Origin of the sequence: Caballeronia sp. LZ033, from assembly GCF_031451265.1 — a bacterium.
GTDB lineage: Bacteria > Pseudomonadota > Gammaproteobacteria > Burkholderiales > Burkholderiaceae > Caballeronia.
Genome location: NZ_JARUXQ010000002.1, coordinates 214311 through 271981, shown reverse-complemented (window position 1 = coordinate 271981; position 57671 = coordinate 214311). Strand labels below are relative to the sequence as shown.

The 57671-nt window shown below is 61.9% G+C and carries 51 protein-coding genes and 2 pseudogenes (1 of these 53 only partly in view); 20 read left to right on the top strand and 33 right to left on the bottom strand.

The window, feature by feature from the left end:
- A protein-coding gene (gene pepE, locus QCE62_RS16835; protein ID WP_309920608.1) for a dipeptidase PepE crosses the window boundary here: on the top strand, positions 1-572 show its 3' portion. It extends 145 nt beyond the left edge of the window; the window shows 572 of its 717 coding nt (coding positions 146-717); the start codon falls outside the window, past its left edge; the stop codon is at positions 570-572.
- Between the two features lie 755 nt (positions 573-1327).
- On the opposite strand, the gene QCE62_RS16830 is transcribed toward pepE, so the two are convergent.
- On the bottom strand, positions 1328-2254 hold the full coding sequence (locus tag QCE62_RS16830; protein WP_309920604.1) for a LysR substrate-binding domain-containing protein: 927 nt from the start codon (positions 2252-2254) through the stop codon (positions 1328-1330).
- A 109-nt stretch (positions 2255-2363) separates the two neighbouring features.
- Here QCE62_RS16830 and QCE62_RS16825 point away from each other — a divergent pair, with 109 nt between their 5' ends.
- From QCE62_RS16825 to QCE62_RS16795, 7 genes and pseudogenes are all read left to right on the top strand, one after another.
- Positions 2364-3458 carry a tartrate dehydrogenase gene (locus QCE62_RS16825; RefSeq protein WP_250491108.1) on the top strand — a complete coding sequence of 365 codons (1095 nt, stop codon included), beginning with the start codon at positions 2364-2366 and terminating at the stop codon, positions 3456-3458.
- A 312-nt stretch (positions 3459-3770) separates the two neighbouring features.
- Positions 3771-5030 (top strand): glycerate kinase, encoded by a 1260-nt coding sequence (locus QCE62_RS16820; RefSeq protein WP_309922849.1) that lies wholly within the window; start codon positions 3771-3773, stop codon positions 5028-5030.
- Position 5031: 1 nt separating this feature from the next.
- Positions 5032-6450 carry a pyruvate kinase gene (gene pyk / locus QCE62_RS16815; protein ID WP_309920601.1) on the top strand — a complete coding sequence of 473 codons (1419 nt, stop codon included), beginning with the start codon at positions 5032-5034 and terminating at the stop codon, positions 6448-6450.
- A gap of 7 nt (positions 6451-6457) precedes the next feature.
- Complete coding sequence (gene eno / locus QCE62_RS16810; RefSeq protein ID WP_309920599.1) at positions 6458-7765, top strand: phosphopyruvate hydratase; 1308 nt, start codon at positions 6458-6460, stop codon at positions 7763-7765.
- Positions 7766-7851: 86 nt separating this feature from the next.
- The gene (locus QCE62_RS16805) at positions 7852-9156 is read left to right on the top strand and encodes an MFS transporter (RefSeq protein WP_250491092.1); all 1305 of its coding nucleotides are present in this window, start codon (positions 7852-7854) and stop codon (positions 9154-9156) included.
- 281 nt (positions 9157-9437) lie between these two features.
- Positions 9438-9670, top strand: a pseudogene (locus QCE62_RS16800) (MFS transporter); the annotation flags it as partial.
- Positions 9671-10086: 416 nt separating this feature from the next.
- Positions 10087-10575 carry a cache domain-containing protein gene (locus QCE62_RS16795; RefSeq protein ID WP_309920596.1) on the top strand — a complete coding sequence of 163 codons (489 nt, stop codon included), beginning with the start codon at positions 10087-10089 and terminating at the stop codon, positions 10573-10575.
- A gap of 392 nt (positions 10576-10967) precedes the next feature.
- On the opposite strand, the gene QCE62_RS16790 is transcribed toward QCE62_RS16795, so the two are convergent.
- Genes QCE62_RS16790 through QCE62_RS16775 form a run of 4 tightly spaced genes read right to left on the bottom strand, consistent with a single transcriptional unit; the run spans position 10968 to position 16067 of the window.
- Positions 10968-11459 (bottom strand): 2Fe-2S iron-sulfur cluster-binding protein, encoded by a 492-nt coding sequence (locus QCE62_RS16790; protein ID WP_309920593.1) that lies wholly within the window; start codon positions 11457-11459, stop codon positions 10968-10970.
- Entirely contained in the window at positions 11447-12376 is a 930-nt protein-coding gene (locus QCE62_RS16785; protein ID WP_309920590.1) for an FAD binding domain-containing protein, read from the bottom strand. Before QCE62_RS16785 ends, QCE62_RS16790 begins: the two co-directional genes overlap by 13 nt.
- Positions 12310-14733: a xanthine dehydrogenase family protein molybdopterin-binding subunit gene (locus tag QCE62_RS16780; protein ID WP_309920587.1), complete on the bottom strand. Its 2424-nt coding sequence runs from the start codon at positions 14731-14733 to the stop codon at positions 12310-12312. Before QCE62_RS16780 ends, QCE62_RS16785 begins: the two co-directional genes overlap by 67 nt.
- A complete protein-coding gene (locus tag QCE62_RS16775) occupies positions 14730-16067 on the bottom strand; it encodes an MFS transporter (protein WP_404987399.1) in 1338 nt (445 codons plus the stop codon). Before QCE62_RS16775 ends, QCE62_RS16780 begins: the two co-directional genes overlap by 4 nt.
- A 351-nt stretch (positions 16068-16418) precedes the next feature.
- Between QCE62_RS16775 and QCE62_RS16770 the strand changes: the two genes are divergently transcribed.
- The 6 genes from QCE62_RS16770 (at position 16419) to QCE62_RS16745 (ending at position 21778) form a co-directional block, all read left to right on the top strand.
- Positions 16419-17183 carry an enoyl-CoA hydratase/isomerase family protein gene (locus tag QCE62_RS16770; RefSeq protein WP_309920581.1) on the top strand — a complete coding sequence of 255 codons (765 nt, stop codon included), beginning with the start codon at positions 16419-16421 and terminating at the stop codon, positions 17181-17183.
- 52 nt (positions 17184-17235) lie between these two features.
- The gene (locus QCE62_RS16765; RefSeq protein WP_309920578.1) at positions 17236-18147 is read left to right on the top strand and encodes an SMP-30/gluconolactonase/LRE family protein; all 912 of its coding nucleotides are present in this window, start codon (positions 17236-17238) and stop codon (positions 18145-18147) included.
- Between the two features lie 94 nt (positions 18148-18241).
- Positions 18242-19039 carry a TetR/AcrR family transcriptional regulator gene (locus QCE62_RS16760; RefSeq protein WP_309920575.1) on the top strand — a complete coding sequence of 266 codons (798 nt, stop codon included), beginning with the start codon at positions 18242-18244 and terminating at the stop codon, positions 19037-19039.
- Positions 19040-19082: 43 nt separating this feature from the next.
- Positions 19083-19526, top strand: coding sequence for a VOC family protein (locus QCE62_RS16755; protein WP_309920572.1), 444 nt, complete (start codon positions 19083-19085; stop codon positions 19524-19526).
- Positions 19527-19680: 154 nt separating this feature from the next.
- Positions 19681-21024: an LLM class flavin-dependent oxidoreductase gene (locus QCE62_RS16750; protein ID WP_309920569.1), complete on the top strand. Its 1344-nt coding sequence runs from the start codon at positions 19681-19683 to the stop codon at positions 21022-21024.
- A 70-nt stretch (positions 21025-21094) separates the two neighbouring features.
- On the top strand, positions 21095-21778 hold the full coding sequence (locus QCE62_RS16745) for a TetR family transcriptional regulator C-terminal domain-containing protein (protein WP_309920566.1): 684 nt from the start codon (positions 21095-21097) through the stop codon (positions 21776-21778).
- Between the two features lie 34 nt (positions 21779-21812).
- On the opposite strand, the gene QCE62_RS16740 is transcribed toward QCE62_RS16745, so the two are convergent.
- The gene (locus QCE62_RS16740) at positions 21813-22430 is read right to left on the bottom strand and encodes a TetR family transcriptional regulator C-terminal domain-containing protein (RefSeq protein WP_309920564.1); all 618 of its coding nucleotides are present in this window, start codon (positions 22428-22430) and stop codon (positions 21813-21815) included.
- Between the two features lie 77 nt (positions 22431-22507).
- Positions 22508-23854 carry an LLM class flavin-dependent oxidoreductase gene (locus tag QCE62_RS16735; protein WP_309920561.1) on the bottom strand — a complete coding sequence of 449 codons (1347 nt, stop codon included), beginning with the start codon at positions 23852-23854 and terminating at the stop codon, positions 22508-22510.
- Positions 23855-24019: 165 nt separating this feature from the next.
- On the opposite strand from QCE62_RS16735, the gene QCE62_RS16730 reads away from it, so the two are divergent.
- From QCE62_RS16730 to QCE62_RS16720, 3 genes are read left to right on the top strand one after another with little or no spacing between them, the layout of a single operon-like run.
- The gene (locus QCE62_RS16730; RefSeq protein ID WP_309920557.1) at positions 24020-25132 is read left to right on the top strand and encodes an extracellular solute-binding protein; all 1113 of its coding nucleotides are present in this window, start codon (positions 24020-24022) and stop codon (positions 25130-25132) included.
- A 53-nt stretch (positions 25133-25185) separates the two neighbouring features.
- Positions 25186-25683 carry a 6,7-dimethyl-8-ribityllumazine synthase gene (locus QCE62_RS16725; protein WP_309920555.1) on the top strand — a complete coding sequence of 166 codons (498 nt, stop codon included), beginning with the start codon at positions 25186-25188 and terminating at the stop codon, positions 25681-25683.
- Positions 25680-26822 (top strand): ABC transporter substrate-binding protein, encoded by a 1143-nt coding sequence (locus QCE62_RS16720; protein WP_309920552.1) that lies wholly within the window; start codon positions 25680-25682, stop codon positions 26820-26822. Before QCE62_RS16725 ends, QCE62_RS16720 begins: the two co-directional genes overlap by 4 nt.
- Positions 26823-26837: 15 nt before the next feature.
- Here the strand turns inward: QCE62_RS16720 and QCE62_RS16715 are convergent, their stop codons facing one another.
- The 13 genes from QCE62_RS16715 to QCE62_RS16655 form a co-directional block, all read right to left on the bottom strand.
- Positions 26838-28166, bottom strand: coding sequence for an NtaA/DmoA family FMN-dependent monooxygenase (locus QCE62_RS16715; RefSeq protein ID WP_309920549.1), 1329 nt, complete (start codon positions 28164-28166; stop codon positions 26838-26840).
- A gap of 23 nt (positions 28167-28189) precedes the next feature.
- Positions 28190-29377 (bottom strand): ABC transporter ATP-binding protein, encoded by a 1188-nt coding sequence (locus QCE62_RS16710; RefSeq protein ID WP_309920546.1) that lies wholly within the window; start codon positions 29375-29377, stop codon positions 28190-28192.
- A gap of 36 nt (positions 29378-29413) precedes the next feature.
- Complete coding sequence (locus QCE62_RS16705; protein WP_309920543.1) at positions 29414-30253, bottom strand: ABC transporter permease; 840 nt, start codon at positions 30251-30253, stop codon at positions 29414-29416.
- Positions 30240-31064: an ABC transporter permease gene (locus tag QCE62_RS16700; protein WP_309920540.1), complete on the bottom strand. Its 825-nt coding sequence runs from the start codon at positions 31062-31064 to the stop codon at positions 30240-30242. The genes QCE62_RS16705 and QCE62_RS16700 overlap by 14 nt, the downstream gene beginning before the upstream one ends.
- A gap of 33 nt (positions 31065-31097) precedes the next feature.
- Positions 31098-32234, bottom strand: coding sequence for an extracellular solute-binding protein (locus QCE62_RS16695; RefSeq protein WP_309920538.1), 1137 nt, complete (start codon positions 32232-32234; stop codon positions 31098-31100).
- A gap of 194 nt (positions 32235-32428) precedes the next feature.
- Positions 32429-33964, bottom strand: coding sequence for an AMP-binding protein (locus tag QCE62_RS16690; protein ID WP_309920535.1), 1536 nt, complete (start codon positions 33962-33964; stop codon positions 32429-32431).
- Between the two features lie 105 nt (positions 33965-34069).
- Positions 34070-35200, bottom strand: coding sequence for an LLM class flavin-dependent oxidoreductase (locus QCE62_RS16685; RefSeq protein WP_309920533.1), 1131 nt, complete (start codon positions 35198-35200; stop codon positions 34070-34072).
- A 28-nt stretch (positions 35201-35228) separates the two neighbouring features.
- Positions 35229-36377, bottom strand: coding sequence for an acetyl-CoA acetyltransferase (locus tag QCE62_RS16680; protein ID WP_309920531.1), 1149 nt, complete (start codon positions 36375-36377; stop codon positions 35229-35231).
- On the bottom strand, positions 36374-36796 hold the full coding sequence (locus QCE62_RS16675; RefSeq protein ID WP_309920528.1) for an OB-fold domain-containing protein: 423 nt from the start codon (positions 36794-36796) through the stop codon (positions 36374-36376). Before QCE62_RS16675 ends, QCE62_RS16680 begins: the two co-directional genes overlap by 4 nt.
- A gap of 41 nt (positions 36797-36837) precedes the next feature.
- Positions 36838-37392, bottom strand: coding sequence for a flavin reductase family protein (locus QCE62_RS16670; protein WP_309920525.1), 555 nt, complete (start codon positions 37390-37392; stop codon positions 36838-36840).
- Positions 37393-37437: 45 nt separating this feature from the next.
- Entirely contained in the window at positions 37438-38832 is a 1395-nt protein-coding gene (locus tag QCE62_RS16665) for an amidase (RefSeq protein WP_309920523.1), read from the bottom strand.
- A 13-nt stretch (positions 38833-38845) separates the two neighbouring features.
- Positions 38846-39232: a nuclear transport factor 2 family protein gene (locus QCE62_RS16660; protein WP_309920521.1), complete on the bottom strand. Its 387-nt coding sequence runs from the start codon at positions 39230-39232 to the stop codon at positions 38846-38848.
- Positions 39233-39535: 303 nt separating this feature from the next.
- Positions 39536-39817 (bottom strand): LysR substrate-binding domain-containing protein, encoded by a 282-nt coding sequence (locus QCE62_RS16655; protein WP_409017864.1) that lies wholly within the window; start codon positions 39815-39817, stop codon positions 39536-39538.
- Here QCE62_RS16655 and QCE62_RS16650 point away from each other — a divergent pair.
- Positions 39807-39900: pseudogene (locus QCE62_RS16650) on the top strand (hydrolase); the annotation flags it as partial. The gene QCE62_RS16655 and the pseudogene QCE62_RS16650 overlap by 11 nt on opposite strands.
- Before the next feature lie 685 nt (positions 39901-40585).
- Entirely contained in the window at positions 40586-40852 is a 267-nt protein-coding gene (locus QCE62_RS35290) for a DUF3331 domain-containing protein (RefSeq protein ID WP_404987416.1), read from the top strand.
- 95 nt (positions 40853-40947) lie between these two features.
- Here QCE62_RS35290 and QCE62_RS16645 read toward each other — a convergent pair whose 3' ends face one another.
- The 10 genes from QCE62_RS16645 to QCE62_RS16600 form a co-directional block, all read right to left on the bottom strand.
- Positions 40948-42129 carry a porin gene (locus tag QCE62_RS16645; protein ID WP_309920518.1) on the bottom strand — a complete coding sequence of 394 codons (1182 nt, stop codon included), beginning with the start codon at positions 42127-42129 and terminating at the stop codon, positions 40948-40950.
- 52 nt (positions 42130-42181) lie between these two features.
- Positions 42182-43525, bottom strand: a complete 1344-nt coding sequence (locus QCE62_RS16640; protein ID WP_309920514.1) for an MFS transporter — start codon at positions 43523-43525, stop codon at positions 42182-42184.
- 18 nt (positions 43526-43543) lie between these two features.
- Complete coding sequence (locus tag QCE62_RS16635) at positions 43544-44452, bottom strand: dihydrodipicolinate synthase family protein (protein ID WP_309920511.1); 909 nt, start codon at positions 44450-44452, stop codon at positions 43544-43546.
- Positions 44453-44481: 29 nt separating this feature from the next.
- Positions 44482-45531, bottom strand: a complete 1050-nt coding sequence (locus tag QCE62_RS16630) for an Ldh family oxidoreductase (RefSeq protein WP_309920507.1) — start codon at positions 45529-45531, stop codon at positions 44482-44484.
- A gap of 5 nt (positions 45532-45536) precedes the next feature.
- Positions 45537-46499, bottom strand: coding sequence for a D-glycerate dehydrogenase (locus QCE62_RS16625; RefSeq protein WP_309920505.1), 963 nt, complete (start codon positions 46497-46499; stop codon positions 45537-45539).
- Positions 46496-47839, bottom strand: coding sequence for an MFS transporter (locus QCE62_RS16620; protein ID WP_309920502.1), 1344 nt, complete (start codon positions 47837-47839; stop codon positions 46496-46498). Before QCE62_RS16620 ends, QCE62_RS16625 begins: the two co-directional genes overlap by 4 nt.
- A 113-nt stretch (positions 47840-47952) precedes the next feature.
- Positions 47953-49137, bottom strand: coding sequence for an enolase C-terminal domain-like protein (locus QCE62_RS16615; protein ID WP_309920499.1), 1185 nt, complete (start codon positions 49135-49137; stop codon positions 47953-47955).
- 107 nt (positions 49138-49244) lie between these two features.
- Positions 49245-50285 carry a LacI family DNA-binding transcriptional regulator gene (locus QCE62_RS16610; RefSeq protein ID WP_309920497.1) on the bottom strand — a complete coding sequence of 347 codons (1041 nt, stop codon included), beginning with the start codon at positions 50283-50285 and terminating at the stop codon, positions 49245-49247.
- Positions 50286-50431: 146 nt separating this feature from the next.
- A complete protein-coding gene (locus tag QCE62_RS16605) occupies positions 50432-50872 on the bottom strand; it encodes a DUF4174 domain-containing protein (RefSeq protein WP_309920495.1) in 441 nt (146 codons plus the stop codon).
- A 389-nt stretch (positions 50873-51261) separates the two neighbouring features.
- The gene (locus QCE62_RS16600) at positions 51262-51501 is read right to left on the bottom strand and encodes a hypothetical protein (protein WP_309920492.1); all 240 of its coding nucleotides are present in this window, start codon (positions 51499-51501) and stop codon (positions 51262-51264) included.
- Between the two features lie 1320 nt (positions 51502-52821).
- Here QCE62_RS16600 and QCE62_RS16595 point away from each other — a divergent pair.
- Positions 52822-53700 (top strand): serine protease, encoded by an 879-nt coding sequence (locus QCE62_RS16595; protein WP_409017863.1) that lies wholly within the window; start codon positions 52822-52824, stop codon positions 53698-53700.
- Between the two features lie 482 nt (positions 53701-54182).
- Here the strand turns inward: QCE62_RS16595 and QCE62_RS16590 are convergent, their stop codons facing one another.
- From QCE62_RS16590 to QCE62_RS16580, 3 genes are all read right to left on the bottom strand, one after another.
- On the bottom strand, positions 54183-54491 hold the full coding sequence (locus QCE62_RS16590) for a hypothetical protein (RefSeq protein WP_309920488.1): 309 nt from the start codon (positions 54489-54491) through the stop codon (positions 54183-54185).
- A gap of 82 nt (positions 54492-54573) precedes the next feature.
- On the bottom strand, positions 54574-54927 hold the full coding sequence (locus tag QCE62_RS16585; protein WP_309920486.1) for a hypothetical protein: 354 nt from the start codon (positions 54925-54927) through the stop codon (positions 54574-54576).
- A gap of 537 nt (positions 54928-55464) precedes the next feature.
- Complete coding sequence (locus QCE62_RS16580; protein WP_040048723.1) at positions 55465-55668, bottom strand: cold-shock protein; 204 nt, start codon at positions 55666-55668, stop codon at positions 55465-55467.
- Positions 55669-57671: the final 2003 nt, after the last annotated feature.

Below are 57671 nucleotides of genomic sequence, written 5' to 3'. Positions count from 1 at the left end.
GTTGGGACGAATACACGGACACCGTCGCCGCCGCGCTGGCGCCGGCCAACATCGCGCTGCGTTCCGTGCATGGTTTTGCGAATGATGCTGACGCGCAGGCCGCTGTTGCTCAGGCGGAATTGATTGTGGTGGGCGGTGGGAACACTTTTCAATTGCTCGCGCAGTGTCGAGCGCGGGGTTTGCTTCAGGCGATCCGTGAGGCGGTGCAAGGCGGCACGCGCTATCTCGGCTGGAGCGCCGGCGCGAACCTCGCATGTCCCACTATCTGCACGACCAATGACATGCCTATTGTCGATCCTCGTGGCCTCGATGCGCTCGGGCTGATTGGTTTTCAGATCAACCCGCATTACACCAACGCGTTGCCGCAAGGACATCAGGGAGAGACGCGCGATCAACGTATAGAAGAGTTTCTTGTGGCTAATCGGGAAGCGAAAGTGCTTGGGTTGCCGGAAGGGGATTGGCTCGAGGTGACGTCTGCTGCTATTACCTTGCGCGGTCCGCATGATGCAAGGTTTTTCTCGCATGGGGCAGCGCCGATTGTGATGGCGCCTGGGGCGATTTTGGCTGGCTGAAGGCGGTGGCTCGCGCGGGTTGTTTTGCCCTGGATGTGCGGCATTAATTACCCAAAGCTGGACGTAATCTCCAGTTGCTAGCATGGCGCCTCTTCCACTCAATAAACCCTTAACCCATGAAGAAAGCAGTCATCGCCGTACTCGCCTCCGGCTTCGCATTCCTGTCCGTCGCCCCCGCCTTCGCAGCCCCGCCCCATCATCATGTCGTGTGCCATAAGGTACGCGTGCATCATCATTGGGAGCGGCGCTGTCATTGAGCCCTGGTTGATTTGTGGGGAAGCGCCTGGGGGTTCGGGCGCTGGTTGGTTGCGGTTGGGGCGGAGCCCAGGATTATGTGATGGTCGTGCTTTGGGTTTCGAGTTTTGCCCCGGCGGTCAGCTCTGAATCGCCGGATCAACTCTCACTGAATCATCTCGACTTTTTGCACGATTCACAGCGCTTCGCCTGGATTTGCTAGGTGGAGGTCGCGAGAGGGTTGGCTTTTGAGTCCTCTCGGCCGTTCGACGGTCGGTGCGTTGGTGCCTTTTGACCGCGTGCGACGGTTATTAGCTCGCAGCCCGTCGGGGCGTTATTCGGCCATTGCGGACGCTCGACGAGGCGGCTCTGAACGTCCGCAACATTGCGGCTTGCCGACGGCGGCGGCGCCGCAGCGGCATGGTCACGTGCAGGATCCGCGAGCCTACACTTTCGACCCGTTGCAGACGGTCATAGGCTCGCCGAGAAGGTCCGCTTTCAATACCGTGCTGCCGATGCCGTTACCCGGGTTCGTGCGCTTCGTCACGAAGATCCTGCGCAATAAAATCGACAAACGCGCGGATTCGATTTGACATCTGATGTCGTTGCGAATACACGGCGAATATATCGGCGTTCGGCGTATCGTGATCGGGTAGCACGACGACCAAAGAACCGTCAGCCAGATAATGTTTGATGTCCCACTCGGCCCGCATCAGGATGCCGTGTCCTTCAAGAGCCCACTTTACGGCGATCTCTCCATCGTTCGTTGTCAGCGTGCCATTGATACGCACAGCCTCGGTTTTGCGCGACGACCCCCTTCCCGAAATCAGACGCCACACGCCATAGGCTTCGTCGCCCTGACGGATGCCAATGCAGTTGTGTCGCGTCAGGTCGTGCGCGGTCACCGGCATCCCCCGTGATGCGATGTACGAAGGTGCGGCACACAGCAAGCGCCGGTTCGCCGCAAGACGGCGCGCGACCACGCGCATATCGGGCGGCTCGCCGAAGCGGATGCAGACGTCAAATGCATCGTCTGTCAGCGGCGGAGGCGTGACGGACAGTTGAAGTTGCACCGACACCTGCGGATATGTCGCGACGAAGCGCGAAATCGCGGGCGCTACATGACTGCGCCCAAAACCGAGCGTCGCGTTCACCCGCAGAAGTCCCTTTGGACTTTTCTTCGCGGTACCCAGCAGTTCGGCCAGTTCGTCAATCTCGTCGAGGATTCGACGTGCGTGCTCAAGGTACAACTCGCCCTCTGGCGTGAGCATCATCCGGCGCGTCGTGCGGTTGATGAGGGCAACGCCCGCACGACTCTCCATCTGGGTTAAATGCTTGCTGACGGCCGCTGGCGTCAGGCCAAGTTCCCGTGCCGCCGCGCTCAGACTGCCTGACGCGGCGAGGGTCGAGAAGAAACTCAGATCGGATGGCTGGACGGTGTCGAGCATGGCCTACACTTATGAATCCAAGTTAAAGATACTTTGAGTTTAGCACCGGTTTTTGTGTCTGGAGATGGGTAAAGTTCATTCACACCCACAACACCTGAAGGACGGAGACATGAAGACCTATCGCATCGCAACCATCCCCGGCGACGGCATCGGCAAGGAAGTCGTGCCCGCAGGCGCACAGGTGCTCCAGGCACTCGCAAAGACGACGAAGTCGTTCGCATTTGAGTTCGAAAACTTCGACTGGGGCGGCGACTACTACCGCCAGCATGGCGTCATGATGCCCGACGACGGCCTCGACTCGATCCGCGACAAGGACGCGATCCTGTTCGGCTCGGCCGGTGACCCGGACATTCCGGACCACATTACGTTGTGGGGTCTGCGTCTCAAGATCTGCCAGGGCCTCGATCAATATGCCAACGTCCGTCCGACCCGCATCCTGCCGGGCATCGACGGGCCGCTCAAGCGCTGCAAACCGGAAGACCTGAACTGGGTCATCGTCCGCGAAAATTCGGAAGGCGAATATTCCGGCGTAGGCGGCCGCGTCCATCAGGGACATCCAATTGAAGCGGCAACCGATGTGTCGATCCTGACCCGCGCTGGCGTCGAGCGCATCATGCGTTTCGCATTCCGTCTCGCGCAATCGCGACCACGAAAACTGTTGACCGTCATCACGAAGAGCAACGCGCAACGGCACGCAATGGTGATGTGGGACGAGATCGCACTCGAAATCTCGAAGGAATTTCCGGACGTCACATGGGACAAGGAACTGGTGGACGCATCGACGGCCCGCATGATCAACCGCCCCGCGACACTCGACACGATCGTCGCTACCAACCTGCATGCCGACATTCTCAGTGACCTCGCCGCTGCACTCGCCGGCAGCCTCGGCATCGCGCCGACTGGCAATATCGATCCGGAGCGACGCTATCCGTCCATGTTTGAGCCGATCCATGGCTCGGCGTTTGACATCATGGGTAAGGGGCTGGCAAATCCGGTCGGCACCTTCTGGTCCGTCGTCATGTTGCTCGAGCACCTTGGCGAAGGCGACGCTGCCAAGCGCGTGATGCAGGCAGTCGAGGCGGTCACCGCCGACACGTCCTTGCATACGCGTGATCTCGGCGGCACAGCCACGACGGCGCAAGTGACGGCCGCTGTTTGTTCGCTGATCGAGAAAGCTGCCGTCCCTGGCGCCAACGCCGCGTAAGCACGAACACATCCGCGTACTGGCAAACCCCGCGCCGCGAGCCCACCCGCCGGTGGGCTCGGTCGAAAAGCAGGGACTAAACACCTGACATAAAGACATCGCCGCAGCGCTGCGCGGTCGGCTGAACTCGTCCTTACGCGACAAATACAACGCAGGAGACAAGATGTTCACCCCCCTCAATCTCGCACCATTCATCTCTGTTCTGGCTTGTGCGTCGAGACGAGAACAGACATGAAAACGGCCGCCCACTTAAAGTCGTCGGCGGACATCGACACGCGCAACGAACTGGATATCGATCGTCTGCTGCAAGACATGTTCGGGGCCGCTATCTCCACTGCACAACCGGCACTACGCGTGCCCGACTTCCTTCCGACACCGCCTCGCGGGCGAACCATTGTCATTGGCGCAGGCAAAGCGTCCGCAGCCATGGCAAAAGCTGTCGAAGATCACTGGACAGGTCAAATCGAGGGCCTTGTCGTCACACGTTACGGATATGCCGTTGCGTGCGAGCGAATCGAAATTGTCGAAGCGGCTCATCCGGTTCCCGATGAGAATGGGCTGAAAGCTGCGGGGCGAATGTTGCAGCTTGTCTCGGGACTGACAGCCGACGACCTCGTTCTCTGTCTCATCTCAGGAGGTGGATCTTCGCTGTTGCCGCTACCGGCTGAAGGCCTGACGCTGCAGGATAAGCAGGAAATCAATCAGGCCTTGCTATCCAGCGGCGCGACCATCTCCGAAATGAACTGCGTCCGCAGACACCTCTCGGCAATCAAGGGTGGTCGGCTTGCTGCGGCCTGCTACCCGGCCCGCGTCGTCAACCTGATCATCTCCGACGTGCCCGCCGACACCGCAAGCGATATCGCATCGGGGCCCACCGTGCCGGATACGACGACTTGCGCGGATGCGTTAGCAGTGCTGCGACGCTACGAAATTTGTGCGTCGCCCGCCGTCATCGATCTACTGGAAAGCAATCGCACAGAAACACTGAAGCCGGATGACCCGCGCTTGCTCACCGTCGAAACTCATTTGATTGCTACGCCTCAACTCGCTCTCGAAGCGGCAGCAACGCGGTCACGCGCGGCAGGAATTCAAGCGTACATCCTCGGTGACGCAATCGAGGGCGAAGCCCGTGACGTAGGAGCTGTGATGGCCGGCATCGCGAAGCAGGTTAGCCGACGCGGCCAGCCCTTCGTAACGCCCTGCATCCTGCTGTCCGGCGGTGAAACCACGGTCACCATCCGCGGCACCGGCCGCGGCGGTCGCAACGTTGAATTCCTGCTCTCGCTTGCGGTCGCGCTGAATGGTGAACCTGGTGTTTTTGCTATTGCGGGTGATACGGACGGCGTTGACGGCCAGGAGGAAATCGCTGGTGCATTGCTCAGGCCCGACACCCTGGCGCGCGCCCGGGATCGCGGCATCCGGCCAACCGAGCGGCTCGAAGACAACGACGCTCACGGCTTTTTTCAGGCGCTTGGCGACTCGGTCATCACCGGGCCGACGCTGACCAACGTCAACGATTTTCGTGCCATTTTCATTGCCGCTCAGCACGGTGATCTTTCAGGGAGTAGATAAGATGCGCCGCAATCGAAATGCAAAAATTGTTGCCACACTGGGTCCGGCCAGCACTAGCCGCGAAACCATTGAAGCGTTGTTCAAAGCGGGAGCGGATGTCTTCCGGCTGAACTTCAGCCACGGAACTCACGAGGATCATCAACGTCGTCTCGAAGTCATCCGGTCTGTCGAGCAAGACGCAGGTCGGCCCATCGGCGCGCTTCTTGACCTTCAAGGTCCGAAGCTGCGGATCGGCACGTTCGTCGACGGCCCCATCAAGCTTGAGAAAGGCGCAACGTTTCGACTTGATCTCGACGCAAAGACTCCCGGTGACATCAATCGCGTCGCCTTACCGCATCCGGAAATCTTCGCGGCGCTCAAGGCGCAAACGAATCTTTTGCTTGACGACGGACGCGTGCAACTCCGGGTCGAGCGTTGCGGTCCGGACTTCGCCGAAACCTCCGTTGTCGTCGGGGGCGCGCTCTCCGAGCGCAAAGGTGTCAATGTTCCTGACGTGGTGCTTCCGCTCTCCGCGATGACGGACAAGGACCGTCGCGATCTGGAGTTCGGCCTCACGCTGGGCATCGACTGGTTGGCGCTTTCCTTTGTTCAACGCGTCGAAGACATCATCGAGGTCCGAAAAATTGTCGGCGACCGCATAGGCATCGTCGCGAAGCTGGAAAAGCCTGCGGCGATCGGAAGCCTTGATGCGATCGTCGCGGAAACAGACGCCGTGATGGTCGCCCGCGGCGACCTGGGTGTAGAAATGCCGGCCGAGCAGGTGCCGGCAATCCAGAAGCGCATCGTGCGTGCCTGTCGCAAAGCCGGCAAGCCAGTCATCGTGGCGACGCAGATGCTCGAGTCGATGGTTACAGCCCCTGTTCCTACGCGAGCGGAGGCCTCTGACGTCGCGACGGCCATCTACGACGGCGCCGACGCAGTGATGCTATCTGCCGAATCGGCCAGCGGCAAATATCCCGTCGAAGCCGTACGGATGATGGATCTCATCATCGCCCAGACAGAAGCCGATCCGTACTACCGCGAGGTGATCGCGGCCTCGCATGCGGCACCTCATGCAAATACCGCGGATGCAATCGGGTATGCGATGCGCCATGTCACAGGTCTGCTTAACGCGGTCGCGACGGTCGCCTACACGAGTTCCGGATATTCGGCGCTGAGGATGGCGCGTGAACGACCGTGTGGGCCGATTATCGGCATGACCCCACGACAAGCTACGGCCCGTCGCCTGGCTCTTGGGTGGGGTGTCCACCCCGTCCTTTGTGACGAAGTCATCGACGTACTCGAAGTCAGCGACCTAGCGTGCGACACCGTCCGCGAAGAAGGGTTTGGAGAAACAGGACAGACCGTCGTGATTTCTGCGGGAGTGCCTTTTGGGACACCCGGCACAACCAATCTTCTGCGTATCGCGCAAATCCAGTGAGGACGATATGACACGCATTCAAGACGTCAAGGGCTTCGAGCTGCTCGATTCCCGAGGCAATCCGACCGTCGCGGCGCGGGTGACACTCGACGATGGATCGAAAGGGTTTGCGGTGGCGCCGTCCGGCGCATCGACCGGCGCGCGCGAAGCGCTGGAACTACGCGATGGCGACAAGTCGCGATACGGCGGCAAGGGTGTGCGGCGTGCGGTAAGCCACGTCGATGGCGAGCTGCGCCAAGCGTTGCTCGGGCTGGATGCCGCCGATCAGCCGGGCATCGACCGCCGCATGATCGATCTCGACGGAACGCCGACAAAGGCTCGTCTCGGCGCCAACGCGATCCTCGCGGTCTCGCTGGCATCGGCGAAGGCGGCTGCGGCATCGGCGGGCCTGCCGCTGTACCGCCACGTCGCGACGATGCCGAGCGCCCGCCTGCCCTTGCCGATGATGAACATCATCAACGGCGGCGCGCACGCAGACAACAACGTCGACCTGCAGGAATTCATGATCCTGCCGCTCGGCGCGCCGAGCTTCTCGGAAGCGTTGCGCTGGGGCGTCGAGGTGTTTCATGCATTGAAGGGCGTGCTGAAAGGCCGGGGGCTCTCCACATCGGTCGGCGACGAAGGCGGGTTCGCGCCCGATCTGTCGTCGAATGAGGCCGCGCTCGACACGATCATGCTCGCGATCGAGACCGCCGGGTTCGCTCCCGGCAAGGACATTGGCCTCGGACTGGATACCGCGAGTTCAGAGTTCTTCCATGACGGCAAGTACGTGCTGACGTCGGAGAACCGCAGCTTCGATTCGCAAGCCTTCGTGGACTACCTCGCGAAGATCGCCGATGGCTACCCGATCGTGTCGATCGAGGACGGCATGTCGGAAGGCGACTGGGAAGGCTGGAAGCTCCTGACCGATCGTCTCGGCGGCCGCGTGCAACTCGTCGGCGACGATTTGTTCGTGACCAACACGGAGATCCTGAAAGAGGGGATCGAAAGGAAGGTGGCGAACTCGATCCTGATCAAGCCCAATCAGATCGGCACGCTGACCGAGACGCTCGCTGCCATCGCGATGGCGGATCGCGCGGGTTACTCGTCGGTGATCTCACACCGCTCGGGTGAGACCGAGGACACGACGATCGCCGACCTCAGCATCTGCACCGCTGCAACCCAGATTAAGACCGGCTCGCTCTGTCGCTCCGACCGCGTGGCGAAGTACAACCGTTTGTTATTGATCGAGGCGGAAGTCGGTGCTGAGGCTTTTTATTCCGGGTCTCAGGCGCTTGCGTCAGTTCGAAAGGCGTACCACGCAAGAGCGGTCTAAAAGGACCAGGTTGCAGAGCGAATCCAAACTTGAGGCCGCATAAGACGGCTGTTTATCAATCAGATATCTGAAGTCGGAGACATATCATGGATCAGGATCTCGAAAAGCGTACCTTGCGCAAAGTCACTTGGCGTATCGTGCCTTTCATTATGCTGTTGTACTTTATCGCCTATATTGACCGGGTCAACATCGGCTTTGCGTCCCTAACGATGAGGACGGATTTGGGGTTCACTGCCTCGATCCTCGGTTTGGGTGCTGGGATCTTTTTCTGGGGCTACTTCTTGTTTGAAGTGCCTTCGAACATTGCTCTGCACAAAGTGGGCGCCCGTTTGTGGATTGCTCGGGTCATGCTCACGTGGGGCATCATTTCCGCGTGCATGGCCTTCGTGAAAGGGCCCACAAGCTTTTACATTGTTCGTTTCCTTTTGGGCGCAGCCGAGGCAGGCTTCTTTCCGGGCATCATCCTGTACCTCAGCTATTGGTTCCCGGCACGTCATCGCGCAGGGGTGGTCGCTTTTTTCATGGCCGCGGCTCCGATCTCTACCGCCCTCGGGTCACCACTCTCTGCCGCATTGCTCGAAATGCACGGTGTCATGGGTTTGCACGGCTGGCAGTGGATGTTCATTCTGGAAGCAATACCAGCGGTGATTTTGGGTATCGTCGTCTTCTTCTACATGACGGACAGGCCCGAAAAGGCGAAATGGCTTAAGGACGATGAGCGCGCCTGGCTGGTCGGTGTAATGAACGACGAAAATGCAAGGAGAAGCTCAAGCGGCGCAAAGCACGGAATTATCAGTGGCCTGGCCAATCCTCGTGTACTCGCATTGTCCCTGATCTACTTCGGTACCTCCGCGGGCTTGTACACGCTTGGGATCTGGGCGCCACAGATCATCAAGCAACTGGGGGTTTCGTCGATGACGGTCGGTTTGCTCAATGCGATTCCTCCCACTGTATCCGTGGTAGCAATGGTCTTATGGTCGCGCCATTCTGACCGTACCAACGAACGCACTTGGCACGTGGTGATTGCATGTGTGGCGGCGGCAATCGGGCTTTCGGTTGCGGCGGTTTCCAGCAGTGTTGTCGGTCTGATTGCCTCCCTGACGTTGGTCAATATCGGAATCAGTTGCGCCAAGCCTCCTTTGTGGACCATGCCGACCATGTTTCTGTCCGGTGCTGCGGCCGCCACGGGTATCGCCACGATCAATTCAATCGGCAATCTCGGCGGATTTGCCGGCCCTGTGATAATTGGGTGGGTCAAGGACCAAACGGGTAGCTATGCCGGCGGGCTCTATTTCGTTGCCGGTCTCCTCGTGTTGTCCGCTGTGATGACGCTGCTGCTAGCTCGCTCGCAGAAGTCGCCAGTCACGCCTGGTAGTGCGGCGGTGCATTGAATCTCCAAATGCAGGCCCTTAAGCTCAATCCGTTGTCGTCGCAGTCCGAGCTGATCGGACATGCGACGGCAACGAGCTCCCGGCGACATTGAACATCCTGGCGAGGGTCGACTACGCGGGCAGCGTGTACGGTCAAAGTTTTCGATAGTCACAGCATCAACGGTTTAAGGCGACGGTCCGCGACGACGTCTGCCGATCCGCCGGCGCAACAGTGGCGCCGAACGCACCGGGTCGCCCGGCAGGTTCCGCTGAAAAGGAAGTATCGCCACGTTTCGGGTGTGTTTGTTTCGGATGCCGGAGCGGCTGCGGGCATTGCAATGATCAACTCGCTCGGCAATCTCGGCGGCTTCGTCGGCCCTTTGTGATCGGTTGGCTGAAGAAAGTGACCGGAGGTTATTCGGACGGGCTGCATGTTGTGGCTGCGACGTTGGCGGTATCTGCCATCGTGACGTTGATGCTGCGTCGGCGAGCACAGCAAACATACGCACCGGTTGGCGAGCGGCACGGTCACTAAACGTACTCATCGTCGGGCATCGACGCGGTCGGCATATGGATTCAATCTGGCGTTGGCCGGCCGCCGGAATCTCATTGATGTCGCAAAGGTGGCTTACTGAGGACTTCATCGAAAGCGGTCGTTCGGTGCCACGCCTCCGACCGTCCCTTCCCTGGCCGAGAGCGTAAGCTCGATGAACCTTCTACAGAGCTGTCGTTTGGGCTGCCCGTGTCAGAATTTCGATGGCGAGTCGGAACGCGAATAAACGGCCGGTTACCGACATTCGCGAACGTCCGTTATCGAGTCGCCTATACCATGCGGCAAAACTATCCTGGGCGAGCTACGCTTCATGGACTAGTCTTTTGCATGCGAGCAGGTGCTTCTGTTCCACACGCTCCTTTGGTGCAGCGCTGAAATCAATGGTTGGAGATCGTGCAATGAACGGCAAATCCATCTTCACCGGCATCTTGTTACTGGCTGGATCCTTCTGCCCCGTGTCACCTGCATTTTCTCAGTCATCTCCTCCGACGTCCGACACAGCAGCTCAAACCAAAGCGCTGGTCGAGAAGGCAGCCGCGTTGATAGACAGCAGAGGCAAAGCCGCGTTTTCCGAGTTCAGGATCAAAGGCAGTGAGTGGTTCCATGGCGACACCTATCTGTTTGCTTACGATTTGAACGCAAATGTACTGTTGAATCCGGCTTTCCCTGCACGGGAAGGGACCAACGTTCGCGGCCAAACAGATACCAACGGCAAGCTCTTTCATGACGCGATGATCCAGACGGCTGAAACAACGGGATCGGGCTGGGTCGACTATATGTTCCTGAGACCGGGGCAGACTGAGTCATCGCATAAATGGACCTACGTGAAGGCAGTCAAGATTGACGGAGTTCCAGGCTTGGTGGGGTCGGGCTTCTATGCGCAGTAGGTTCGGGCCGGCGGCGTTCGCGTGGTCATCTCCTGCAGCTTTCCGACAAGCGGCCGTTTAGCCGCCTTACCGCATGATCATCCTCATGCGGGCTTGTCTTCGCTGATGCGCGTCACATCGACAGTTGAATGTGCTTTCGGTGCGCGAATTTCACAGCTAGAACTTCCGCTCCAGGCCGTCAAGCCTCGTTCGCCGTTCCTGGAAGCCGACGTTTGATTGCGCCGCATCGCGAACGACAGCTACGTGGCGAACTGCAGCCGCACGAAGGATGAACGGGAAGGTCGCCAAAGGCCGACAAGCACCGATTGAGTATCGGCGACATATGAAGAAGTCTGGTCGTCCGAACAATAACCGCATGGCTCAGACAAGCGGCAGAACCTAGCCGGCATTTCTCACCCAGCCCCCGCCAATCCCCCCCGCGAACCCTTCCCCCACGCCGCCCTATAAACCGCATCGACAATACTTTCATACCCCGTACACCGACACAAATTCCCACTAATCCCACGTCGTATTTCCTCGTGGCTAGGCAAAGGATTCCGCCTAAGCAACTCCGCCGCCGCGACGAGCATGCCGCTCGTACAGAACCCACACTGAAACCCATTCTCCGCAATAAAAGCCTCCTGCAGCCGTTCGATTCCGTCCAGACCTTCAATCGTCCGTACATCGTTATCCGATATCGCCGCCGCAAGGACAAGACAGGACTTCCTTACTTCGCCATCGAGCAAAACGGTGCATGCGCCGCAATCACCCGTAAGGCATCCGACACGTGTGCCCTTCGCATCCAAGACGTCACGAATCAGCTCAACAAGCAGCATTCGTGAATCCGCGCACACCGAGCGCGGCTCGCCATTGAGCGTCAACCGTACCTCGATCATCTTTTCCATATCTTCGTTTCCGTGAGCAGATCGCGCAGATGCCGTTTAACGACGCCCGGCACGATGGCGCGGCGATACTCCGCATCAGCGAGTTCATCGCTCCAGCCTTCGCCAATAAGTTTCAACACGCTCGCTGCCGCCTGTTCGATAAACACCTCAGGCACAAACGCCTCCAAATCGATCACGAAGCTCACAAAAGCCGGCCGACAACCCGCCCCACCGACCGCGAGCCGCACGCTGACTTCTTCGCCGCGATGCAGCGAGCAAGCGACCGTGACGATGGGCCAGGAACTCGCACTTGCCTTGTACTTCTGATACCGGCACGCCACCAGCGTCGCGTCAAGCGGCAGAAGAATGTTCATCAAAAATTCGTCTTCACGTCGCCCGGTGCGAAAGGCGTCGACAAAAAAGTCCTGTGCGCTAACGCGACGCATGCCTGTCGAAGACCGCAATTCAAACAGTGCCTCCATCGCAGCAAGACAGCCCGGCGCGTCAGACGAAGGATTGGCAAAGCTTGCCGCTCCACCTAATGTGCCCTGATTGAGGATTGAAGCGCCGCCGGTTATCTGCGCGGCCATCGCGGCAAGAAGCGGCGCATGCCGACTGATCAACGGCGAAGCAAGCAACCGTGCATAGGTCGCCATGGCGCCAATACGCAGATAACCATCATCCAGCACCACTTCATCCAGGCCAAGCGAAGCCAGACTGATCAGATGCGCGGGTCGCACGAGATTCGCCGACATCGACGGCACCAGCATCGTGCCACCACCGAGCACAGCCGCTTGCTCACGATACGCGTTCATCAAAGCTGCGGCTTCGTCGAGATCGCGAGGCCGGTGAAATTCGAACCGATGACCAATCACGCCCGCGACTCCCGCAATGCCGCCGTCACGCGGGCGGGCGTCGCCGGCACGTGCTGCAAGCACGCGTCATCGCCCAAGGCATCCGCGACGGCATTGCTGACGGCCGCAAGCGCGCCGCCCAGCCCCGATTCGCCCGCGCCCTTCATGCCCAGCGGATGAAAAGGATTCAGCGTGACCCGATGTCCGACGCGAATCGGCGGCAGATCGTTCGCTCGCGGCAACAGATAGCTTTTGAACCGATCCGTGATCATGCGATGCTGGCTGTCGAACTTGATCTGTTCCCACAACGCAACCCCGATGCCCATCACGATCGCCCCTCTCAACTGCCCCTCGACCAGCGCCGGATTGATCATTGCACCGCAATCGTGCACCACGGCGTAATCCAGCAGCTTGCTGTTGCCGGTCGCCATGTCGAGTTCCAGCGCCACGGCATGAACCGAGTACGAGAAGGTCGGATAAGTAGCGATACGGCCCTGTGCATCGGGTTCCACACGCACGTTCTTCGGCGCGAAACTGCACGTCACTTCGAGTGGCAGTGTCACACCGGCCGCCACCGTGAAAGGTCGCAGATGAGCGCCCAGCGCCAGTTCGGCGACAGAGATCCTCTTGCCCTCCGCCTCGCGCCACGCATGGCCGTCGCGCAGCACGATCTCCTGCGCCGCTCCGCCCAGCATGTTGGCCGCGCATTGCGCAAGCCGGCCGCGCAGTTCCTGCGCAGCGAGATAGGCTGCCGTGCCGCCGTACATGAGCGCACGGCTGCTTGCGTTGCCGGTGCCCAGCGGCGTGACGTCGGTGTCGCCCTCGATGACGCTCACCTGTTCGGCTCGCAACCCCAGTTCGCCCGCGACCATCTGCGCGATGCCCGTGTCACTGCCACTGCCGGGCGAAGTCACGCCCGTCAATACCTGGACATCGCCCGAGGGCATGATGCGCACCGTCGAGGTCTCGTAACCGTTGGGGAAGTTGCCGGGACGGGCGCCGCCTTCCGGCGTGAGCTCAAACGCAATGCCGACGCCAATACGCCATTCCGAAGCACGCGCAGCCTCCGCGCGCTGTCTCCATCCAGGGAAATCGAACATCGTCTGCAACTGCGCGAGACCGCCTGGATAATCGCCGCTGTCCACGTTCAGCCCGGACGGCAGCAGACGCGGCAAGGCTTCGCGCGCAACCAGATTGCGTCGCCGCAACTCGAGCGGATCGATGCCGGTCTGACGCGCCAGCAGATCAATGGCCCGCTCCAGCACGAGATTGCCGATCTCCTTGCCGTAACCGCGAATGGCTTGCCAGGGCGGCTGATTGGTGATCGCGAGCGAGCACTCGATGTCGCAATGCTCGATCGTATAGACCGTCGGAAACACAGCCGGCGTCACGAGCGCCATCGCCCAGCTATGACCGGCGCCCATGATCCCCACGTCCACCAGAATCCGGTCGCGCCAGCCTGTCAGCCTGCCCTCTTCATCGGCGGCAATCTCGAAGCTGTGATGCTGCGAACGCGAGCCGGCAAGCAGCGTTTCACGCCGCTCCTCGACCCACGCTACCGGCCGCCGCGTAAGACGGCTGAACAGCGCGACCAGTACTTCTTCGGGATGCCCCGCCATCTTCAGGCCGAACGTGCCGCCGATGCGCGGCGCAATCACGCGTACCTGAGACTCCTTCACGCGCAACGCGCTGGCCAGCAGCCATCGGCTCGTATGGGGGTTCTGGAACGTGCCCGTCAACGCATAGCGCTCGGCGCGGGCATCCCATTGGGCGATGTAGCACAAGGTTTCCATCGGCGCGCTGGTCGATGATCCGATCGTCATTTCGCCGCGCGCTATATGCGCTGCCCGCGCAAACGCGGCATCGGCGTCACCGGAGCGGATGCGATCGCGCACCAGCAGATTGGTGTCCCAGCCGGGCTGGACAATCGGCGCATCATCACGCAACGCATCGAGCGCGTTCGTGGTCGGCGCGCGCACTTCATACGCGACGCGGATCTTCGCGAGCGCCGCCTGTGCATCATGCACCGTGGTCGCGACGAGCGCCGCCACCGGCTGGCCAAAATAAGTCGCATGGCCAAGCGCAAGACAGCGACTCTGCAAGGGACCGCGCGCGCCTTTCGCGGGGAGGTCCATCGCGGGTGGCATCGCATCGCTCATGCGGGCCGCCTCCTCGCCGGTCAATCCTGCCACCACGCCTGGCATGGCGAGGGCTTCGGACAGGTCGATGGAAACGATCGTGGCGCACGCATGAGCGCTGCGCAGTATGGCGAGATGCAGCGCGCCTGACGGGATGAGATCGGCGCTGTAGTCCACGCGTCCCGATACGAAACGCACGCCGTCGAGACGCGCCACGCTTTCCCCGATCAAGCTTCCCGGCGATGCATCCTTGAAGTGATGTTCCATGTCTGTCACATGCCCTGCCGCAGATTGATCTGTCATTCGTGGATGCGGCGCGTACCGCGCATCGCAAGCATCCCGCATGCTCCGAGCGCAAGCAAGGTCGTCATCAGATAGAGGCCGCTGTTCAACGAGCCACTCAGCGTCTTGAGCCAGCCCATCGCGAAGGGGCTCGCAAAACCGCCGAGCAGGCCGAGACTGTTGACGAACGCGATCGCCGCCGCAGCAGCGGCCGATCCCGCAAAGTAATCCGACGCCAGCGACCAGAGCAAGGGAATGGTCACGAACACGGTCGTCGATGCAATCGTCAGCAACACGATGGTCGTAGTCAGATCATGCGCCAGAAGCGGCAGCAGCGAAAGCGCGATTGCACCGGCGAACGCCGCGAGCGCACCATGCCAGCGACGCTCCAGTTTCCGGTCCGAATGACGGCAGATCAGCACCATGCCTACGGCTGCGATGCCATACGGAATCGCCGATAGCCAGCCAATGCGCTCCACGCTCGTCACGCCTGCGCTCTTCAGCACTGTCGGCAGCCAGAAACTCAACGCATAGGTGCCGCAAATGAAGGTGAAGTAGGCGAAGCTCATGAGATACACCTTGGGGTCGCCGATCACCTGCCGCAACTTCCCGGCATGTTCAGCGCCCGTTTCCTGGCCGTCGACGCGCAACGCGCGGCGCAAGGTGTCGCGCTCGGGTTCGGTCAGCCATCTGGCGCGCCCGATGTCATCCGAGAGCGTGAACCATGTAACGGCGCCGAGCAGCACGGCCGGCGCCGCTTCGACAATGTACAGCCACTGCCAGCCCGCGAGCCCCGCGACGCCGCCGAGATGCGACATCGCCCAACCCGACACCGGCCCGCCGATCATTCCGGCAATCGGAAAGCCTGTCATGAAGAGCCCGAGAATCTGCCCGCGACGGTGACGCGGAAACCACTGGCTCAGGTAGTAGACCACGCCCGGAAAGAAACCCGCCTCGAACACGCCGAGCAGGAAGCGCAGAAGATAGAACGCGGTCGGACTCGAGACGGTCGCCATCGCGCAGCCGGTGATGCCCCACAGGACCATGATGCGCGTGATGGTCTTGCGCGCGCCAATGCGTTGCAGCAGGAGGTTGCTCGGCACCTCGAACAGGAAGTAGCCGATGAAGAAGATCCCGGCGCCCAGTCCGTACACCGCATCACTGAAGCCCAGCGCATCCTGCATCTGCAGTTTGGCAAAGCCGACATTGATCCGGTCGAGATAGGCAACCACGTAACACACGATCAGCAGCGGCACGAGCCGTAACGCCACCTTGAGATAGAGCGCGTGATCCGCGTCGCCCGGGACCCTCGTTTCTGCAGGCATGTCTGCATGTAAAGCGGCTTTTCTCGACATGATGGCCCTCTCAGTAAAGATGGACCAAACGGGATGCAAACGACGGATAGCGATTCATCAACTGTCTCCTGGTCCTGCCGGCGCTCGATGTCGGCGGCGTGTGCTCTTGTCGGGGCGCGCCCGAAGGCGCCGGTTCGTCCTGATCGAAATCCCAAAAACTGATCGATCGAACAGTCAGCACAGTAGCGGACGAGTCAACGCCCGGTCAACGACGATCTCGCCCGGTATTTCCCCTGTTGACTGATCGATCAGTCAGGAATAGGATCGGCGTCTGAAGAGCCTGTTCGGATAGCGCCGGCGACAACGCCGGCACGCACCGACGCCACATCCCAACGTTCAGAGGACCCAGCCGTGACCCAATTCAACGATTACGCAGACAAGTTCGAGACCATCCGCATGACGCGCACCGACGGCGTGCTGGAGATGCACTTCCACACGCACGGCGGCCCGCTTGTGTGGAACCTGACCGCGCATCGCGAGTTCGAGCAGGCGTTCCTCGACGTGGGCCGCGATCGTGAAAACGACGTGGTGATCATGACCGGCACCGGCGACGCCTTCAGCGGCCCCCCGATCGCCCCTGGCATGCATCAGAACCGCAATTCGATGACGCCGACGATCTACGACCCGATCTACTGGGAAGCGAAGCATCTGCTCATCAATCTGCTCAATATCGAAGCGCCGGTGATCAGCATCCTGAACGGGCCGGCCGTACGGCATGCGGAGATCCCGTTGCTGGGCGATATCGTGCTGGCATCCGATACCGCGACCATCCAGGACACCGCGCACTTCCAGGGCGGCATGGTGCCCGGCGACGGCATGCACCTGATCATGCCGCTGCTGATGGGCCGCGCGCGCGGTCATTACTTCCTGCTCACGGGTCAGAACATCAGCGCCAGCGAGGCGCGGGAGATGGGTCTCGTGAACGAGGTCATGCCGGCCGCAGACCTGCTCCCGCGCGCCCGCGAACTCGCGCAGCTGATGCTCAAACAGCCGCGTCTCGTGAGACGCTATACGCGCACCTGCCTGAACCAGGAACTGAAGGCGCGCCTGCATGACGTACTGGGCTACGGACTCGCGCTCGAAGGCCTCGCCCGCATGAAGGAACCGGCTGCCTGAGGCGGCGCTTCGCAACTGCATCGCCATTCACACCGCATATCAAGGAGGCAACATGACTGTCAGCAGTATCACGAGGCCCATCGACATGGTGGGCTCGGTTATCGACGTAGTCGATTCCACCCCCGACGTTCTCGGCGAATCGATCATCTGGGACGAGAAAACGCAATTGCTCTGGTGGGTCGACGGCATCGGCCAGGCCATCCATCGCCTCGACATTTCCAGCGGCGTCAAGAAAAGCTGGCCGATGCAGGAAGAGATCGGCAGCATCGGGCTGCGCGCCAAAGGCGGCCTGCTGGTGGGCATGCGGTCCGGGTTCTATTTCTTCTCGCCCGAAACCGGCGAGCTGACCGAGATCGCGCGCCCCGACGCCGAACGGCCGAAGAACCGCTTCAACGACGGCAAGTGCGATAGGCACGGCCGCTACTGGTCCGGAACGGTGGAGGCCGCCGCCTATACGCCGCGCGGCCGCCTGTTCCGGCTCGACCCGGACCTGCAGCCGAAGCTGATCATGGAGGGCATCACCTGCATCAACGGCATCAGCTTCAGTCCGGACAACCGCCTGATGTACATGACCGACTCCTTCAGTTGCCAGATCGATGTGTTTGACTACGATTCAGTCGACGGCGCCATCTACAACCGCCGGAAATTCGCAGACGTGCCGCTCGGGCGCGGCATCTGCGACGGCTCGACCGTCGATGCCGATGGCTGCTTCTGGAGCGCGAACATGGACGGCTGGTGCGTGACGCGCTACGACCCGCGCGGACGGATCGACATGGTCGTCAATCTGCCGGTGCGGCGCGTGAGCAGCCTGTGCATCGGCGGACCGGATCTGGATACCTTGTTCATCACCACGGCGCGTCGCCGGATGAGCGAGAAGGAACTGGCGCAGCAGCCGCTCGCGGGCAATGTGCTGGCGGTGCGGCCCGGTGTGAAGGGACTGCCGGAGCCGGAGTTTCTCGGCTGATGTCACACAGTGGCCCGACTCTGCCCTGTCGGGCCACGCAGGGTTCACGGTATACTGACTGATCGATCAAATAGCCTGGAGAGGTCGCCCCGGAATGAGTGCACAACGAGACAAGTCTGCGAAAGCCGCCAGTCCGGCTCAGGAGTCCGACCGCGGATCGGGCTCGCGCCTGTCGGCGATCCTGAATGCGGCCGAGCGGGTGTTCGGCGAGCACGGCTATGCCGGTGCGAGCATGCGCAACATCGCCGATGAAGCCGGAGTCGCCCAGGCGCTCGTGCATTATCACTACGCGACCAAGGACAAGCTCTACGAGGCCGTCTTCGAGCGCCGCTCGTCGGCCATCAATCTGCATCGCGGCAAGCTCCTCGACGCGCTGTTCGCGAGCGAGCAGACCGTGACGGTCGAAGACGTACTGACTATCGCCTTCACGCCGCTGTCGGACATTTTCGACGGTGAAGAAGCTGCGAACCTTGCGCTCTATGTGCAACTGGTCGCTTCCGTCAGCCTCGGCAGCGATGAGCGTTCACGACGCATTCGCGAGACTTATTACGACCCGATCGCGGAACGGTTCATCGATGCACTGCATACGGTGTTGCCCGGCATTGCACGCGAACAGGCAGTATGGGCCTATCTGTTCTCGGTCGGGGCACGGCAACAGGCGCACGCGCTCAATGGCCGCGCGAAGCGCCTGGGTGCGCGGGACCGCGCGAAGAAGTCGACGGCTCATTACTCCGATCTCGTGCGCTTTGCGGCCGCCGGCATCCGCGAACTGGTACGCAATGGCGCGGAAACGATGGACACCGGTGGGACCTCAGGCAAGACCTCAGGCAGGACCTCAGGCAGCAAGGCGAAGGCGACGAAGACCCCACGCGCTCGCAACGCGTCGGCATAGTCGAGCACTGAGCCAGGATCCGACACAAAAGGAGCAAGGTCGCATGGTGGATGACATCGGAGCGGATGCCCAGGCACAACGACTCGTCGAATTCGACAACGTCGCCATTTCCGTGACTGACATCGATCGTTCCGCGGAGTGGTATGGCCGCCTGTTCGGATTCCGTCGCGGGTACTCGACCTACATCGAATCCTTGCATGCGCACTTCCAGATACTCGAACGGAGCGACATGCGGATCGAACTGCTTTCGCGCGCAACGACCGTTCGCAACCCCGATGCCGCTATTGTCCCTGGCCCGCATATCGACAAGACCGGTGCAAAGGCGGTCGTATTCCGCACGTCCGACCTCGAAGCCGTGACATCGCACCTCGAGAGGGAAGGCGCGATCTTCGAATGGAAGTTGCAAAACCTGTCCGAAGATGGCTTGCGCGCAACGATGATCCGCGATCCCGACGGCACCATCATCAACATCCTGCAATATCCGTAAGCATCGGATCCCGATCAAGGCCGCATTCCGCGCCCCCTCTTTCGCCTGCAAATTTTGTTGGACATCCAACATTTATTGGGCTACCTTTCTTCCTCATCGCCGCGTCGCCGTGGCGCGGTCAACCCCGCGGTCCAACCCTTTTCCCGGAGTCGAAATGAAGCCCCGAGTCATGCATATTGGCGCCTTGCTGTCCCACGTCGGCATTCATCCGGCTGCGTGGCTGCATCCAGGCACGCCGCTCGGTGGCGAAGTGGACCTTTCGTTCTGGATCAATCTCGCCCGGATCGCCGAACAGGCCAGGCTCGACTTCATCTTTCGCGCCGATTCACCCGCCAGCCGCGACGGCGACATCGAAGCCATCACGCGCTATCCGGGCCATATCGCGGATCTCGAACCTGTCACGCTGATGTCCGCGCTCGCGGCGGTCACGAAGCACATCGGCCTTGCCAGCACGGCCTCGACGAGCTTCTACGAGCCCTATAACGTCGCCCGCCTGTTTGCCACGCTCGATCATCTGAGTGGCGGACGCGCGGGCTGGAACGTGGTCACGTCGTCGGCGCCGCTTGCCGCGCTCAACTTCAGTCGCAAGGATCATGAAGACCACGCGCGCCGGTATGCGCGCGCGAACGAATTCGTCGATGTGGTGCTGGGCCTGTGGGATAGCTGGGACCAGGACGCGTTCATCCGCGACCGGGCAAATGGCCGCTTCTTCGATCCGTCGAAGCGTCGCGTGCTGGATCACAAGGGCGAGTTCTATCAGGTGCGCGGCCCGCTCGACGTACCGCGCAGTCCGCAGGGCCGGCCCATCGTGATCAATGCCGGCGGCTCGGAGGCCGGCATGGAAATGGCCGCCCGCACCGCCGACGTCGTCTTCAGCGTGGACCGCAATATCGACAAGGCGAAGGCGTTCTATGCCGATCTCAAGGGCCGCATGGGCAAGTACGGCCGCCGTCCGGAAGAGCTGAAGATTCTTTGCGCGCTCAATCCTTTCGTCGGGGCCAGCGACGCCGAAGGCCAGGAAAAGCTGGACTTGCTCCAGTCGATGATTCATCCGGCCGTCGGCCGCGAGATTCTGTCCGTGGACCTGGGCGGCATCGACCTGCGCGATCTGCCGCTCGACGAACCCATTCCCGAATCGGTGCTGCCGCCTTCGAGCAATGCCACCAAGTCCTACTTCGACAACATGGTCTGGGCCATCCGCGAACAGGGGCTGACCGTGAGGCAGCTGTATCTGGCCTGCGCCGCCTCGCGAGGCGGCATGAATGCGATAGCCGGCTCGGGCGAAACCGTTGCCAACCGCATGGAGCAATGGTTCAACGAGGGCGCGGCGGACGGCTTCATGGTCCGCGTTTCACATCTGCCTGGAGGCCTGGAGGACTTCGCCCGTCATGTGTTGCCCGTGCTGCAGGAGCGCAAGCTGTTCCGCACCGAGTATTCCGGTCCGACGCTACGCGACCAGCTGGGTCTCGCGGAGCCGGCGCGGCATCGCGTGTCGTGAGCCGTTCGAGGCTGACTTACAATACGTGATCGTCGAGTCGTGAAATGATCTGAACGGGAGACCAGCACCCATGGCGACACCTCTTTCGTCTGCCCGCAAGAAGCGCGGACCTTCGCGGATCGCTATCGAACGGCGGCGCGACCTGATCGAAGCGGCGATACGCGACATTGCGCGAAATGGCTACGCCACCGTCACCGTGGCGTCGATCTGCGCGGAGGCCGGCTTCTCGCGAGGCCTGATCGGCCATTACTTCACCAACAAGGAAGAGTTGCTGCTCGAGGCTGTCAAGACCGTCGCCACCGAGCTGGGAAGCGCCATCCGCGACGCTGCCAACGCCGCCAAGCCGGACCCCGCCCAGATGCTGCATGCGCTGATCCACGCCAGCTTCACACCGCCTGGCCTCACGGACGAAAAGATCGCCGTCTGGGTGTCGCTCGCGAGTTCGGCACGCTGGTCCGAGCAACTGGCGAAGATCTATCGGGAAATCTGGGTGGACTACCGCTCCGGCGTGGGCCGTCTTTTCGCGCGCGCAGCGGAGGCGCGCGGCGTCGCCATCAATGCGTCGCATGTCGCGCTCGCCTTTTCGCAGCTGGTGGAAGGACTGTGGATCGGACTGGCCGCCAATCGCAGCAGCATCAACGCGAACGATGCCGAGCATTGCTGTCATCACTACGTCGATCTGATCCTCGATGCGAAGACGCAATCGCCCGCAAGCGCAGCACCGGCCCCACGCAAACGCCGCGCGCTGGCCTGAAGACCGGCGGCAGGCGGCTGCACCCCGTCCGGCGTTACGGCTGCTTGAAGATGGCGTCGAGGTAAGTCAGGCAGGCCGACTCGGCGCGCTGCCGGCTGATTTCAGTGGAATCGGCAACCCAGCCCACCCATAGACCTTCGATCAAATGCGTGAACGTGAGTGCGGCCAGCCTCGCGTCGAGTTCGATGCCGCGTGTCTGCGCGGCGCGCTCGAACAAGCGTGCGAGCGCCTCGCGATACCCCGTCCATAGCTCGTGATAGAGCTGTGTCAGTTCGGGCGACCAGCCCGCGTTGCCGGCCAGTGCAGCCCACACGCAGGCATGGGCCTCGGTAAAGGCCGGCTTGCCGAAGCTCGCACGCGCCGTGGCATACAGGCGCGCGACGGCGTCTTCACCCGCCGCCGATACCGCCTTGCGAGTACTCGCGCCGATCTCCGCGGCGACCGTCTTCACCGCTTCCAGGAGCAACTGATCCTTGCCCTTGAAGTAGTGGCCAATCAAGCCACGCGAGATGCCCGCAGTCTCGCTGATGGTATCGACGGTGACGTCGTTGTAGCCGATCTCGCCGATCGACACGATGGCCGCGTCAATCAACTTGCGCTTGCGCGCCTCGGGGTCGCGCGAGCGCGTACCTTCCGCGGGTTTGACACTCATTCGATTTCTCCCACTGCTGGGCGGCGCACAGGCTGCGCGGCCCATGTTCCAGGCAGCGTCAGATATTAGCAGATGCCTCAGGCCGCACCGCGCCGCTGCTGGACGCGCGGACGTGGCAGACCCAGATGTTCGCGCAGCGTCGAGCCGCTGTAGCCGGCCCTGAAAAGACCGCGCCGGCGCAACTCCGGAATGACCAGCGTGACGAAGTCCTGAAGACCGTCCGGCAGCGACGACATGCCCAGCATGAAGCCGTCGCACGCGCCCTGCCCGAACCATTCCTGCATCTCGTCGGCAATCTCCTCCGCCGTGCCCACGATGAACTTGCCGCCGCGCGCCACCGCATATTTTTCGTAGAGTGTGCGCAGCGTGAGCGTGCCCTCTTCGGACATCGCGCGAATGTACTCGAGATAACTCTTGCCGCCTTCCGTCGATGCAGGAATGCGGTCGAGCGGCAAAGGGGCATCGACGGACAGGTCCGACAGATCGATGTTGTCCAGGTCGATCGCAAGAATCTCCCGTCCGACATCGGGATGCAGCTTTTCCTGCAAGCGCGCGAGCTTGTCCTCCGCCTCGCTTCGCGTGCGGCCTACGATGGGATTCAGCGCGCTCACGATCTTCAGGTCGTCACGCGAACGCCCGAAGGCCTCGAGGCGCCCTTTCAGGTCGGCATAGAAGCGTTGCGCGCGTTCGAGCTCGGCTTCGGACGAGAAGACCAGTTCGGCCGTCTCGGCGGCCAGCGCCTTGCCGGCCTCCGACCCACCCGCCTGGACGATGACCGGATAACCTTGCGGCGGCCTCGCGATGTTCAGCGGACCGCGTACCGAGAAATGCTTGCCGGTGTGATCGAGGCGACGCAGCCTGGCCGGATCGAAGAACGTCGAGGTCGCGCGGTCGTGGACGAACGCATCGTCATCCCAGCTATCCCACAGACCCTTCACCACTTCGATGAACTCCTTCGCCCGTTCATAGCGTGCCGCGTGACCGGCGCGCGCGTCGGCGCCGAAGTTCAGCGCCGCGGCCGCCTGCGAGGTCGTCACGACATTCCATGCCGCGCGGCCGCGGCTCAGATGATCGATCGAGGCGAACTGGCGCGCCAGATTGTAGGGCTCGTAAAAGCTGGTCGACACCGTGGCCGCCAGACCAATGCGGCTCGTGGCCGCCGAGAGCGCGGCCAGCAACGTGACCGGCTCGAACTGGTTGGCGTACAGCGGCCACTTGCTGATCGCATGGAGGTTGCCATTGCGGATCGCCGGCACGTCCGCGAAGAAAACGAAGTCCAGCGCACCGGATTCCGCCGTCCGGGCCACGTCGATGTAATGACCGATATCGTTCTCGGCTCCATCCGGAGCATCGGCCACCAGCCACGCCGCCGGATGATTGCCGTAGGGCTGGATCAACACGCCTATCTTCATCTCTGTCTTCATCAATTCGCCTCCGGGTTAGCCTCGTTGATCGACACGCACTGCATCGCTTGCGTTATTTTTTTGTTGAACGTATAACAAGATTAACACGGACAAAAGCACTGTCAACAACCGGCGAGGCGGCGGATACGAACCGGACCGCGCTTTCGTCGCACAGGAGGATGTCTCATGAACGCAAGGTCCAGACGGGTTCCACTGTCTGAAGCGGCGTCGTCGATGCGGCGCAAGATTTTGAAAGCCACCAGCGCCGGCACGCTGCTGTCCGGTTTGTCGAGTCTGGCGCCGCTTGCGTCGGCACAACAGAAGACGCTCAATATCGCGTCCTACGGCGGCAGCTACAACGATGCGCTGAGAAAGGCATGGCTCGATCCGTTCGAGCGCGAGACCGGCGTCAAGGTCAATCTCGGCGTCAACGCAAGCCTGTCGCTCGCGAAGTTGCAGACCATGAATCCGAACGGCGCGGAATGGGACATCGTCGATCTCACGGCAACCGAATACAGCATTGCACAGGCGCAGAACGTCCTTGCTCCGCTCGATCTGAAACTCGTCGACACGAGCAGGATGCTGCCGGACTATGTCGCCAGCCACGGATTCTGCTATGCGCTCTATATCTGGGGCATGGCGTGGGACCGTCGCAAGATCCCGGACGCAAGCGCGCCCAGGTCATGGATGGAGTTCTGGGACACGAAGCGCTACCCCGGCAAGCGCTCCCTGCTGGCCGTGAACAACGACGGCGCGTCCATGGAGGCTGCGCTGCTGGCGGACGGCGTAGCGGAATCGAAGCTGTATCCGCTCGACGTGCAGCGCGCCTTTCGCAGTTTCGACAAACTCGGACGCGAGAATATCGTGTGGGCCACCGGCAATCAGGAGCCGGTTCAACGGCTGACCTCCGGCGAATGCGCGCTGGCGGGCATGTACGTCGGGCGGGCCATCATGGCCAACCGCGCCGGCGCGCAGATCGGGTTTTCATTGACGCAATCGAATGTCGGCATGGACTATCTCGGCGTGATCCGCAATGCACGCAACAAGCCCGAAGCCTTCGCGCTGCTCAATTACATCGCGACGCATCCGGAGCGCGCGGCCGAATTCACGGCCATTACGTCTTATCCGGTGCCGATCAAAGGCCTTGCGTCGCTGTTGCCGCCGAACGCAGCCGACGTCAAGGCAGTCCTGCTCGACGACCCGATGGTCCGCGCCAAGGTGCATTTCAAGGACACGAAATGGTGGGTGGATAACCTGCCCCAGGTCGCGGCGGCATTCAAGCAGTGGCAGCTCATCTGACGGAAAAGCGTTTCCCGTTCCCACTCAAGTCTCAATCACACGGTCTGACAGGCATGACGCACACCTCATCGATCACTTCACGACGGCGCCGTATCGCTTTCGTTCAGGCTTGCTGGCATCGCGACATCGTCGACAACTGCAAGGCCGCCTTCCTCTCGACCATGCTGGAACTGGGCTATCAGGCCGATGACCTGCACTGCTTCGAAGTCCCCGGCGTGTTCGAGATACCGCTCTGTCTCAAGCGACTCATAGCGAGCGAGGAATTCGATGCCGTCGTCGCGGCGGGGTTGATCGTCGATGGTGGAATCTACCGGCATGAATTCGTGTCGACCGCCGTGATCGACAGCCTCATGCAGCTTCAGTTGCAGACCGGCACGCCGGTCATTTCCGCCGTGCTCACGCCGCAGCGCTTTCATGAAAGCGATGTGCACCATGCCTTCTTCCTCGAACACTTCAAGGTCAAGGGACGTGAAGCCGCACACGCCTGTCACCAGACCCTGGACACGCTGCAACGCGTCGAGGCTTCCCTGACTCCAAGAGGCACACGATGAACCTCAAGACCTGCGTAAGCGCGTCCTTCCTGATTGTCACGCAGGCTTGCCTGGCTCAGGTCAAGGTCGGCGTCACGGTGAGCTCCACCGGCCCCGCGGCCTCTCTGGGCATTCCGGAAAAGCAGACCCTCTTGCTGATGCCGGCGAAGATCGGCGCTTACGACGTCGAATACATCGTGCTCGATGACGCCTCGGACGCGACCACGGCTCGCAGGAACGTCCTGCGCTTCACCACGCAGGATCACGTCGATGTGATCATCGGCTCGTCGACCACGCCCGCGACGCTCGCCAACATCGAAGTTGCCGGCGCATCGAAGACGCCGATGATCAGCCTGGGCGCCGGCTCCAGCATCATCGAGCCGATGGACCCCAACCGGCGCTGGGTCTTCAAGACCCCGTACAACGACAAGACGACCGCGAACGCCACCGTGCGTGACATGCAGCGCAAGCACATCAGGACGGTTGCCTTCATTGGCGCCGACGACGGTTATGGCGAAAGCTGGCTGAAGGAACTGAAGGCCGCGACGGGCCCGGCCGGCATCACGCTCGTGGCGCAGGAGCGCTTTTCTTCGCGCGATCCATCGGTGGTCGCACAGGTGCTCAAGGTGATTGCAGCGAAGCCCGATGCGGTCCTGATCGCCGCATCCGGCACGCCCTCCGCGACACCGCAGATCGAGCTTCGCGACAAGGGCTACAAGGGCCCGGTCTATCAGACCACCGGCGTGCTCAACGAGGATTTCATCCGCGTGGGCGGCAAGGCCGTCAACGGCACGCTGGTCGCCGGCGCGCCGGTGACGGTGGCGGCCGATCTGCCGGACTCGCATCCGGCCAAGCAGCCGGCCATGGCGCTGACCGCCCTGTGGAAAGGCAAGTTCGGTACGGACAAGGTGAACGCATTCGCTGGTTATGCCTGGGACGCGTATCTCGAACTCAACGCCGCGATTCCCCTTGCGGGCAAGACTGCGCGGCCGGGTACGCCGGAATTCCGCAGCGCATTGCGCGACGCGCTGGAAGGCCTTCGAAACGTGGCGACGACCAACGGTCTCGTCACGATGTCGGCATCCGACCATAACGGCTATGGCCCCGACGCACCGTCCATGCTGACGGTGCAGAACGGCAAGTGGGTGCTGGCGAAGTAGGTTTCGCCAGCCGGCTCAGGCGTCCCCGTCCCATGCCTTGGGGCGGGGCAGATGCAGATGGCCTCGCAAGGTGTCCGCTTCATAAGCGCGCCTCGCATAGCCCTTCTCCTGCAGCGCGGGGACAAGGTGCGCGCAGATGGCATCGATGGAATCCGGGAAGGTCGGCGCATTGAGGCTGAAGCCATCGCAAGCGCGGGCCTCGAACCACGCGATCATCTGCTCCGCGACCGCTTCCGCCGACCCGCAGATCAGCAGATGCCCCATGGCGCTGCTGAAGTTGATCAGCAGATCGCGCAGCGTACTGCCGGGCTGGCTGGCAACCGTCCTGTAGGCGAGAATGCGCGGCCCCGACGGATGCGTCCGCCACACGTCGAAGCGTTCCGCGGGCACCGGCTGATCGAGCGCGAGGCCATCGAGAGACACCGAGAACATCGCGCGGAAACGCTCGCGCAAGTCCTGGAAATCCATGAACGCAATGATCGATTCGAACAGATCGCGTGCTTCGGCATCCGTGCGGCCAACGTAGGGAATGAGACCCGGCAGGACCTTCACGTGATCCGGGTCCCGGCCGAACCGCACCACGCGTTCCTTTTGCTCGCGGTAGTACTGGATGGCCTGGTCCTTGTCCGGCTGAGTCGTATAGATGATGTCGGCGAATTCGGCGCCGAAGTTCAGACCTTCGGCGGATTGACCCGCCTGGACCAGTACCGGATGGCCTTGCGGTGAGCGCGGTATGTTCAGCGCGCCTTTTGCCCTGAAGAACTCACCCGCGTAGTCGAGCGGCTTCACCTTGTCCCGCTGCAGCCAATGCCCGCGCTGCTTGTCGTTGATGACGGCGTCATCGCTCCAGGCAGACCAGAGCTCGCGCACGAGGCCGACGAACTCGGCCGCGCGCCGGTAGCGGTCCGACTTCGCCGGCAGCGCGATGCCATGCGCGTCCGCGCCGAACGTGGAAGTCACGATGTTCCAGCCCACCCGTCCTCCGCTCAGCAGGTCGAGCGCGGCGAGCTGGCGCGCGATCGTGAACGGCTGATTGAAGGTCGTCGAAAGCGTGCCGATGATCCCGATCCGCTCCGTCACCGCGGCGAGCGCGCCCATCGTCGAGATGGATTCATACGGGCTGCCCAGCGCGAGATCGCCGTCCAGCAGGAAGTCGGCGCCCGGAATATCCGCGACGAACACGGAATCGAGCTTCGCCGCTTCGTAGCGCTGCGCAATGGCCTTCACGATGCCCACCGTACCGATCTCTCCCGACCGGCTCGTCGGCAAGCGCCAGGCCCGCGCGTCGTAGCCGCCCGGCGCGAGAAACCCGCTCAACACCATGTTCGATCGACGCCCTCTCATGATTTCCTCGCCCCGATTGTGCTCTAGACCGCTTCGCGCAACTGCACGCTCATGTCGTGCGTCTCGCGACCGCTTCCCGCCACTTGCTTGTCGCCCGGTTCGACATCCACGCCGAGCACTTTCGCGTCTTCCCTCGACCAGCCAAGCCGGATCAACGCGCCCTCCGCAAGCCTGCTGATGCGCTCGGGCGCGTTGCCGATGATCGACGTGATCTCGACACCTGATGCCACCGTGCAGACACGCACGAACTTGCCGAGGAACGCGACTTCGCGCACGACGGCATCCACCATGATCTCGGCGCGTTCATCAGCGGCGAGCACGCTGATCTTTTCAGGGCGAATCGAAACGAAGGTTTCCGGGTGGCGGCTCAGCTGCGCCCGCTCGACATCGGACGCCGCCGGGAAACTGAACCCCGACGCGAGCGTCACTTTCACGGCGCCGCTTCCGGCCGTGTCCGCGACGCACGACAGCAGGTTCGTCTCGCCGAAGAAACTCGCGACGAACGGCGTGCGCGGCGACGCATAGAGCTCGCGCGGCGTTCCTATCTGCACGATCTGGCCATGGTTCATCACCGCGATGCGGTCGGACATGGTCATCGCTTCTTCCTGGTCGTGCGTCACGAACAGGACCGATATGCCGAGCTTGCGCTGCAGGCTCTTGATCTCGTATTGCATGCGCTCGCGCATCGACTTGTCGAGTGCGCCGAGCGGCTCGTCGAGCAGCAAGGCATCCGGCTGGAACACCAGCGCGCGCGCCAGCGCCACCCGCTGTTGCTGTCCGCCGGACAGCTCGCGCGGACGCCTTTCCTCGAGGCCCGCAAGACCGACCTTCTCAAGCATTTCGAGCGCCATCGAGCGCCTCCGCGACTTCTCGACGCCCCGCATGCGCAGCGGGAATTCGACATTCTGCCGCGCACTGAGATGCGGAAACAGCGCATAGCCCTGGAACACGATGCCGAAGTTGCGATCCTTCGGCGCCCGTCGCACGACATCGACGCCGTCCACCTTGATCGCGCCCGAACTGGGCGACTCGAAACCGGCGACCATCATCAACGTCGATGTCTTGCCCGAGCCGCTCGGCCCGAGCAACGTGACGAACTCGCCCGGTTCGATGGCGAGCGACACATCCTTCACCGCCTTGAAACTGCCGTACGCCTTCGAGACATTTTCCAGGGTGACGCGTTTGACCTGTGGCATTTCTGATCGAGACATGACTGAATCCGGAAACGAGAGTGAAGAGATCGGGCGTTAGCGCGGCACTGTCTTCGGCCGAGCGAGGCTCTGGTAGCCGTTGACGATCAACGCGACGAAACTGATGGCCAGCAAGACGGTGGACACGGCCGCGATCTTCGGCGTCAGATCGAATTGCAGCGCGGTGAACATCTGCACCGGCAGGGTCACGGCATTCGGGCCGGACAGGAACAGCGCAATGACCACTTCGTCAAAGGATCCGATGAAGGCGAAGATCGCACCGCCGACCATGCCCGTGCGAATGACGGGCCAGTAGACATCCACCAGCAGCGCGGTTGTCGTGCCGCCGAGACTGCGCGCCGCCCGATGCAGCGCGGGGTCGAGTCCCGCCAGCGAGGTCTGCACCGAGACGAACACATACGGCGTGACAACCACACTGTGCGCGAACGCAATCGACACCCAGTTCGAACCGAGATTCAGCGTCGACGAGAACAGATAATCCGCGAGCGCGAGCACGACCACCGGCACGAGCAAGGGCAGCATGATCAGCGTGGAGAAGAAGCTCCTTGCGGGCACATCGTTGCGATGCAATGCCAGCGCCCCGCCGGTGCCGGCCGTCACGGCGATCACGGTGGCGAGCAGCGCCACCTTGAACGACGTCAGTGCCGATGCCACCCATTGCGTATCGCGCAGCAGATCCGCGAATGCATGGCCGGACCAGCCGTCCGGCGGAAACATGAGGATCTCGCCGCTCGTCATCGACATCGGCACGATGATGAGGATCGGGCCCAGCAGGAAGACGAAGATCGGCAGGCACGCGATCAACAGCAGCGCATGGCCCGAGAGCCCGATGCGCGGCGCCTTGAAGGCCGGCGCGTGCAATTCAAATTTTTCCATACTGACCTTCCTTCGGAATGGAGTGATAGAGCGCGATGAGGAACGCCGTCGCAACCAGAATCACCAGGGCCAGCGCGGACGCCATCGGAAAGTCGATGATCTGATGCGTGTAGAAATCGACCAGGTTCGCGACCATCATTTCGCGCGGGCTGCCGAGCAGCACCGGCGTGATGTAGAAGCCCAGGCAGATGATGAACACCAGCAGACCGCCTGCATACAGGCCGGGCCGGGTCAGAGGCAGCGTGACGGAGACCACCGTTCGCCAGCCCGGCGCACCGAGGCTCCTGGCGGCGCGATACAGGCGCGGATCGATCGCGAGCATCGAGCTGTAGATGGGAAACACCGCGTACGGAATGACGTAATGCACCATGCCGATGACGACCGCCAGCCGCGTATGCAGCAGCGGCAACGGATGCGAGACGATCCCGAGGTGCATCAGCGCGAGGTTGATGACGCCGTTGTCCTGCAGCAGCGCGGACCACGCGAAGTTCTTGATCAGCGCGGCCGTCCAGAACGGCAACAGGATGGCCGCCATGATCCACGCCCGCGCACGCTCGCCCGACTGCGCGAGCAGCGCCGCGATGGCATAGGCGAGCAGCACGGCGACAAGGGTCGTTTCGAGAGAAATTACCAGCGTGTTCTGCGCGATGCGCAGGAAGATCGGCGAAGCGAACAGGTCGCCGAACGTGCCCAGCCCTTTCTTGAAGCTCAACTGGGCAATCATGAGGATGGGCGTGGCCGCGGCCAGTCCGTAGAGGATCAGGACCGGCGTCAGCATCAGTGACTGGGTGAGGTTGAAACGTCGAGGCATGGCCAGATTCCCTTGGTCGGTTCGTGTCACTCGCTACGACAGCTGCCACGCCTTGAAGGCCGCGGCAACCTGGGGCAGATTGCTGGCCCAGTAGTCGTCTTCCTCGTAGAACACCTTGGCGCGCACGTCAGGATTGCTCGGCAGCACGGCCTTGACATCCGCCGCACTGGCCGGCAGCAGCGCCTCGATTCCCCGGATCGGCACCGGATAGGACGTGATGGCCGTGAACTCCGCCGCGCGTTCGGGATGGGTCGCGATGTAGTTGAGCAGCGCGAAGGCTTCGGGCTTGTTGCGGGCATTGCGGATCACGCCGAGAAAGTCTCCCGCGACCGCCGCGCCGTCGAGCGTGAAGCCGATGTTCGCGCCCGAGCGGTTCGCCATGATCGAGCGCCCCACGTACATGCCGGCGAGCACGCACTCGCCCGACGTGAGCCGTTGCACCGGCTCCTGATTGGTGGAAGCCCACACGATGTTGTTCCGGCCGAGCTTGTCGAGGCTCTTGAAGGCGCGTTGAATGTCGAGCGGATAGAGCTTCGACGGCGGCACGCCGTCCGCCTGCAAAGCGGCTTCGAGCGAGTGTCCGTTTGTATTCACGGTGATCAGCGAACGCTTGCCGGGATACTTTTGCGTGTTCCAGAAATCGGCCCATGACTTCGGCGCGGATGCATCGGGGATCTTGCGGCGATCCCAGGCCATGCCCCACACATACGCCGCATAGCCAAAGCCATGGGTCTTGACGTACTCGGGCAGCAGCCGGCTCGTATCGACCTGCTTCGGGTCCATCGGCAGAAGCATGTCCTGACGGGTCGCGATGCTGAACTCCGGGCCCGTCAAGTCAACGATGTCCCATTCGGCACCATTCGGATTCATGGTTTGCAGCTTCGCCAGCGACAGGCTCGCGTTGACACCGAGATTCACCTTGATGCCCGTCTCCTTTTCGAACGGTTCGAGCCACGCCTTTTTCAATGCATCGCCGTAACTGCCCCCGTAGGACGCGATATTCAGTGTCCGGCTCTGCGCTGCCGCACTGCGGATCAACGCGCCCGACGTCGAGAGCACGAATCCGGCCGCGGCGGCTTTCAGCACGCGACGGCGGCCCGTCTGCGCGTCATTCATTTCATCGGTGAACTGCGTGCTGCTGTCTGCGGCATGGCGGGTCCGTCGGGTCATTGGACAGTCTCCAGTTGGGCGACTTGAAGCAACGGGCACGTCTGCGCGTCAGCGCGCACCGTTGCAATGAAGCGGAAAGAAAGCGCGTCGTTACTTGTTATACGTTCAGCAAGATAATGGCGCGCGGAATGCCGGCAATCCAAGCCTCCGGACGGAACACGCGCGGGTGCGCCTCCGTCCGGAGTCAGAAGGACTCAACTCGCCTGCAGGTACGAATCGATGACAGAGCGCTTCTGGATCTTGCCGGTCGGTCCTTTCGGAATCTCGTCCCAGATCTCGACCGTCTTGGGTATCTTGAAGCTGGCAATCTTGTCGCGGCAGAACGCGCGCACGTCGTCGGGCGTGAGGCTGAATCCGGCGCGCACCGAGACGACGGCGTGAATGCGGTCGCCCCACTTTTCATCGGGCAAACCCACGACGCAGACTTCACGAACGGCTTCGTGCTCGGCAATCACGTTTTCGATCTCGGTCGGAAACACGTTGTAGCCGCCGGTCTTGATGCGGAACTTGGCACGGTCGCTCAGGTAGAGGTAGCCGTCTTCATCCTGCCGGGCGATGTCGCCCGTGCAGAGCCAACCGTCCTTCACCGCTTCGGCGTATTTCTCGGGCGCGTTCCAGTAGCCCGAGGTCACGAACTCGGTCCGGATCAGCAGTTCGCCCACTTCGCCGGCCGGAACGTCGCGCATCTCGTCATCGACGATACGCACGTCCACGTACGGCAAGGGCCGCCCCGCCGATGACAGCAGGCCCGGACGCTCCCGGATCGCCAGCTCGTGCTCGGACGGAAACAGCATCATCGACATGCCCATCAGTTCCGTGGTCCCGTACATCTGGAGCAGCTTGCCGCCCAGCACGCGCGCGGCTTCGCGGACCATCGAGGGCGGCAGGGGCGAGGCGCCGTAACCCCATTGACGCATCGAGCTCAGGTCGAAATCGGACGCCCGGCCCGACGTCACCAGTGAGGCGAGCATCGTCGGCACGAGCACGGTGATGGTGGTCTTCTCCTGCTGGATCAGCGCGAGCGCCGCCGCCGGATCCCAGTCCCCGACGACGACCGTCTTGGACCCGTGCACGACATTGCGCAACAGATGCATGATGGGCACGCCGCTCGCGGGCATGGCATGCAGCCAGACATCGTCATGGTTCGCACCCTCCGCGAGCGCGATGGCCTGGGTCGAGCGCAGCATCGCCTCGTGCTGGTACACGGCGCCCTTGGGCAAGCCCGTCGAGCCGGTCGTGTAGCAGATCATCAGGTGATCGTTCGGCGTGTGCGGCAGCGGGTCGCTGCCCGCGGCCTGCGTGAGGCACTCGGTGTAGTCGAGCAGGAACGGATGGCCGTCGTGCATGCCGATGACAACCGGCTTCTGCGCGCTCTCGAGAAGCGCGGCTTCGACCATCGCGCCGTAGCGGGCATGGACGAACAACACGGCCGGCGCCGAGTCATCGACCAGCTGCGCGAGTTCCCGTGCGGCAAGACGGCCGTTGAGTCCCACGCGCAATGCGCCGATCTTCGCGCAGGCATAGAAGACCTCGGCGACTTCGACGCAGTCGGGCGACACGATGCCCACGCGATCGCCCGACGACACACCCAGTTCGCGCATGTAGCGCCCGAGTGCATCGCTGTTCAGATGGATGTCCTGCCAGGTCGTGCGACGTCGGTGATCGACGTAAGCAGGCGCACTGCCGCGCACCCGCGCGTGCCGTTGGACAAGTTGCCCGAACGTATTCATCGATTGCTCCCAAGGCTTGAATGCGTGGCCGCGCATGCGTCATGCGCGCCGGGTTGACGACTCCGCGCGGGATGCCGCAAGCGGAGTTTCGTGTGCCGCTGTCCGTCAGTCTTTCGGAACCTTTGCGATGACTGCGTCCGCAAAGGCCTGCAAGGAGCCGCGTTCGAGCTCGTCGCCGAAGTAGTTAATGTGATGCCAGACAAAAAACTCGTCTACTCCGTACTTTTCATGCAGGCGCATGACGTCGTCGAGCACGGCCTGCGGCGAACCGGTCCACACGCGGCCCATCGGCACATGGTAGGGAGGCGCATCGTAGGCATAGTTGAAGAGCTCGATGAAACCTTCCTTCATTGCACGCTCTTCAGCTTCGGTGCGGCCCATGACCAGATGTCCGCCGATCGCCAGCACGTCGCGCGGCGCGCTGTTGCGCCCGGCCGTGTGCGCGGCTTCCAGACAGGCGTCGAGCACGATCGGCATGAACTCCTCTTTCTCGGGCCGCACGAACGACACCATCTTGCCGCCTTCCGCACCCCAGAAGCGCGCGGTTTCGACCGAATAGCTGAACGGCGCGTAGATGGGCGGATACGGCGTCTGCAAGGGACGCGGAGTAATCCCGACCTTGCGCAGGATGCCTTCGCCATCGACCGCATCCGCGCCCCAGTCGCGCGTCGGATTGAATTCCCACGGCACCGGCTCCGGGACTTTCCAGAACTCGCCCTGGAACGAGGTCAGATCGTCCATCCACAAGGACTTCACGATCTTCCAGTTCTCGTACAGCGCCCGGCGATTGCGCTGGTCCGCTTCCGACCGGTCGGATTCCGCCGACAGGATGTTGAGATGCTGTCCCATCGTCGCGGTCCAGCGCGCGGTATTGCCGCGCGAGAAGCCCGCGAAGGCACGGCCGCCCGTCATCTGGTCGAGCATCGCGATATCTTCCGCGACCTTGATCGGATTCATGGCCGTCAGGTTCATGCCCAGCTGCCCGACGCGCATCTTCTTCGTGTGCTGCGCGACGAAGAGATTCCACATCAACGGATTGGTCGTGGCCTCGACGCCTTCCACCTGGAAGTGATGTTCGGTCATGCAAAAGCCGTCGTAGCCGAGTTCCTCGGCGAACACCATCTGATCGCGCACCGCGTGCATCATGTGCTGGAAGCGCTGCGGATCACGTCCCGCGAGCGCGACTTGCTCGCCCCGCTGCCGCATGAAGGGGATGGCCAGCAATGTGAATTTCATTTTTCAGTCTCCATGTTGCATTTCGAAGTCAGACGGTGGTCCCGGCGCCGAGGATCGTCGTGCACTGATGCGACAAGGTGCCCCCGTTACCGTGTGCAATCGCGATCTCGGCGCCGTCGACCTGGAAGCCCCGCGCATCGCCTCGTACTTGCCGCGCCGCCTCGATCAGACAGAACAGGCCGTACATGCCCGGATGAACGCAAGACAGGCCGCCGCCGTTCGTGTTGACGGGCAATGTCCCGCCCGGTCCGATCCGCCCGCCCTCGACGAACGCGCCGCCTTCGCCTTTCCGGCAAAAGCCCAGGTCTTCCAGGAACAGGATGGTGTTGATGGTGAATGCGTCGTACAGCTCGACCACATCCACCTCCTCAGGCGTGATGCCTGCCATTGCATAGGCGCGTGCACCGCTTTCCGTCGCGGCCGTGAGGGTCAGGTCCGGCATCTGCGAGATCTCGCGATGCCAGTGCGCCCCCGCCACACCCAGCACATAGGCGGACTTCATGCCGCGCGCCCGCGCCCGTTCCGCCGACATCAGGATGACCGCCGCCCCGCCGTCCGACACGAGACAGCAGTCGTAGCGCGTCAGCGGATCGCAGATCATCGGCGCCGCGAGCACCGTTTCCCGCGAGAGCTCCGCGCGCGAGGTGGCCTCGGGATTCAGCTGCGCCCAGCGCCGGGCCGAGACCGCCACGTCGGCCAGTTGCTCACGCGTCGTGCCGTACTGGTGCATGTGCCGGGCTGTCGCCATGGCGTAGCCGGCCATCGGCACGGGGAGTTCGTAGAGCGCTTCGAAGCGCGGCGTCTCGATCAGACCGTTCAGGTTTCCGCTCGAGCGGGCGTTGCTGCCGTACGCGATGAGCACCGTTTCGCACAAGCCCGCGTTGATCGCGAGCGTCGCCTGCAGCACGTCCGACATGAACGATGAGCCGCCGACGGATTCCGAACCCGACCACTTCGGCCGGATGCCGAGATACTCCGCGGCGGACAACGAAGGCAGGAAGTGATAGAGCGTGCTCGCGCATACGCCATCGATTTCATCCAGCGTGATGCCGGCATCGTCGAGCGCCGCACGGGTGGCCTGGGCCATCAGTTCGAGCGAACTCCAGCCCGGCACTTTGCCGAGCGCCGAATGGCCCGTGCCCACGATGGCCGTACTGCCGCGCAAGGAATCGATCACGAGCGGTCTCCTTGTGACGGTGCGGGCGGTGCAAGCGGTGTGAACGCCACGACAGGACAATCGGGCTCGGCGCTCGACCACGAGCGCGTGAGAATGGTTGCCCGAACCGGCATGGCAATGGAAACGCGCTCCGGCTCGACATCGACGAGCCGCGACAAGATGCGCGGCCCTTCATCCAGATCGATCAGTGCAATCGTGTAGTCGCCGCCGCGTTCAGCGGGGCGACGCATGTGCGTGCAGGAATAGACCACGCCGTCACCGGACGCCTCGACCCATTCGAAGTCGTCCATCGTGCCGCGGGCATGCAGCGCGCGCGGATAGAACACATGGTCGTGGCTGGTGCGGTGTCGCTGCAGCATGAACTTTCCCTGCTTCAGAAAAGCGAAGAATTGCGCTTCCGGTCCGAGTTCGTGATTCATGAGATGTCGTGTGATGGCGCGGGGATGCGTCAGGGGCGCGGCTAGCGGGCCACGGAGGCGGAGACGGCCCGTTGCAGGGGCAGGCCTTTGCCGTGGAATTCGCGGAATCCGTACAGGAGCGGATTGCCGTTCGAGAGCAGCCGGATGCCCTGCACTTCGCCGATGAACACCGAGTGCGACGCAACGGGCACTTCCTTCAGCACGCGGCAGGACACATTCGCGAGCGCGCCGCTCAACCACGGCAGGCCGTCCTGCTCTTCCCACGCGCCGCCGTTGATGAACTTCTGCTCGGCTTCGTCGGCGCTCTTGGCCGAGCGCGAGAAGACCGTGGCGACGTCCAGTTGCGAATCGGCGAGCATGTTCACCGAGAACGCGCCGCTTGCACGGATCAGTTCACAGGCGCGTGCGTTGTGGTTGATCGAGATCAGCATGGAAGGCGGCGAGTCCGACAACGAACACACGGCCGTGGCCGCAAGGCCCGCGCGCAAGCCGCCGAACTGCGACGTCACGATGGTGACGGTGGTCATGTGACGCTGGAAGCAGGCGCGAAAATCGTCCTGGATGCTCGGCGCGGTGAGGTGTTCATTGCCCATCATTTACTCTCCTTCGCAGACTCATGGCAGTGCGTGTCATCGTGGTGTTCATAGCTCCGGGCAGGCTTCGAACGGGCCCGTGAGATCCTCGAAAAGTCTGGCGAGCCGCAGCACGCCGATATCGTCATAACGCCTGCCGACGATCTGCATGCCGATCGGAAGGCCGTCCACAGTCTTGCCGCACGGAACCGATATGGCTGGTTGTTCCGTGAGGTTGAACAGAAAGGTGTTGCACCAGGGATCGAACAAACGTGTCTCGTCGGGCGCGGCGCGCTCCGCCGCGAATGCAGCGGTCGGCGTGGCGGGCAGGATCAGGAAGTCGGCATCATCGAGCAGCGCCATGGCCTGCTCGCGCAGCGCCAGCAAGGCCTGCATCGCGTCGATCACGGACTCGGCGGACTCGCCGGCGCTGGCGCGCGTCCATTCGTACAACAAGGGAGACAGCGGCTGCCGCTCCGGTGCGTGCTGGTTCAATTCCGCAAAGCAGCGCGCGCGATAGAAGCGTTCCGCGGCCTCCACCTGTTCATGCGCGAAGCGGGCGGGCCGTTCCTCGATTGAGGCGATGCCCGCTTGTTCCAGCCGCCCGGCCGCTGCCCGGACCGCTTCCACCACTTCGGCGTCCGGACTCAGCCCGAAGCCCAGATCGGTCACGAGATGGATGCGGACGTGCTCGGCCGGCTGCTTCGACGCTTCGCGGTACGACTGTCGCGCAGGCGGCAACGCGCTGAAGTCGCGCCGGTCGGGCCGGGCGATGCAGTCGAGCATGAGGGCGACGTCCGCCACGCTTCGCGCCATGGGTCCGGCGACCAGCGCGGGGCTCACTGGCGGGTAGTAGGGAACGCGGCCATACGAGGGCTTCAGCCCGACCAGTCCGCAGAAGGATGCCGGCAACCGGATGGAACCCACGATGTCGGTGCCGAGGGCGAGCGGATGCAGGCCCGCTGCCACCGCCGCCGCGGCGCCGGAACTCGACGCGCCCGCCGATCGCGACAGGTTCCACGGATTGCGCGTGACGCCGAAGCGGGAACTGACGCTGCCCGCGAGGATGCCGTAGTCGCACATGGTGTTCTTGCCAAGCAGGATGGCGCCGGACTCACGCAACCGCGCGACAGACGGGGCGTCGAACGTCGCTGTAGTGCCGCCGTCGGCTGTGCAGGCCGATCCGCGATAGCCCGGCATGCCAGCCACCGGCAACGCGTCCTTCACCGTCGTGGGAATGCCGTCCAGCGGACCGAGCGCTGCGCCGCGCCGCCATCTTTCTTCCGAGGCGCGGGCCGCATCGAGGGCTTCGTCCGCGGCCAGCCAGTAGATCGCGTTGATGCGCGGATTGAGCCGTTCGATACGCGTCAGCGCGGCCCGCGTCACCTCGACCGGCGACAGATGCTTCCGGCGATACGCTTCCGCCAGGTCGGTAGCGGACAGAAAGGCGAGTTCGTCGTTCATTCGATGACCCGCCTCATCCCTGGACGACGTTCTTGCGATACGAATCCTTCACCTGGATTCGTCCGTCCCTGAACTGGAACAGATCGCATCCGCGTGCCTCGACGCGGCTTCCGTCCCGCTTCGTGCCGGTGAAGGTCCAGTAAGAAACACCGCGGTCGCCGTCGACGAAATGCCGTGCGTCGTTCCAGCGCGCATCGGGAAAGGTTTCCCAGATGGCTGCGTAGCTGCGGCGGACCGCCTCGCGTCCTTCATGACGTTGCCCGAACGGATGCGGCCCCGCCGAGGTGTCGAATACGCAGTCGTCGGTCATGAAGCTCATCAATGCGTCGGCGTCGTGGGCGTTCCACGCAGCCGCGAAGGCTTCGAGCATCTGCATCAATGCGCCGGATTCGTTGCTCATCCTTTTCCGCTCCCGTCAGGCGGCATGACGCGCTGCCGCCTTCTCCGGCAGCCCGCCATCATCCCGATTCAATATTTGTTGAACGTATAACAAGGATATTGCCGGGTTTCGGGTCTGTCAACTGTGTCAAAAAACGGGGATGGGACAGTCAGGCGCGTGCCTGGAACGGGCAAGGCTGCAGCGAGCCGACGCGCGAGGTGAGGAAGAATTGCAGGCTTCCGAACTGCTCATGACAGCGGGAAGGCTCGGCAAGTGGCGGGGGGATGATGCGTCTCAAAGGGGATGGGGTAGACGCGTGGCCTGCTACCGGCATGAACCGGGACGCCGGCGAACGGGCGCGCTCGCCGGCCTTTGCTTTCGTGCGAATGTCCGTGAGACGCGAATTTTCGCCGTGGGATGTTGACCCGCCGGGCGAACGACATAGATCCCCGCGGCAGGCGGCGGAAACCGGCACATCACAGGCACGAGCGCACCGGAAGCGACATGTTCGTTGGTCACGCCGTCGGGGATAAAGGCAATGCCCAACCCGGCCACTGCGGCTGCAACGAGCGCGCTGGCGTTGTCGGCCTTGAAGACTGGCCGCAAGCAACTGATCGTTGCGGGCCTGTGGACAGAAATCTGCGTGGCATTGCCTGCGATCCAGGCACTCGGCGAAGGCGCGACGGTGATCAACGTCCAGGACTACGATCGCGGCGTGTTCCTGTCGTTCGTCACGCTGGCAACCGGCGAGCTCTGGCGCATGACCGGCACCATGATTGTGACCCGGCCGACAGAAAGAATCGCGGACGATCGCCCGGCGCACAACAAGGCGCTCGTGCTCGACGCCATGAAAGCATTGTTCCAGCGTCACGATCCCGCCGCAGTAGAGCGCTTCTATGCACTCGGCCATGTTCAGCACAACCCGTACATTCGCCAGGGACGCGACGAACTTCGCGCACTTGTCGCCAAGCTGTCGCCGGACGTGTGCTACGAGCCCGGCATAACGGTCGCCGAGGGCGACTTCGTGCCATTCATGATGGCATTCGCGGTTGGGCACCCACACCGCTGGTGGTCGTTGATCACTCCCGTGTCGAAGATGGCAAGCTTGCAAAGCACTGGGACGTGCTGCAAGACGAAGCGCCGGCCTCGGCAGCGCTCAGCGGCACATCGATGTTCGATCCCGAAGAGTGCGCTTCGCAAATCAGACGGGCGGAAGTTTGATTGACGTTGCCCATTTCTAGCGTCTGGAGCGCCGTGATCTCCGAACTGTCACGGCCTGTTCGAGGAGCGCTCACAACGTCGGGTTAAGGCAACGCGCCGGACAATCGCAGGCAGGCGATCGGCACGAGTCGCCCCCACCCTCTCCTCGACAACGTGACAATCGGGTTGATCGAATGGACGGACTCGCGATCCGTCATCCTGTCCTGGCGCGGCGCGACGACCGGAGACTATGCAGAGCAAGTCTGGAAGCTGAATAAAGCGAGAAAGCCGGGTCGATGCGCGTTATCGGGTTGCGCCGTGCGAAGAGGTGATCCTGTCTTTCGCCCGTCGTGTCGAAAACGGAATCTGCCCGGCAACGCGGAGTATGTCGTCTGCGAACATGCGATGCGCAGGTTCTGCATTCGGTCATCCGGCAAATAGCGGCACACTGCCGAATCGCACCACGAGCTAGTCCCGCACGCCAATCTCCACGTTTTCCGCTTCGCGGAGATGGCGCGCCCGCATTCATCCATCGATCAGAACTTATGGCGAAGACCGATACGCACCAAAGCTTGATGATCATTGCTGGACGGCGAACTCTGATTGTTGATCGACGCCACCGCCGCACGATTGCGCGAGTCTGTACCTGACGCTTTCTGATAAATGCCGAGCAGCGATATGTCGGTCCGCTTCGACAGGAAGTAATCGAAGCCGATATCGCCTTGATGATACGTCGCGCCTTCGTTGCGGCCGCTTGCCGACGTCACGCTGCCGCCATCCGTGTAGCTGTACGCCGCGCCGATCAGCAACGCGGGCGTCAGTTGATACTTGGCGCTCAATTCCGCGCTGTTGAATGTCGCGTTGCCGCTATAGCCCGAAGGATTCGGCCCGCTCGACGTGTTGCCGAGTCCCTTGAACGCGATGTTCGAATACGTCGCACCCAGCGTTACCGCGCCGATGTTATACGCCGCGCCGGCGCTGATGACCTGATAGGTATGCGCCGACAGATAACCGCTGAACACCGGATAGACCGAATTTGCTGTTGTCGCTGAAGGCGTGCCCGAGGTCGAGTTGCCAAAGAAGCTCACGTTCGGATTGCGTGCATTGATATAGCCGACGCCAAGCGTCAGCGGCCCGCTTGCGTAGCCTGCCCCAAGGGACCAGATCTGGTTGCGCGTAGTATCGCCTGCGACGCCGCCGAGACTGTACATGGCGCCGAACGAAAAGCCGCCGTACGAAATGCTCTTGAACTTGACGGCGTTGTTCGTACGGTACGCGTTGTTGAGGTTGTCCAGATCAGCCGGATGCGCGCCGATATTGCCCGCCCATTGCGCGCCCACTTCGAGCGGTCCGACGAAGTCGACGCTCAAATCGTATTGACGCCCCAGCGTAATCGTTCCAAACGGGCTCGACACGCCGACGAACGCCTGGCGGCCAAACTCCAGACCGCCCTGCCCCAGCTTGCCGGTGCTCGGATCGAAACCGTTCTCCAGGGTGAAGATTGCCTTCAGCCCGCCGCCGAGGTCCTCGACACCCTTCAAACCCCAGCGGCTGCCGGACAGCACGCCGCTTTGCATCGCGTAGGAGCGGTTGCCATTCATGTTGGTATTGAACGTCAGCCCTTCGTCGATGACGCCATAAAGCGTCACGCTGCTTTGGGCGTGGGACATCGTGGACAGCGTCATGCAAGCCGCGCCGAGCGCAAGCGTCTTTTTCATGCAAGTCTCCTGACTGTACTGATAAGAATAGTGATGGCGGGAAGCCGCGCGCTCAGCGCGCCACTTCGAGGCGACGGATCTTTCCGGTGATGAAGAGATAGGTGATCGCGCCGATCAACCCATGGGCCGCGACGAAGTACATCGCGCCGGTGAACGAGCCCGTCAGCTGCAACGCATAGCCGATGACGATCGGCGTGACGATGCCCGAGATGCTGCCGAACAGATTGAACAGGCCGCCCGCCAGTCCGACGAGATGCGGCGGCGCGGTGTCCGAGACCACGGCCCAGTTCACGGCCGCGAGACCCTTGCCGAAAATCGCGAGCGACATTAGCGCAACCACGGTATAAGGCGATGCGACGAAATTGCACAGCACGAGGCTCGACGCGAGCAGCATGCCAATCACGAACGGCGTCTTGCGCGCCAAACTGACGTCAAGGCCGCGACGCAACAGCGAGTCCGACAGATAGCCGCCCGCGATACCGCCGATGAATCCTGCCATCGCCGGCAGCGTCGCCAGGAAGCCGACTTCCACGATGTTCATCCCGCGTCCCTTGACCAGATAAATCGGGAACCACGTGATGAAGAAATACTGCAGCGACGTCAGGCAATACTGGCTGAGATACACGCCGAGCATGAGCCGGCTCTTCAGAAAGAAGCGCACCGCGCCGAGATCGACACTGCCTGTCTCGAGCGCCTTCTTCCCGTTCGTACCGAGGTTCGCACCGCCTTTGCGCAGATAGTCGAGCTCGGCGGCATTCGCGCGTGGATGCGCCTGCGGCTGATGCATCACCTTGAACCAGACCATCGCCAGCACGAGACCCAGTGCACCCATGATCCAGAACACACTCGGCCAGCCGGCCTTGTGCACGAGAAAGCCCATCAAGGGCACGAAGACGACGACCGCGATGTACTGCGCCGAGTTATAGATCGACGTCGCGAGGCCGCGCTCGCGGACCGGAAACCACGCCGCGACGATGTGGCTGTTCGCGGGCGACACCGGTGACTCGACCAGACCCAGCAGAAAGCGCAGTACGAACAATCCGGCGATGGCGGCCGCCGTCGAAAGCGTGCCGAGAAAGCCCTGCGCCACCGTACACAGGGACCACAGTACGAGACTGATGCCGTAGACCTTGATCGAATCAAAACGGTCGAGCAGCCAGCCCGCAGGCAGTTGCGCAAGCACATAGGCCCATGCGAACGCCGAGAACACATAGCCGAGCGCGACCGGTCCGATCCCAAGATCCGCCGACATCGCTGAGCCGGTGATCGACAGATTCGCCCGGTCACCCAGATTGACCGCGCTGGCGATGACCAGCATCGCGAGCACCGCGTAACGCACGGAGGTGCGCTGCGTCATCGCTACGCCCGCGGCGACGCTTTCGCTTTTCATTTGCATGTCTCCTCTGTCTTCTCTTTAAGCGCGGCGTTCGGCGAGTCTCTTCTCCAGCCGGCTCGACAGGCGGTCCAGTTCCTGGATGTCGGCTGCAGAGAGCTTCGGACCCGGTGTACGCATCGTGGCGGAACGGATCGCGCCGCGACGACGCATCATTTCCTTGCGTGCGCACACTCCCCAGAAGCCCATCGCCTCGTAGCGCAACAACGGCAGATAGATGTCGAAGACGTCGTCGGCTTCATCGAATTTGCCCGCGGCGTGCAGCGCGTAGACTTCGGACAGCATCTCGGGATACGAGAAGCCGGCCATCGGGCCATCGGCTCCGCGGCCGAGTTCGAGCGGCAGATACATCGCGTTGTTGCCCGTCAGGATCGCAACGCGACGGCCGCCGCCGGCGCGCAGGCGAGAAATCTTGTTCAGGCAAGGGAGATCCTCTTCCTTCACCAGTTCAATTTCCTTGTGCGTATCGATGAGCGCGAGCATCGCCGGCACGGACATCGCCACCTTCGACGCGAAGGGAAAGTCCTGCAGTACCGTCGGCACCCCGACGTTCCGCCGGAACACATCGGCGAAATAGCCGTGCAATTCCTCGTCGGTCTGGATGCCGGCGGGCGGGGCGATCATCACGCCTGCCGCGCCGAGGTCCATGACGCGCGCGGACAGGTCGGTGAGCTGCGCCAGGCTCGCGTTGCTTACGCCGACCACGCACGGCCGCGAACCCGCGCGCTTGATGAAGCGCGACGCGACCTGCAAGGCCTCGTCCGCGTTCAGCTTGCCCGCTTCGCCACTCACGCCGAGCACGGTGAAGCCCTGCGCACCGTGCCGGATGTAGAAATCGACGAGCGTGTCGATGCTTTCAAGATCGACCGCACCGCTCTCGTCGAAGGGCGTCTGCGTGACGATGAAAACTCCTTTTGAATCGCGCAACATGGGGAACTCCAGAGTTGAATTGCGTTGGATCACGCCGATGCAGGCATCGGCAGATCGAGTGTGTCGGACCAGGTTTTCATGCGGACGATGACGTCGTCAGTGAGCGCGACACCATCGCGTATCTGTTCGCGGCGCAGTGCGAGCGCGCGCTCGCCGGGCAGGCGCACCGGCGGCGCACCTTCGCGCACGCGGCTGGCGTGACACGCATCGGCGAGCCAGGTGGTTTCGTCCAGAAACGCATCCAGCCCGCCGAGCAGACGAGGATTCAGTACCTGGAGGAACACACCTTGACCAAACTTGTCAGGCTTCGTGCGGCGGCCCGATCCCGGCAGCGCGAGCGTCAGTGCCTCGACGGCAAGACCGAGCCCGAAGCCCTTGTAGCCGAACTCCACGCCGCCCAGCGGCAGCACCGTGCCGGGCGGCTTGGCCGTCAGGACGTGGGGATCGTTCGTCGGCTTGCCTTGCGCATCGAGCAGCCAGTCGCCGGGCAAGGTTTCGCCACGCTGCGCGAAGGCCGTGAAGAACGTATTGCTGCCGAGCGATGTGCATTGATCGATGAGAATCGGATCGCGCCGCGTCGGGATGCCGTAGGCGATCGGATTCGTCGTCAGCACTGCGTCCATGCCACCGAACGGCGCAACCGAAGCCACGCCCGCATTGGTCGCGGACAAGGTCACGAAGAGATTGCGTTCGACGAGCGGCAACAGATAGCTTTGCAGGCAGCCGATATGCGAACACTCTGCAATCGTTGCTACCACCACGGCACGCGACGTCGCGCGCGCGATGACCTCGTCGATCGCACGATGCATCACCCACGCGCCCGGCAGGCGGTTCGCGTGCCACGAGAATGCGCTGTCGGTATCGGACAGCACGCGCACTTCGCCCCGGGTTGCGATCTGACCTGCCTGCAGGCGTTCGAGATAGGTCGCGAGCAGCCAGAGACCGTGGCTGCGATGTCCGAGCAACTCGGCATCGACCAGTCTTGCCGCGACCTGATCCGCATGGTCAGCCAACATGCCGCAGCGCTGCAAGGCCTGCGATGCGTACCGTGTCAGGTCGATATGGGAATAAGTTGGCATGGCGTTCAGTGAAAGTTCAACGTGTCGGGGCAGTGATTTCCGCCCAGCACCAGCGCAATGTTGTCCAGTCCACGCAGACCGAGATCGTTGCGCGTCTGCACGGTGGCCGACCCGCTGTGCGGCGTCATGAAGACTTGCGGCAGTTCGAGAAAGCGCCTGTCGAAGTGCGGCTCGCTGGCGAACACGTCAAGTCCCGCAGCGGCAATGTGGCCGCTGCGCAGGCTGTCGATGAGCGCGTCTTCGTCGATCAGCGAACCACGCGCGGTGTTCACGACAATCGCGCCACGCGGCAGCATCGCGAGTTGACGTCTGCCGATGAGCGGCGCCGCGCCCGGATTCGCAGGAAGATGCAGCGACAGAATCCGTGCATGCGGCAACAGCTCGTCGAGCGAGTCGAAGTAGCGCGCGCCCTGCTCGATGTCCTGCGCAACGCGACGGCGGCTGTGATACAGGATGCTCATGCCGAACGCACGGGCACGCTGCGCAACCGCCTGCCCGATGCGCCCCATCCCGACGATGCCGAGCGTGCTGCCCGTCACCCGATGCCCGAGCAGCTCGCTCAACCCGAGCGCGCGGCCCCAGCCGTCCTGCATCACCTGCAGGTGTTCGCGGGCCCGCCGGCTGGCGGCGAGAATATGCAGCAAAGTAGCGTCGGCAGTGCATTCGGTCACGACCGGCGCATTCGTCACGACGATGTCCCGGGCTTCGGCCGCCTGGAGGTCGATGTGATCGAAACCGACGCTGGTCGTCGCCGCCACGCGCAGGCTCTGCGGCAGGCGCTCGATCAGCGTGCGATCCAGACGCAGCGCGCCCGAGAACAGCAAGCCTTGCGCTTCGTGGGCATGCGCCTGGCTCACCAGATCATCGACCGACAGCGGTTCGTGCGGAACGATGGCATCGAACCGCGCCTTCGCACGTTCCTCGACGGCGGGCTGCATCGGCCGCGACAGAATGATTCGATGCTTCATGCCACGACCGCCTCCGGCAACTTGAGCCGTTTCAGCTTGCCGACGATGAAGAGGTAGCTCAATGCACCGACCAGCGCATGCGTGCTGACGAAATACATCGCGCCCGTGAACGAGCCGGTGATCGCGAGGATGTAGCCGATGGCGATCGGCGTCACGATGCCCGCGATATTCCCCGCTACGCCGAACAGTCCGCCCGCGATGCCGACGATTTCAGGCGGCGCGGTATCGACGACGACGGCAAGTCCGATCTGTGCAAGACCTTTGCCGAACAAGGCAAGCGACATCAGCGCGACGATCACGGCGGTCGAATCCGTAAAGTTGCACAGCACGAGCAGACTCGCGAGCAACATGCCGGAGACAAACGGAATCTTGCGCGCGGCGGTCACGCTGCCGCCGCTCTTCAACACGCGATCGGAAATCCATCCGCCGAGCACGCTGCCGACGAAACCGCAGATCGCGGGCAAGGTCGCGACGAAACCGACGTGCAGCAAATCCATGCCCCGGCCCCTGACCAGGTAGATCGGGAACCACGTGATGAAGAAATACTGAAGCGACGTGATGCAATACTGGCCGAGATACACGCCCGCCATCATGCGGCTCCTGAGCAGCACCTTGATCGAACCGGCGGGCGGCGGGACACGCTTCTTCTTGTTCGCTTCGATATCGATCATCGCGCCGTTCTCGCGCAGATAGTCGAGCTCTTCCTGCGTCACTTTGGAACTCTTGTCCGGCGCCCGCATGACCGCGAACCAGACCCCCGCGAGCAACATGCCGAAGCTGCCCATGAACCAGAACACCCAGTGCCAGCTCAACGCGTGACTGAGCATGCCCATCACCGGGACGAACAGAACGACCGCGACGTATTGCGCCGAACTGAAGATCGAGGTCGCGAGTCCGCGTTCGCGCAGCGGAAACCACGCCGCGACGATGTAGTTGTTGGCCGGATAAATCGGCGCCTCTACGAGACCGACGAGAAAGCGGCATGCGAACAACGCGCCGATGGCAAGCGTCACTGGCAGAAAGCCGACATAGCCCTGGAGAAACGTGAAGAACGACCAGAGAAAGAGTGCCGCACCATAGACCTTGATCGAGTTGAAACGATCGAGCAGCCAGCCGCCCGGCAATTGCCCGATGACATAAGCCCAAGCGAACGCCGAGAACACATAACCCATCGTGACGCTGCTCAGGCCGAGTTCCTTGGCCATCGGTGCGCCGGCAATCGAGAGGTTCGCGCGATCGCCGAGATTGACTGCGGTGACGAGCAGAATGAGCGCGAGCACGTAGTACCGCACGTAGCGGTGCCGCGCACGGACTGCGCTGAGAACAGCCTGCGTTGACATCGAATGTCTCCTGAGTGTCGGACGGCCTTCATACCGCCCGTCGGGTAAGCGGCCCGGGCGGGCCGCCCCTGCATGTGGCTGCTCGATGCAGCTCTTTTTGCCAGGCGCCGTGCTTAGCGCTTGTTCAACTCGAAGACGTGATGCTGCTTCGTGTGACGCTTGATGTAGTCCCAGTCGTAGGTGACGCCCAGCCCCGGGCCGGTCGGTACCGGCACCGTGCCGTCGCGGTCGATGCAGTCGATCTGGTCGTTGTAGTCGCACGCATAGACCTGCGGGATGTTGTTCGCACAGTCCGGACCGACGAGCGCGACTTCGTAGTAGTTCGAGTTGCGGATCGCGCCCATCACGTGACGATGCGCCGGGCCGACCGCATGCACTTCGACATCGAGACCGAAGGCTTCCGCGAGACGCGCTGTCTTGATCGCGCCGGTGATGCCCATGTCGTATTCCGGATCGACACGCAGGAAGTCCGTACCGCCCGCCATCAGGAAGTCCGCCTTGGGTTCGAGGCCGCGCACATGCTCGGTGATGAGCAGCGGCGTCTTGAGCATTTCACGCAGCTTCTTGTGCGAGAACGCGGACAGGCCGGCATCGCGATACGGATCTTCAAACCAGAAGTAGTTGGCTTCGTCACAGGCGCGGCCGACGTAGAGCGCATCGGCGAAGGTCTTCAGATCGCAGGCGCCGTCGTACATCAGGTCCATTTCGTTGCCCACGGCCTTGCGCGTCGCGAGAATCGCGGCGGCCTCTTCCTTCGGGTTGCCGTCGAACCAGCCGTGAATCTTGTAGCCGCGATAGCCCATCTCGCGGCAGCGCACGGCGAACTCGCCATATGCTTCGGGGCTGTCGAGACCCCCGTTGCGATCGCCGTGGAAAGTGCTCGCATAGGCCTTCAGACGGGAACGATATCCGCCGAGCAGGTTCGCGATCGACGTATTCAGTTGCTTGCCGACCAGGTCCCACAACGCGATGTCGACCGGACCGTGGCCCATGTGATCGAAGTGATGCAGCTTGCGCTTGAACTCGTCGTAGAGCTCTTCGCGCATGGCGGGATCGCGGCCGAGCAGGTCCGGGGCAAGCATGATCGATTGGGCGAGCGCCGGGCGCGTGCCGCCCCACATCGCCACGTATTCGCCACGCGCGCCGTCGTCCGCTTCAATCACGACGGCGTACTTCTTCAGCTTCATCCTGCCGCCCTTCTTGTAGGCGACGTGGTTGTGCGTATGCTCGGACGCGGCGGCGAGGTTCTCGACCTCGTATTCGAAGTCGAAAATCTCGACGCGATTGATTTTGCTCATGACAAGTCTCCGGTGTTCGGCGCGAGATAGCGCTATCTGACGTGCAAGATAGCGCTATCTCATCCGGATGACAAGCAGCTTTTTGCGTTACTTTTCGAACTTGGGGTTTACGCGGAAGCGCGTCGCACGACAGAAAAGCCGACATCGACGACGCGTTCGGTCACGTCTTTCGATGCGCGCTCGACGATGAGCCGCGCCGCTTCCTGCCCGATGATCTTGCCGTCTGCGCGGATCGTGGTGAGCGGGGGATCGGTGTCCGGCGCGAAGTTCATGTCCCCGTAACCCATTACGGCGAGCTGTTCCGGCACGTCGATGCCGCGCGCTTTCGCTTCCGTGAGCACACCGAGCGCGACCATGTCGGAGGTGCAGAATACGGCGTCGAGGGGCGCAGGCCGCGACAGCAAGTCGGCGAGCGCGCGGCGCCCTTCGCCTAACGTGCTCGGCGCGGGAATCAGGACGGATTCGACGCGTGCCTTCTTGTCGTGCTCGCGTATGGCGGCGATGAAACCTTGTGCGCGCATGGCTGCGCGGTCGTCGTTCGCGCTGATGATGGCGATATGGCGCCGCCCTTCGCCGATCAGGAATTCGGCGGCCTCGCGACCCACGGCGGTCTGCGAGAAACCGACGAGCATGTCGAGCGGCTCCGGGGGCATGTCCCAGGTTTCGATGACCGGAATGCCCGATACGAGCAGCCGCTTGCGCCCTTCCTTCGAGCGCACGGCGCCCACCGTGACGATCGCGTCGGGACGGCGTGCGATCAGCGTATCCAGGAGTGCGGGCTCGAGTTGATGCCCGTAGTCGCTCTCGCCGAGAATGACCTGATAACCTTTCTTCGCCAGCGCGCTCCGCAGGGCCTGCACGAACTCGAGATAGATCGTCGATGCGATGCTCGGCACGATGACGGCCACCAGCAGACTGCGCGCCGATGCAAGTGCCCCGGCAAGCAGATTCGGCACATAGCCCGTTTCGATCACGGCGAGGCGTACTCGCTCGACCATTTCCGGATTGACGATTTCCGGCGAATTCAATGCTCGCGAGGCCGTCATCGGCGCCACACCGGCTGCCCGGGCGACATCGGCCAGCGTCACGCGTCCGCTGCCTCTGCGCGCGCGACGCTTGACCAATGAAGAAGGGTTGTCGACTGACAAAACGCGTTCCCTCGAAACGTGCGAGTAACAATGCTCGTGCTTCGACGAGCTCCACAGGCGAAGTATGCCCGAAGGGCTGTGCAGCATGGCGTACGAGAGGATCCGGAGGCGCGGCGCGTGGGGTGGCGTGCTCCAGCTGAAGTTGGCTACGTCCCGCGGCCTGCTGCCTCCTGCTTGCGCATCGGCATGGCGTCGATGGTCTTGAACAACTCACGGGATTCGATCGGCTCGTGCGAGTCCAGTTTTACGCCGCCGTCCTTGCCGACGAGAAGCACGCGAAACGTGCCGGCCTTGACTCCGTATCGTTGACGTAGAGCGCTGGCGGAATCGCCGACGCCTTGCACGTCATTCCCGATCACTTCGATCACCAGGAGATCGCGCTCCGGAAAGCCCTTGCTTCCCTCGATGGTCGCGCGCTGTTTCGACAGTGCCGCAGAATCGGCATTCCCGGCGAAGATGATGAGCAAACGCTTCTGCCATGAGTACTGTTCGACAGAGGGTGCTGTGCTTCCCCCGGCCTTCGAGATTGTGGTCATTCCCATCAGCATCGTTCCCATGATGCCTGCAAGTACCAGATACCGGTTCATTGGCCAGCCCCTCAGACAGAGTTCAAGGAGACCGGATACGACATGGCGCACCGGGTCTTTATATTCAGCATACCTCTACCCGTTGGCTTCGGTTGGGGCTTGATGAGTGTCTTGAGACGTCTGTGCGCTTGGACGGGGATAGTCGGCGCTGGTCTCGCCCGATTCCGGTCGCGGTCGAGACGCTGCCGCCGTTCGTATGCATATAGGCCGTGCCGGGCAGCAGCTGAGCGGAATCTTGAAAGGGCGCTTTCTTGCCGGTTTAAAATCGGGGCCGAACGATGTTCGTTTCCGTACGCGGGTGATCGTCAATCCAACCTTACCCCTGAAACCGGCCAGGTGCCGTCCGTGAACAATTACTGAGTGTAGTGGGTCGGGAAACAAACATGCAGTCAATCGACGGGACCGAGTAACACGTCGATTGCGGCTTGGCCGGCAATTTCGGCCACCAGATAGGCCCAACGCTCAGTAAAAGGTCCGTTGCGCAACGGGATGCGGCTTCCCCGCGCACCGAGCACTTCGAGGTTCGTGGCGCCTCTTATCTGAAAGGTCACGTCAAAGGTGTTCTCGTCAGCAGCCGAAGTCAGTTCGATCTGAATCTCGAAGCCGCGGTATGCGATCGTTCGGTGCATGAAAGCCTCCCTTTTCGTCTTCGGAGACTAACATGAGTCAGCATCGGACGGTCTCCGCAACCTTTTGGATAGGTCGTCATGCATGCGCCACCACGCGTCCTCAACTATCTACATGCCGGAACCTTCAGGACCGCAATTACCGATTGAGTGAATGCTTCTTGGAACAAACTCGTTTGCACGATCTTCAACTGTTCTATCGACCTGTTTGAAGGGCGGGAGCGCTTGGGTCGTTGCATCCCGCTGGGTCGCTGCTCTCTTCCCGCACGCGATCGTTCGGTTGCTCGCCGAAAAACGCGCGGCTCTTTGGGCAAGTGTCGATCGCTTCCTGTGCTTATGCCGTGCAAGCGCGCTCTGCATCGCCCGCGCTCTGATACCCGCTTTGGGCAGGCAGCCTGAACACGCAGCTGCGCGACTGACCGTCTTCCGCTTCCGGCTCTCTAATGCACACGGCGGCATCGAATCCGTCCTCATCGTTGTGACCGTGACCGGACATGATCCGGCTGGCGTGGAAAGACGAGCGGATAGATTTCCAGCCCACGATATAGGCGGAAATTGACTGGCATGAGTGAGCCCTCGAGCCGCTCAGGCGCCAAAGAAGACGGTGTGCAAAGCAGCTTTGCATGATGGACTTCGGTAAGTTCGTCGAAGCACTGCTGGAACACAAAGCGGCATTCTGTCCAGCCGGCACGTCCCATCCTGCCCGCTTCCCTTTGTATAGCTTACTTTGAGCGCACAACTTTGGCTGATGTTAGAAGGAAGCGCGTTATACAGCGATTCACGGGCTATACTTAAGCATTGTCCGTCAGTCGAAGCGGCGCCTGTCTGTCCCAATGGAGCGCCTATGTACCGGATCATTCCATTCCGCGGCTTCGCCACGTCCGCGGGGCGGTGTCAGCCGAAGACATGTATGACGTGACGTTTCCAATCAAAGGCAGCTCCAATCCTGGCGTGCTTGGTCGCGCCGGCCACCGCATCCAGATTCATTAGGGTCCTTTTACTCGTCAGTGGACCTATCTCATTGCAGAGAGCGCCGGGCAAGCGGCAGTCGATGCCCTCCTCGATGCGCAGCAAAAAGGATTGACAAGGCGGCTTTGCGTGGGCTTTACCGTCGCCTCTCAGTCCACTCGGTCCTGCATCCAATTATCTCGACAAGCTCGCCCTCGGAGCTTCATCCGTTGCACAGGCCTCTCTATGAACGCTAACCTTGTCGAACTGTACGTTAGCCCGAATGGCGATAGGTGGTTGTTGGTTGCCCCAGCCAACGGTCATCCCGTCGTTCGGCACGTTCCCAGCACCGCTTCGGGGGGACGCTCATCAGATTTGTCCCTGTCGGCCTTTCTTTGCACCGACGGCGCAACGCCGCAGCAAGATGCGCTGCTTCGACTGATCAGCCGACTTGCCTTGCCGCTCGCAAGCGCCTGCTCGACTGTACCGGCAGACGTCCCCGCACTGCATCGACCTACTGCAGATGAATTGCTTCTCACGGCGGCTCGTGTGAGGACCTTCGCCAGCGCACAGCATCTCACCAATGCAAGCGGCTTCTCCTTTGCCCGTGACGAGCGCCTCTTTCTCGTCACAAGCCGTCATGTGGTCAACGACGAACCTAGCAAGCACTTCCCCGATCGCCTGGACATAGAGCTTCACGTCGATCGAGATAATCTCGGTGCGTCGACGTGGTTTTCGATGCCACTGTTTTCAGAAGGCGTCGCAGCGTGGCGACAAGGCTCCGACGACGGCGGCTCGATCGATGTCGCGGTGCTGGAAATTCACAAAGCTAGGCTGCCATCAAGTGCCGTCTTCAACGCGTTCACGCCTGAGCATCTGCCGAAGTCTGGCGATGCCATGCCGATAGGCGCCTCGGTTCTCATCGTGGGGTTTCCGCTCGGCTTTCACGACTCGCTCCACCATCTTCCCGTCGTGAGACAAGGCGTCGTTGCATCGGCGTTCGGTCTTCGCTTTCAGGGTAAGGGATGCTTCATTACGGATGCGCGAACGCATCGAGGGACAAGCGGCGCACCTGTGGTGATGAGCAAGCCGTTGAAAGAACAGTCGGCGATGGGTGAGAGCTTGCCATGGACGCTTCTTGGCGTTCACTCATCCACCATTGACATGGGCAGTCGCGACCTCCAAGTCGACGAGACGCTCGGCCTCAACAGCGCATGGTACGCCGACATTTTGATGACGCTCACGGAACACTGAGGCAGTCGTTTCTCCCGGCGCCGGCAGCTACCTTCCGACAACAGCGCTGAGCGGTCCACCTTGCCATGACGACGGACGCACAAACTTACCGGCCTTCCAAGGCGGCGCTGCTTTGAAAAAGCTGCAGGAGGGCCGAGACAGGGCCGTCAGAGGCTTGCGGAAGGGCACGATTTCGCCATGGGCATCCGCGGGCCAGGCCTTGCCCTCGTGGTGGTCGTTAAGCTGCCACCGGATCAAACCATAGCCAGGCGCACGACTTACTCAGCAGATTGCCTGCTTACGAGTTGGGCACGTCATTGATTCACTAATCGGTTGCGACCGAGAAGGTCCACTCGTTCACGGAACTCATCCTGTCTGAACGCAAACGCAGGATGCTACGGACATGCGCCCCGTCGAGATGGCATGCCGCAGCCCGAGCCTCCTGCATTTTCGTGAAATGGTGCACCCAGCCGACGTCGGCAACTGCCGAACAACTACAGAAACTACCTCTGGGAATAGCCCTCTCGCCACAACGTGGCACCGACGGCCATCAGAACTTGGGCGTCTCCTTCCTCCAGACGATCCCAGGCCGACGCCAGCCACTGCGCGAGTCCGTTGCACGCGTCATTCAACGTCACGTAGTCTCTTCCCTCAGCGTTGAACTGCTCAAAGGTAGCAAGTACGTTTTCTTCTGTCGCCATGTCAATCCCCAGGGTATGTCCGTACTCGACGAGCATAGCTGCGAGTTGCTTGAAATATGCTGGACTGTCCGCGCCCACTTCTCGCACGCCTTCGTACGGGCTTCGCTGCATGGGCCTATCACGGATGTCCAGTGTAGTGACTGCCACGGGGCGTCAGCCCAAGCGACGCATGTGACATCGATAGCGCCGGTCCTCAACTGCCGTCGTCGGTCGCACGCGCCGGCGAAACGTAGATCGATTTCGAAAAAAGCGTCTCACCGCCCATCGATCGATCGAGTACACCGATCGCTCGGTTCAGCAGGCCGACCTCGGCGCCCATGCTACGCGCTTGACGCATATAGAAGTTCACAGCATCGAGCCCGTCAATGGTGCGGGCATCGCCTAGCGGTTGCCCCGGCCACCGCGCGAGAAGTACTGGATCTACATCGGGCCCGTAACTGTCCCTACTCGACAAAATGCACCCGGTGCCAATGTGCACCACTTCGCTTCGAGCACGATCTGCGTGGAACTGCGGAAGTGTCGAAAGAAACTCCAGTAGAGGATACATTTGCCCTCCGGGGCCTGTGCCTGCGATAGGTTGGGGGATCATTCAGCGCGCTGCAACGGTGGGAACACCGATCACGCAGTCGCCAGGAATACAGACGTTTTAAACGCAGCGCTATCGCACGCTTTGCGGGAGTCGCTCTGCTTTAATCCTTGAATGCCGAAAGGGCAATCGTTAATGAGATCGCAGACTGCCGCGAATCCGCTCATAGCCACGCTCCCATGATCGCTAGCGATCACATGTGGGCAGGCGCTGGCTCTGTTCAGCCGCTGAAACGGTCGCGTATATCGACTTATGGCAGACCGCCATAGTACTGCGCGTCACCTTGCCGGCAAACAGCTATGATCCGGCGATCCTATCACCGGTAGTCGACCCCCGATTTCCGGGGAGAGATGACTGGCAGGACGAGCTGACTATATGGTCAGACGCATCGGACAAAGAGGTTCCACTAAAGCGCGCCGATGCGATCGCGCAAATTGTGACGCGCGGGTGTCGACTGTAGCGACAGAAAAGGGCCGGTAGACCGGCCCTTGAACTGCGTTACAGCGGTGAGATGTTCGCGGCTTGCATGCCTTTCGGACCGCGCTTTGTCTCGTAGCTTACTTTTTGATTCTCCGCGAGCGTCTTGAAGCCGTCGCCTTTAACTTCCGAGAAGTGAGCAAACAGATCGTCCCCACCCGCATCAGGGGTGATGAAACCAAAGCCCTTGCTATCGTTGAACCACTTGACTGTACCGGTATCCATTAGAATTCCTTGAAAAAATAAGAGCTCGCGTTCGGAGCGACAAAAACTTCAAGGAAGAAGAGAGGATAGCGAGTACCGCGCCGACGACGCGGATAATGGTGATCAGCAATCGAGCTTCTTGAATATTTCATTTTTCACAATATAGTGGTGGCATGGCCTTGTCAATGCTTTTCTAGACGATTCTCAGTGGAACTGGGGCGGCTAATTGCGCCCTGATGACGACTCGAATATCGATCGGCTCTTGACATGCGGAAGTCGGCCGTGAGCCGTTGCAGCCCCAAGCCGCAACGCCGACGCACGTGCTGTCGTGGCAATCGTCCTGCCGAACGGCATGATGGTTGTACCTCGCACGATTGACGGGTTGACCACTCAACACGTTGAGCCGCTTAGGCGTCTCCTAGCGGTCTTCGTGCGAATCTCCAGGTTCGCGTTCCCATGTTTTCCGCGGAATGCTGTCGTTATTGTTCTTGTCAGCAAGATAAAAGATGAGCCATGCACCAAGGACCAACATAGTGACCGTCATCGCTATCATTGATGCACCGTTTAGTAGTTGCCGCGCCAGCGTCGCACTCCCACACGCTGAGAGCCGTGGGACAGCAGGCCTCTCAGCAACGCCAGTTGAAAACGTGATGCGAGGCACCTGCCAATGCCCACCGCAGCTTTGGTCTCGCTTGTTTCGGTGGCATTCCACAAAGCCAAGCAGATGGGCTGCCATTGGGACAATGAGCGCTAGGACTGCGGCTGCGACACGCAATTCCACGTCGGTCGTGTCCCACACGAACACTTAGATGGCCCCTAATGCTTCTCGCCACCGCTCGCTGGCACAGAACACGCTCGATGCCGGAGTCGTGCGACACGTCACAGGCTCCACAGGCTGGTCATCGCCTAGGCACTCGACGGTAGCGCACTTATTTTACTGCTCCGCTCACGACAACCTTTGACACCGGCGACGGATCGGAGTGTCCGCACCGCTTCGCGCGCTTTTGCTTCGAGCGACGCGCGCCCATTTCTTCGATCAAGTGCGTAAAGCCTCGAAGCCCACGGTGCACGGCACCTTTTTCATTCGCATTCATCAAACCTCCTTGAGCATGCACGTAGCTCATTATGCGCCCCCGGTACGAGGGGCGAGTGATTACTGCTGCAATGTCCGAGACGGCGCCTGTCACGGCGGGTCAGAAGGCGCCACGCACATCGTCGCCCTGACGTCGTGCCGGTCGAGACATGAATGACACTAGACACGAATGCCCTCAACACCGCTCGCGCAGGAAAATTCGGCCATCGGGGCGCAACCAGGATTACCGTCATCGCGGAATAGATCGTGCAACGTTTGGAGCATGCTTTAAGTCGCTCCGCAAAGGATCACCTTATGGTCGCCGTCCTGATCGCCCTTGCCCGAGAGCCGTATGGATGAAGATGGAAGCTATATGGCGGATAGCAAAGAGACGTTGGAGCGCTGGCGTGACAGCATTAAAAAAAGATCACGATCGGTGTTGGCGTGTCGACGCGGAATAAACCGATTTGCTCGTCGGAGAGGGCTTCCTGAACCGGGCTGATCTGCCGTTCTGCATTCCCGCGTCGCCTGTATCGTTGAGCGCTGTGCTTTGGCAGGTCCGAGAGAGAACCAGTCATTCGATTGGCAAGGGGACGGCACTTGCCGAGGCTGGCGAGACGGTCGCGCAAACTCGCGCGCTGCTTCGAGCCCGATCCGGCTTTACTATCGTTCAGTTAGCTGCCGATTCAAGTTGGCAATAGCGGGCCTGCTATCCAGGGAATGATTCCTACCAGTATCTTCGAACCGCTTTTCAGAGGGCAGAACAGCAATTCAAGTGACCAATCTGAGAATCTTTGACTCGGTCTGTACATAGCGGTGAGATCGTTGAAGCCCATCGGGGTGCGATTGAAGCGTAAGCGGCTCGCCTAGGCCGTGTGTAGAGGCGTCCGCGCCTGGGCGCAGGATTGCCTCAGGTGGAGCGGCTAGATATCTTGATGTGGTGAACTCGCTG

Excerpts from the sequence above, each read along its gene's own strand:
- QCE62_RS16830 (WP_309920604.1), bottom strand. The coding sequence starts at position 2,254 with ATGCTCGACACCGTCCAGCCATCCGATCTGAGTTTCTTCTCGACCCTC.
- QCE62_RS16825 (WP_250491108.1), top strand. The coding sequence starts at position 2,364 with ATGAAGACCTATCGCATCGCAACCATCCCCGGCGACGGCATCGGCAAG.
- QCE62_RS16820 (WP_309922849.1), top strand. The coding sequence starts at position 3,771 with ATGTTCGGGGCCGCTATCTCCACTGCACAACCGGCACTACGCGTGCCC.
- pyk (WP_309920601.1), top strand. The coding sequence starts at position 5,032 with ATGCGCCGCAATCGAAATGCAAAAATTGTTGCCACACTGGGTCCGGCC.
- eno (WP_309920599.1), top strand. The coding sequence starts at position 6,458 with ATGACACGCATTCAAGACGTCAAGGGCTTCGAGCTGCTCGATTCCCGA.
- QCE62_RS16805 (WP_250491092.1), top strand. The coding sequence starts at position 7,852 with ATGGATCAGGATCTCGAAAAGCGTACCTTGCGCAAAGTCACTTGGCGT.
- QCE62_RS16795 (WP_309920596.1), top strand. The coding sequence starts at position 10,087 with ATGAACGGCAAATCCATCTTCACCGGCATCTTGTTACTGGCTGGATCC.
- QCE62_RS16790 (WP_309920593.1), bottom strand. The coding sequence starts at position 11,459 with ATGGAAAAGATGATCGAGGTACGGTTGACGCTCAATGGCGAGCCGCGC.
- QCE62_RS16780 (WP_309920587.1), bottom strand. The coding sequence starts at position 14,733 with ATGACAGATCAATCTGCGGCAGGGCATGTGACAGACATGGAACATCAC.
- QCE62_RS16775 (WP_404987399.1), bottom strand. The coding sequence starts at position 16,067 with ATGTCGAGAAAAGCCGCTTTACATGCAGACATGCCTGCAGAAACGAGG.
- QCE62_RS16765 (WP_309920578.1), top strand. The coding sequence starts at position 17,236 with ATGACTGTCAGCAGTATCACGAGGCCCATCGACATGGTGGGCTCGGTT.
- QCE62_RS16760 (WP_309920575.1), top strand. The coding sequence starts at position 18,242 with ATGAGTGCACAACGAGACAAGTCTGCGAAAGCCGCCAGTCCGGCTCAG.
- QCE62_RS16755 (WP_309920572.1), top strand. The coding sequence starts at position 19,083 with ATGGTGGATGACATCGGAGCGGATGCCCAGGCACAACGACTCGTCGAA.
- QCE62_RS16750 (WP_309920569.1), top strand. The coding sequence starts at position 19,681 with ATGAAGCCCCGAGTCATGCATATTGGCGCCTTGCTGTCCCACGTCGGC.
- QCE62_RS16745 (WP_309920566.1), top strand. The coding sequence starts at position 21,095 with ATGGCGACACCTCTTTCGTCTGCCCGCAAGAAGCGCGGACCTTCGCGG.
- QCE62_RS16740 (WP_309920564.1), bottom strand. The coding sequence starts at position 22,430 with ATGAGTGTCAAACCCGCGGAAGGTACGCGCTCGCGCGACCCCGAGGCG.
- QCE62_RS16735 (WP_309920561.1), bottom strand. The coding sequence starts at position 23,854 with ATGAAGACAGAGATGAAGATAGGCGTGTTGATCCAGCCCTACGGCAAT.
- QCE62_RS16730 (WP_309920557.1), top strand. The coding sequence starts at position 24,020 with ATGAACGCAAGGTCCAGACGGGTTCCACTGTCTGAAGCGGCGTCGTCG.
- QCE62_RS16725 (WP_309920555.1), top strand. The coding sequence starts at position 25,186 with ATGACGCACACCTCATCGATCACTTCACGACGGCGCCGTATCGCTTTC.
- QCE62_RS16720 (WP_309920552.1), top strand. The coding sequence starts at position 25,680 with ATGAACCTCAAGACCTGCGTAAGCGCGTCCTTCCTGATTGTCACGCAG.
- QCE62_RS16715 (WP_309920549.1), bottom strand. The coding sequence starts at position 28,166 with ATGAGAGGGCGTCGATCGAACATGGTGTTGAGCGGGTTTCTCGCGCCG.
- QCE62_RS16710 (WP_309920546.1), bottom strand. The coding sequence starts at position 29,377 with ATGTCTCGATCAGAAATGCCACAGGTCAAACGCGTCACCCTGGAAAAT.
- QCE62_RS16705 (WP_309920543.1), bottom strand. The coding sequence starts at position 30,253 with ATGGAAAAATTTGAATTGCACGCGCCGGCCTTCAAGGCGCCGCGCATC.
- QCE62_RS16700 (WP_309920540.1), bottom strand. The coding sequence starts at position 31,064 with ATGCCTCGACGTTTCAACCTCACCCAGTCACTGATGCTGACGCCGGTC.
- QCE62_RS16695 (WP_309920538.1), bottom strand. The coding sequence starts at position 32,234 with ATGACCCGACGGACCCGCCATGCCGCAGACAGCAGCACGCAGTTCACC.
- QCE62_RS16690 (WP_309920535.1), bottom strand. The coding sequence starts at position 33,964 with ATGAATACGTTCGGGCAACTTGTCCAACGGCACGCGCGGGTGCGCGGC.
- QCE62_RS16685 (WP_309920533.1), bottom strand. The coding sequence starts at position 35,200 with ATGAAATTCACATTGCTGGCCATCCCCTTCATGCGGCAGCGGGGCGAG.
- QCE62_RS16675 (WP_309920528.1), bottom strand. The coding sequence starts at position 36,796 with ATGAATCACGAACTCGGACCGGAAGCGCAATTCTTCGCTTTTCTGAAG.
- QCE62_RS16670 (WP_309920525.1), bottom strand. The coding sequence starts at position 37,392 with ATGATGGGCAATGAACACCTCACCGCGCCGAGCATCCAGGACGATTTT.
- QCE62_RS16665 (WP_309920523.1), bottom strand. The coding sequence starts at position 38,832 with ATGAACGACGAACTCGCCTTTCTGTCCGCTACCGACCTGGCGGAAGCG.
- QCE62_RS16660 (WP_309920521.1), bottom strand. The coding sequence starts at position 39,232 with ATGAGCAACGAATCCGGCGCATTGATGCAGATGCTCGAAGCCTTCGCG.
- QCE62_RS16645 (WP_309920518.1), bottom strand. The coding sequence starts at position 42,129 with ATGAAAAAGACGCTTGCGCTCGGCGCGGCTTGCATGACGCTGTCCACG.
- QCE62_RS16640 (WP_309920514.1), bottom strand. The coding sequence starts at position 43,525 with ATGCAAATGAAAAGCGAAAGCGTCGCCGCGGGCGTAGCGATGACGCAG.
- QCE62_RS16635 (WP_309920511.1), bottom strand. The coding sequence starts at position 44,452 with ATGTTGCGCGATTCAAAAGGAGTTTTCATCGTCACGCAGACGCCCTTC.
- QCE62_RS16630 (WP_309920507.1), bottom strand. The coding sequence starts at position 45,531 with ATGCCAACTTATTCCCATATCGACCTGACACGGTACGCATCGCAGGCC.
- QCE62_RS16625 (WP_309920505.1), bottom strand. The coding sequence starts at position 46,499 with ATGAAGCATCGAATCATTCTGTCGCGGCCGATGCAGCCCGCCGTCGAG.
- QCE62_RS16620 (WP_309920502.1), bottom strand. The coding sequence starts at position 47,839 with ATGTCAACGCAGGCTGTTCTCAGCGCAGTCCGTGCGCGGCACCGCTAC.
- QCE62_RS16615 (WP_309920499.1), bottom strand. The coding sequence starts at position 49,137 with ATGAGCAAAATCAATCGCGTCGAGATTTTCGACTTCGAATACGAGGTC.
- QCE62_RS16605 (WP_309920495.1), bottom strand. The coding sequence starts at position 50,872 with ATGAACCGGTATCTGGTACTTGCAGGCATCATGGGAACGATGCTGATG.
- QCE62_RS16600 (WP_309920492.1), bottom strand. The coding sequence starts at position 51,501 with ATGCACCGAACGATCGCATACCGCGGCTTCGAGATTCAGATCGAACTG.
- QCE62_RS16590 (WP_309920488.1), bottom strand. The coding sequence starts at position 54,491 with ATGCAGCGAAGCCCGTACGAAGGCGTGCGAGAAGTGGGCGCGGACAGT.
- QCE62_RS16585 (WP_309920486.1), bottom strand. The coding sequence starts at position 54,927 with ATGTATCCTCTACTGGAGTTTCTTTCGACACTTCCGCAGTTCCACGCA.
- QCE62_RS16580 (WP_040048723.1), bottom strand. The coding sequence starts at position 55,668 with ATGGATACCGGTACAGTCAAGTGGTTCAACGATAGCAAGGGCTTTGGT.